The organism is Aeromonas sp. R9-2 (genome assembly GCF_040908025.1).
Taxonomy (GTDB): domain Bacteria; phylum Pseudomonadota; class Gammaproteobacteria; order Enterobacterales; family Aeromonadaceae; genus Aeromonas; species Aeromonas veronii.
The window spans coordinates 461,373-517,976 of sequence record NZ_JBFOCX010000024.1 but is presented as its reverse complement, the minus strand read 5'-3'; the positions used below and the strand labels follow the sequence as shown (position 1 = coordinate 517,976).

Below are 56,604 nucleotides of genomic sequence, written 5' to 3'. Positions count from 1 at the left end.
TTTTTATCAGCACCGGGTTGCTCATCATCGGCAAAAACCAGATTGGCAGCCTCGTCGAAAGAGGTCTTGCGGCGTTTGCTGTAGGCCCAGACGATGATGCCAATCATGATGGCCATCAACAGCAGGGTATACAGACCGCGAAATGTGCCGTAGTCCATCTTCGCCTCCTTATTTCAGGGCATGACCCAGTGATTGCAGATAGGCCACCAGCGCATCCAGCTCGGTTTTGCCCTTGACGGCTTCGCCCGCACCCTGAATATCGGCGTCGGTATAGGGCACACCGAAGTGATCGCGGAATAGCGCCAGCTTCTTGGCGGTCATCTCGCCGGTCAGCACATTGGTATCAAGCCAGGGATAGGCGGGCATGTTGGATTCCGGTACCACATCGCGCGGGTTGATCAGGTGAACCTTGTGCCACTCGTCGGAGTAGCGGCCACCAACACGGGCCAGATCCGGACCAGTACGCTTGGAGCCCCACAGGAAGGGGTGCTCCCAGACGCTCTCACCGGCGACCGAGTAGTGACCGTAACGCTCGGTTTCGGCACGGAACGGACGGATCATCTGGCTGTGGCAGTTGGTGCAGCCTTCGCGAATAAAGATGTCGCGTCCTTCCATCTGCAGAGCGGTGTAGGGCTTGAGGCCCTCCACCGGCTCGGTGGTTTGCTTTTGGAAGAACAGCGGAGTGATTTCAACCAGGCCCCCCAGACTGATGGCGAAGATGATGCCGACCACCAGCATGGGAACGCTTTTTTCAAATATTTCGTGACGGTTATTGTTGCTCATGGGTTGACCTCTTCAATCATGCTGGCTGGGCGACAGGTTCCAGAGAACCTTTGGGCGCAGTGATGGTGCGATAGGCGTTGTAAGCCATCAGCAACATGCCGGTGACGAAGAAGCAGCCTCCCAGGAAGCGCACGAAATAGAAGGGATAGGATGCCTGCAGCGCTTCAACGAAGCTGTAGGTCAGGGTGCCGTCTTCGTTGACTGCACGCCACATCAGGCCCTGCATCACGCCGGAAATCCACATGGCAACGATGTAGAGCACGGTGCCCACGGTCGCCAGCCAGAAGTGAACGTTGATCAGCTTGACGCTGTACATCCGGCCCTGGCCGAACAGGTTCGGGATCAGGTGATAGACAGCACCAATGGAGACCATGGCAACCCAGCCCAGCGCACCGGAGTGAACGTGACCAACGGTCCAGTCTGTGTAGTGGGAGAGGGCGTTGACGGTTTTGATCGCCATCATCGGGCCTTCGAAGGTCGACATGCCGTAGAAAGAGAGAGAGACGATCAGGAAGCGCAGGATGGGGTCATAACGCAGTTTGTGCCAGGCACCGGAGAGGGTCATGATGCCATTGATCATACCGCCCCAGGAGGGGACGAACAGGATCAGGGACATCACCATGCCCAGTGACTGAGCCCAGTCTGGCAGTGCGGTGTAGTGCAGGTGGTGCGGACCGGCCCAGATATAGAGGGAGATCAGCGCCCAGAAGTGGACGATGGAGAGGCGATAGGAGTAAACCGGACGACCGGCCTGCTTGGGCACGAAGTAGTACATCATCCCCAGGAAGCCAGCGGTCAGCAGGAAGCCTACCGCGTTGTGGCCATACCACCACTGCACCATGGCGTCCATGGCGCCGGAGTACATGGAGTAGGACTTCATGCCGGAGAGCGGCACTTCCATGTTGTTGACAATGTGCAGCACCGCAACGGTGATGATGAAGGCGCCGAAGAACCAGTTCGCCACATAGATGTGGGAGGTGGTGCGCTTCATCAGGGTGCCGAAGAAGACGATGGCATAGGCGACCCATACCACAGTGATGGCGATATCAATCGGCCACTCCAGCTCGGCATACTCTTTGGCGGAGGTGAAACCCAGCGGCAGAGAGATGGCGGCAGAGAGGATGATTGCTTGCCAGCCCCAGAAGACGAAGGTTGCCAGCGGGCCACCAAACAGTCTGGTTTGACAGGTGCGCTGCACCACGTAAAACGAGGTGGCCATCAGTGCACTGACGCCGAAGGCGAAGATCACTGCGTTGGTATGGAGGGGCCGCAGACGACTGTAAGTCAGCCACGGGGTCTCGAAGTTGAGGGCAGGCCAGATCAACTGGGCTGCGATCAGTACGCCAACCGACATGCCGACAATTCCCCAGACAATCGTCATGACGGTAAACTGGCGAACAACGGTGTAGTTGTACTCAGGATGGTTAGTTGTATGGCTCATCGTTATATTCCGCTTCCGATGCTGCTGTTGTTTGGTTTTGTATCCGGAGGACCGGACTGGCTTCATCAGCCACCGCCGACCAGTTGTTAACATCTGTTAACGAAAGGAAAAGCAAAAGATGGCTAAATGAAAACTGCATGGGAATGATACTGAAGTGACAGGTAAAATAACAGTATAAACAGTGATATATTTGGCTCCGTCCGGTCTCGATATGGCAGTTTTTTACCTTGTTCGAGATCACAAAAAACTATTTTAATTGCATCTTAATCGGGCTGTTTTTGATGAAAGAGAGACTTACCGCACGTAAAGTTTTGCACCTCGTACTGGTATTGGCGCTGTTATTGGCGCTGATGGCCTATCGCACCTGGTTTTTGGCCGATAACAGCGTCTCTGCTGACCAGAAAAAAGATCAGATTTGTGATCTTTCCCACACCCCTTGCAGCGCGCTGATTGGTGACAAGCCGCTGACGGTCGCCATCAAGGAATTACCGCTGCGCGCTGAACATGACTTTGCCATCGCTATTAGCGGCGGCGATCCGGCCATCAAACCGGTGAAAGCGACACTCGAAGGCAAAGATATGTTTATGGGCACCATTCCGGTGAACTTTGAACAAATAGACGGACAGTGGCAGGGGGTAACCCAGGTGGGGAGTTGTACATCACCCGTCATGATCTGGTTGTTAAATATCGAGTGGAGTAATGGTCAACGCCAGCAATTGGCGCTTTCCGTTGCCCGGGAATAACGGCGCAAGGAGCGGGGAGTGGAAAAAATATTTGAAATTTCCCGGCCAGGCGTTACCTTCCCCAAACCATCAGGGAGTGAAATTCATTTAATCATGATTGAAAAACAACCGTTTTATCGCACCCTCAACCAGCAGGCCAAGGCGCTGCTGGAGGGGGAAACCGATCTTATTGCCAATCTGGCCAACCTCTCCGCACTGCTTAATCAGGAGCTGGAGGAGATCAACTGGGTCGGTTTTTATCTGTTGCAGGGCGAGACCCTGGTATTGGGGCCATTTCAGGGCAAACCGGCCTGCGTGCGGATCCCGGTCGGCCGCGGGGTGTGTGGTACAGCAGTGGCAGAGGGGAAAACCCAGCTCATTGACGATGTCCACCAGTTCGACGGTCACATCGCTTGCGATGGCGCGAGCAACTCGGAAATCGTGATCCCGCTGCGCCGTGGTGGCGAGATCATCGGGGTACTCGATATCGACAGTCCGATTTTTAACCGTTTCGACCAAGAAGACCGGATTGGCCTCGAAGAAACGGTGCAAATTTTGGAAAGCATGCTCTAAGTCATTGCTAGATGGTTCGCAAAAGGCCCCAAGCTCTCTATAATGGGGCCTTTGTTGTGCTCGGGACGTGCCCGTGCGTTTATATGAAAGCCAAGGTTATACATGGAAAACACTGAGAAGCTGAAGAACAGTAAAGAGATCGTTGCCTACCTGGTCGAGAAATTCCCGGCCTGCTTCGTTGCTGAAGGAGAGGCCAAGCCGCTCAAGATTGGCATCTTCCAGGATTTGGCCGAGCGTCTTGCTGACGATGCCAGAGTCTCCAAGACCATGCTGCGTTCCGCACTGCGTCAATACACCTCCAGCTGGCGCTACCTGCACGGCCTCAAAGCTGGCCAGGCTCGCGTTGATCTGGATGGCAACCCGGGCGAACTGCTGACCGAAGAGCACATCGAGCACGCCAAGCAAGCTCTGAAAGAGAGCAAAGAGCGCGTATTCGCCAGCCGTCGTACCAATACCAAAGAGAAGGATGAGAAGGCCAAGAAGCCCCGTCGTCCTGCTGTGCGCAAAACCGAGAAAGCTGATGTAGCTGCCAAGCCGAAAGCTGCCGCCAAGGCACCGGTCGCTGACGCTCCGCTGGTTAAAGTGGATGCCGCTACGCTGAAAGTGGGCCAGGATGTGCGCGTCGTTATGGGTAAATTCCCGGTTCCGGCAACCATCAAGGAAGTAACCAAGGACGATGTACAGGTCCAACTGCAGACCGGCATGATGGTGCGGGTCAAATCAGAGCACTTGGTTCTCTAAGGAGACAAATGTTGAAGCATGGCGTAATTCGTTTTTCCCTCGTTGCCTGTAGCCTGGCGCTTGCCGGGCTTGCACAGGCCATCGAGCCGGTGCTCAAGGAGAGTGATTTGCCTGTGTTGGCTCAAGAGAGCCAACATGCTACGGCCAGCAAGCGAATTACCAATCTGTTTACCCGCTCGCACTACAAACAGTTCAAGCTGGACGATGCCTTTTCCTCCGTGATTTTCGATAAATATCTGGAGAATCTGGACTACAGCCGCAACCTGTTTTTGGCCTCTGATATCAGCCGTTTTGAAAAGTACCGTAACGGTTTTGACACCGACCTCGAAAGAGGCCGTCTGGCTCCCGCCTACGAGATGTTCAACCTGAGTCAGCAGCGGCGTTATGAGCGATTCGAATACGCCCTCAAACTGCTTGATACTCCTTTCGATTTTACCCAGACCGACAACTATGTGTTTGATCGGGAAGGGGCGGCTTGGCCCAAAGATGAAGCAGAGCTCAACGAGCTGTGGCGTCAGCGGGTCAAGTTCGATGCCCTGAGTCTCAAGCTCAGCGGCAAGGAGTGGCCCGAGATCAAGGAGCTGCTTGGCAAGCGTTACAACAACGCCATCAAGCGGATGTCCCAGACCGAGAGCGAGGATGTCTTCCAGCTCTTCATGAACTCCTTCGCTCGCGCCATCGAACCGCACACCAGTTACCTCTCACCGCGCAGTGCCGATCGTTTCAACACCGAGATGAACCTCTCGCTGGAGGGGATTGGTGCCGTGTTGCAGGCTGAAGATGACTTTACCGTCATCCGTTCTCTGGTGCCCGGTGGCCCGGCTGCCAAATCCAATCACCTCAAACCCGATGACAAGATCACCGGGGTAGGGCAGGAAGATGGCAAGATTGTCGATGTGATCGGCTGGCGTCTTGATGACGTGGTCGAGCTTATCAAGGGGCCCAAAGGGAGCAAGGTCAAGCTGGAGATCCAGCGCGGCAAGGGCGCAACCGCCAAGACCGAGCAGATCGAGCTGACCCGCGACAAGGTGCGCCTTGAAGATCGGGCAGCCAAGTCCAAGGTGATTAACGCCGAAGGCAAGAAGATAGGCGTCATCGAGATCCCGAGTTTCTACGTCAATCTGCACGATGACGTGATCAAGGAGCTCTCCAGCCTGAACAAGAAGAAGATCGATGGCTTGATCATCGATCTGCGCGGTAACGGCGGCGGCGCCCTGACCGAAGCTTCCGCCCTGAGCGGTCTCTTCTTTGCCAGTGGTCCCGTGGTGCAAATTCGTGATCATATGGGCCGTATCACGGTCAATGGCGATGATGATGGCAACGTCTACTACGGCGGCCCCATGTCGGTGATGATCGACCGTTACAGTGCCTCGGCCTCCGAGATCTTCGCTGCGGCCATGCAGGATTATGGCCGCGCGTTGATTCTGGGTGAAAACTCGTTCGGCAAGGGGACGGTGCAGCAGCATCGCAGCCTCGCCAAGGTCTATGACTTCTACGAGCAGCCGCTCGGTCACGTGCAGTACACCATCGCCAAGTTCTACCGGATCGACGGTGGCAGCACCCAGAACAAGGGCGTTGCGCCGGATATCAGCTTCCCGACACCGGTTGCTCCGGAAGAGACGGGCGAAAGCCGTGAGTTCAATGCGTTGCCGTGGGACAAGATTGCCTCCGCCAACTACGAGAAACTCGGCAACTTCGCCAGCGTACTGCCCAAGTTGCAGGCGGCGCACGATGCCCGGATCGCCAAGGATCCCGAGTTTGCCTATGTGATGCAGGACATCACCGACTACAAGGAGGAGAAAGACAAGAAGTCGGTCTCCCTCAACGAGGCGGAGCGTGTTGCAGAGCAGGCGAAACAGGATGAGAAAGCGCTCAAACGTACCAACGAGCGTCTGGCACGTCTTGGTAAGCCGGCGGTGAAGAGTCTGGATGAACTGCCCGCTGATTTTGAAGCGCCCGATGAGTATCTCATCGAAGCGGCCAATATCACGGCGGATCTGGCCAAGGTCAGCAAACGCAGCTGACAAGGCACCTCCAATGCACAAGGGCGACTGCGGTCGCCCTTTCTTTTTGTCTGGCGTATCTGACGTCATGCAAATTGTTTGACCCCGCCAGTTGGTTGTGACAGCCTCTTTCTCGCCTTTAACAAGCGTGGAAGCAGACAATAATGACCGATCACTCCGAGGCCATGACGGCCAAATATCGCCAGGATTATCAGGCGCCGCTCTACTGGATCGACACCATCGACCTCGATTTCCAACTGCAGGAGCCGCTGACCCAGGTCACCGCCATCACCCGCATTCGTCGCAACGGTGAGCACAATGCGCCGCTGACCCTCGATGGTGAACAGCTGACTCTCAAGAGCGTTGCCATCGATGGCATTCCCTGTGACCACTACGAGCAAGGCGAGAGCAGTCTGACCCTGTTCAACCTGCCGGCCGAATGTGTGCTGACCATCGTCACCCTGCTGGATCCGGCCGCCAACACCGCGCTGGAAGGGCTCTACAAATCGGGTGATGCCTACTGCACCCAGTGTGAAGCGGAGGGCTTTCGCCGCATTACCTATTATCTGGATCGCCCCGACATTCTGGCGCGCTACAGCACCCGCATTACCGCCGACAAAGCCCAGTTCCCCTTCCTGCTCTCCAATGGCAACAAGGTCGACAGCGGTGATCTGGATGGCGGCCGTCACTTCGTGCAGTGGCAGGATCCTTTCCCCAAACCCAGCTACCTGTTTGCGCTGGTGGCCGGTGATTTCGATGTGGAGCGCAGCCACTACACCACCAAGAGCGGCCGCAAGGTGGCCCTCGAGATCTTCGTCGACAAGGGCAACCTCGATCGCGCCGGTTTTGCCATGGAGAGCCTCATCAACTCCATGCGCTGGGACGAGCAGCGTTTTGGCCTCGAGTATGATCTCGACATCTACATGATCGTTGCGGTGGACTTCTTCAATATGGGCGCCATGGAGAACAAGGGGCTCAACATTTTCAACTCCAAGTTCGTGCTGGCCAATCCGGCCACCGCCACCGACAACGACTACCACGGTATCGAACGGGTGATCGGCCACGAATATTTCCACAACTGGACCGGCAACCGCGTCACCTGTCGTGACTGGTTCCAGCTCAGCCTGAAAGAGGGGCTGACGGTATTCCGGGATCAGGAGTTCTCCTCCGATCTGGGCTCCCGTGGCGTCAACCGCATCAACAACGTGCGTACCGTCCGCGGCCCGCAGTTTGCCGAAGATGCCGGCCCCATGGCACACCCGATCCGCCCGAATGTGGTGATCGAGATGAACAACTTCTACACCCTGACCGTTTATGAAAAAGGGTCGGAAGTGATCCGCATGATGCACACCCTGCTGGGGGAAGATGCCTTCCAGGCCGGTATGCGTCTCTACTTCGATCGTCACGACGGCTCGGCCGCCACCTGCGATGATTTTGTGCAGGCGATGGAGGATGCTTCCGGTGTCGATCTTGGCCGTTTCCGCCGCTGGTACAGCCAGTCAGGCACCCCCGAGCTGACCGTCACCGACGAGTATGATGCCGCCAGTGGTATCTATCGCCTCCATGTGAGCCAGCACACCCCGCCGACCCAGGATCAACCGCAAAAGCTGCCGCTGCATATCCCTCTCGACATCGAGTTCTATGACGAGCAGGGTGCAGTCATCCCGTTGCAGTATCAGGGCAAGGCCATCGGCAACGTGCTCGACGTGCTGGAAGCGGAGCAGACCTTCGAATTCGATCGGGTGCCGGTCAAGCCGGTTCCCTCCCTGTTGCGGGACTTCTCCGCGCCGGTCAAGCTCCACTATGACTACAGCGACGAAGCGCTCGCCTTTCTGATGCGCTTTGCCCGCAACGAGTTTGCCCGCTGGGATGCGGCCCAGATGCTGATCAACAAGGCGGTCATCGACGGGGTGGCGCGGGTCCAGCACGGGCAGGGGGTTGAGCTCTCCCAAACCCTGCTGGCCGCCTTCGTCGCCATTCTGGAGGATAGTGATCTCGATTTGGCCCTCAAGGCGGAGATCCTGGCGCTGCCCGGTGAGGCGACCCTGGCCGAGCTGTTCGAGGTGGCCGATATCGATGCCATTCATCAGGTGCGCGACGCGATCCACACCCGTCTTGCCGAGGCCTTTGGGGCGCGCTTGGCGGCGACCTATCAGAGCCTGCGTCTGAATGGTTATCAGGTGGTGCATGCCGACATGGCCAAGCGGGCCCTCAAAGGGGTAGTGCTCGGCTATCTGGCTGCGCTGGATGCAGAGCATGCCGATGCGCTGGTGCGCGAGCAGTATGCAACTGCCGACAACATGACCGACACCCTGGCGGCGCTGCAGGTGGCCAACGGTTATCTGTTGCCATGCCGCGCCGCGCTTTTGGTCGACTTCGAGGGCAAGTGGGCCAAGGATGGACTGGTGCTGGACAACTGGCTGCGGCTGATTGGCAGCAAACCGGCTGCCGATGTGCTTAGCGAAGTGAAACAGGCGATGAATCACCCCACTTTCAGCATTCGCAACCCGAACCGGCTGCGGGCGCTGATCGGCAGTTTCGCCATGAGCAATCAGGTGCAGTTCCATGCGGTGGATGGCAGCGGTTACCGCTTCCTGACCGATCTGCTGATCGAGCTCAACGAGGTCAATCCGCAGGTGGCCTCCCGCCTCATCACGCCGCTTATCCAGTTCAAGCGACTGGATGAGGCGCGCAAGGCCCTGATCCGCGCCGAGCTGACCCGTCTTGCCAACCTTGAGGGGCTGGCGCGGGATCTGTTCGAGAAGGTCAGCAAGGCGCTGCAGCAGTAACTGTCGACGGGGCAGGGGCGTTAACGCGCCTGCCCCACATTGATGTGCCGTGTGATCAGGAGCAAGCGTGAAGCAGTTTACTTTTCGGCTCTCATTGAATAGCGATGAGGTGATGCTGATGTATCAGGGCCATGCCAGACGGCTGGTGGTGCGCAGCGAACAGGGATTAACCCTGGAACTTGGCATAGAAAAAATACGCCCCTTTGTCGCCATCAATGGTGTGCATGGCTATTTTCGGCTCAAAACCCAGGACGATTACCGCTTTATCAGTCTCGAACGCATAAATTAACAAAAATCGAACAGATTACCGACTGTTTATCTGCTTTGCGTCACTATCTATCCGGTAAACTGGCACAAAGGTAGTGGTAATTTCTGTATTTTTGGTTATTTGCAAAATTTCTCACAGTTTAAGCCGTGATCTGCACCTTGTTTTTAACATCTCGTTAGCACCTTTCCTCGCCTTCCCTTATCCAAGCCATTACACTTCGCAACAACTCTGCACCAGCGGGTAACCAGGGTGGTTGCCTCTGCGTCGGTGGTTAATGTCGTCCGATAAGGAATATAAAAATGGCATTGAAAGACGCCCCTACCTCAGTTCTGCTCGAAAACGTTCTCAGCCTGATCCATCAGAAGTTGCCCAAAAACAGTGCCTCTCTGGTCGAGCGCTTCGTTGCCAAGTTCTACGGCAACATGGCGAGCTCCGACCTGCACGATCGCAATGACAGCGATCTCTACGGCGCGGCCCTGAGCCTGTGGAATGCCCTCAATCAGCGCAGCGGTACCGATCCCTACATCCGGGTCTACAATCCCGAGCTGACCCGTCACGGCTGGCAATCGCCCCATACCATCGTCGAGGTGATCCTGCAGGACTCCCCCTTCCTGGTGGACTCCATTCGGATGGCGCTCAAGCGGCTCAATATCACCGCCCACATGATGCTGCACCAACCGCTGCACCTCATTCGTGGTGCGGATGGCAAGATTGACGCCATTCTGGAGCTCGACAACACCGACGGGCAGACCTCGGTTGAAACGGCCTTCCTTATCGAGATCGATCACCTCACCAGCGAGCAGCAGATGGCCGCGCTGGCTGCCGAGCTCAACTCGGTGGCCGGTGAAGTAGCGCTGGCAGTCGGCGACTGGCAGCCCATGCTAGCCAAGCTCAATGAGATCATCGACGAACTTCCCAAGCGCAAGCACCCGGTCAGCAAGGAGGAGGTGGCCTCCTGCGTTGCTTTCCTCAAATGGGTGGCTGCCCACAACTTTACCCTGATGGGGTATCGCCGTTACGACGTCAAGGCGGTGGAGGGGGATCACGAGATCCTGCCGCAGGCGAGCTCCAGCCTGGGGCTGATGAAGAACTCCATCAAGGAGGTAGGCCAGCGTCTTGGCAACATGCCGGCCAGTGCCCGTCACGCCGCTCTGAGTTCTGACCTGCTGATCCTCACCAAATCCAACAGCAAGTCCCGGGTGCACCGTCCGGCTTATGTGGATTACATCGGCATCAAGCGCTTTGACGAGCATGGCAAGGTGATCGGGGAAGATCGCTTCATCGGCCTCTACGCCTCTTCCATCTACAACACCAGCGCGACCCAGATCCCGCTCATCAGCCATCGTCTCGAACGCATCATGGCTGCCTCCGGTCACGAGAAGGGATCCCACGCCTACAAGGCGCTGCTGAACGTATTGGAAACCTACCCGCGCGATGAGCTGATCCAGGCCCGCGAAGAGGAGCTGTTGGCCACCGGTCTTGGGGTGCTGGAGATGCAGGAGCGGGACATGCTGCGGCTGTTCGTGCGCCGCGATGTCTATGGTCGCTTCTTCTCCTGCATGGTCTATGTCACCAAGGAGCGCTACAACACGGCGCTGCGGATCAAGACCCAGCAAATTTTGCAGAAATATTTTGGCAGCAATGAAGAGGTGGAGTTCAACGTCTACTTCACCGAAGGCGTGCTGGCGCGGACCCACTACATAGTGCGGGTCAACAACAACAACGTGGATGTGGATGTGAACGAAGTACAGAACAACCTGATTGAAGCGGCCCGCAGCTGGGACGACAGACTCGACTCCGTGCTGCTTTCCCACTATGGCGAGGCCCGTGGCAACGAGCTGCGCCGCCGTTTCAGCACCGCATTCCCCCGCGCTTACAAGGAAGATGTGCTGCCGGGCTCGGCCGTGGCCGACATCATGGCGCTCGATAACCTGAGCGAAGCCGAGCCGCTGGGCATGCTGTTCTACCGCGCGCAGGAGGAGGAGAACGACCGTCGGGTACGGCTCAAGCTGTTCCATCGCACCGAACCCATTCACCTCTCAGACGTGCTGCCGATGCTGGAGAACATGGGACTGCGGGTGATAGGTGAGACCCCGTATCAGGTACGCACTCCGGGGGGCGATCTGTTCTGGATCCTCGACTTCTCCATGTTGCTGCACGGCGAGCAGCCCTTTGATCTGGCTCAGAGCCAACAGCGCTTCCAGCAGGCCTTTGCTGCCATCTGGAACAAGCAGCTGGAAGATGACGGCTTCAACCGGCTGGTATTGGGGGCGGGTCTCACCGGCCGCCAGGTGTCGGTGCTGCGCGCCTATGCCAAATACATGCGCCAGACCGGCGTCTCCTTCAGCCAGTCCTATATCGAAGAGACTCTGACCCGTTATCCCGATATCGCCCAACAGCTGTTTACCCTGTTTGAGCAGCGCCTCGACCCGGCTGGCAAGCAGGATGCCAAAGCAGAAGCCAAGCTGCATGAAGAGCTTGCCGCCAAGCTGGATCAGGTGGCCAACCTCGATGACGATCGCATCATTCGCCGCTATGTGGAGATGATCGACGCTACCCTGCGCACCAACTACTACCAGCTGGACAAGGCGGGCAACATCAAGCCCTACATCTCCTTCAAACTGGCTCCCTCAAGCATCACCGACATGCCGCTGCCGCTGCCGAAATTCGAGATCTTCGTCTACTCGCCGCGGGTGGAAGGGGTACATTTGCGCTGGGGTAAAGTGGCTCGTGGCGGTCTGCGCTGGTCCGATCGCAAAGAGGACTTCCGCACCGAAGTGCTGGGTCTGGTGAAAGCCCAGCAGGTGAAGAACACCGTCATTGTGCCGGTGGGGGCCAAGGGCGGCTTCTACTGCAAACAGATGCCGGTGGGGGCAACCCGCGCCGTCATTCAGGAGGAGGGCAAGGCCTGTTATCGCCTGTTTATTCGCGGTCTGCTCGATGTGACCGACAACATCATCGGCGGCGATGTGATCCCGCCGACATCCGTGGTGCGTCACGACGAGGATGACTACTACCTAGTGGTCGCCGCCGACAAGGGCACGGCGACCTTCTCCGACATCGCCAACGAAATAAGCCTCGAATACGGTCACTGGCTCGGCGATGCATTCGCCTCCGGCGGCTCGGTCGGTTACGACCACAAGAAGATGGGTATCACCGCCCGCGGTGCCTGGGAGTCGGTCAAACGGCATTTTCGTGAAATTGGCGTCAACTGCCAGACCACCGACTTCACTTGCGTGGGGATTGGGGACATGGCCGGCGACGTGTTCGGCAACGGCATGCTGCTCTCCGAACACACCCGGCTGGTGGGCGCGTTCAACCACATGCACATCTTCGTTGACCCTACTCCGGATGCGGCCAAGAGCTTTGTCGAACGCCAGCGCCTGTTCGATCTGCCGGGTTCCAGCTGGGATGACTACAACCGCGAGCTGATATCACAAGGGGGCGGCATCTTCTTGCGTTCCGCCAAGTCCATCAAGCTGAGCCCGGAAATGCAGACACTGCTCGGCACCGACAAGGCCAGCATGGCGCCGAACGAGCTGATCAAGGCGCTGCTTTGCCTTAATGTCGACCTGCTGTGGAATGGCGGCATTGGCACCTATGTGAAGAGCGCTCGCGAGAGCGATGGGGAAGTGGGCGATCGCAGCAACGACTCACTGCGGGTCAATGGTCGCGATTTGCGGGCCCGTATCGTGGGTGAGGGGGGCAACCTCGGCTTTACCCAGCTTGGTCGGGTGGAGTACGCCAGTCAGGGCGGTCGCATCAATACCGATTTTACCGACAACGTGGGTGGGGTGGATTGCTCTGATAACGAGGTGAACATCAAGATCCTGCTGAACCAGTTGGTGGCCGCAGGGGATCTGACCCTCAAGCAGCGTAACCAGATGCTCTATGAGATGACCGACGACGTGGCGCAGATCGTGATCACCAACGCCTATCGCCAGTCCCAGTCCATCTCGGTCACCAGCTTCCGCGGCTCTGAACAACTGAAAGAGCAACAGCGCTTTATTCAGGGGCTGGAGCGGGAAGGCAAGCTGGACCGTGCGTTGGAGTTCCTGCCATCCGATGAGGAGCTTTCCGAGCGGATGGCGGCAGGGCAGGGACTGACCCGCCCCGAACTGGCGGTGCTGGTGGCTTACGGCAAGATGGTGCTGAAAGAGCAGCTCAACTGCCCGGAAGTGACCGACGAGCCCTTCCTCGCCAACATGCTGGTCACCAGCTTCCCGGCCAAAGTACAGCAGCAGTTTGGTGCCCAGCTGGCCGATCACCCGCTACGCGGTGAAATCATCGCTACCCGGGTGGCCAACATGCTGGTCAACGACATGGGGCTCAACTTCGCCAGCCGGATGAAGGACGAGACCGGTGCGTCAGTCGCCGAAGTGGCCTGCTGCTTCGCCATGGCCCGCGAAGTGTTTGGCATGAACCAGCTGTGGCGCGATATCGAAGAGTGCGACAACCTGGTTGATGCCCAGACTCAGCTCGAGCTGATGTTCTACAGCCGCCGTATCGTGCGCCGTGCCACCCGCTGGTTCTTGCGCGCCCGCAATCGCAGCTGGAGCATCAGCGAGAACATCGCCTTCTTCCGTCCTGCGTTCGAGACCCTCGGCACACACCTTTACGAGGTGATGGATGAGAGCGAAGTGGCCGAGCATCGTCAGGCTGTTGCCAAGTGGATGGAGAAACAGGTGCCGGAGGCCATTGCCCGTCAGGTCGCCCATATGAGCAGCCTCTTCTCCAGCCTGGATCTGGCGCAGATTGCCGCGGAGCACAAGACCGATATCCTGCGCGCCGCCAACGTTTACTATCGCCTCGGGGCCAAACTGGATCTTCACTGGTTCCTCGACCAGATCAACCATCAGCCGGTCGGCAACCACTGGCAGGCGATGGCGCGAGCCTCCTTCCGCGAAGATCTGGACTGGCAGCAACGCAGTCTCACTTCTGTGGTACTGGAAGGGTGCAAAGATCAGGGAGAATGCGCTACCATACTGGCCGACTGGATTTCGGAGCATGAGCAACTCTTGTCCCGTTGGACCCACATGTTGGCCGACTTCAAGACCACCAGTACCCACGAGTTCGCCAAGTTCTCGGTGGCCTTGCGAGAGTTGAACCTGCTCCAGTTGAATTGTCGGGCACTTTAATTGCCAGATTAAGGCATGACACCGACATTACACCCAAAGCCCCGGCCAGTTGCCGGGGCTTTCTTTAAGGAGCAAAGATGTTGTACCCCATCGCCAGGCATTTCCTGTTCAAACTCAATCCGGAACAGGCTCACGATCTCTCCATGAAATATTTGCCCCGCCTTCTCGGTACGCCACTCGATTGTTTCTTCCGCCAGAATTTGCCGAAACGCCCCGTCACAGTCATGGGGCTTTCTTTTGCCAATCCGGTGGGATTGGCGGCCGGTCTGGATAAAGATGGTGAGTGCATTGACGCGCTGGGCGCCATGGGATTTGGCTTTATCGAAGTTGGTACCGTCACCCCCAGACCCCAGAGCGGCAATGACAAGCCCCGCCTGTTCCGGGTTATTCCGGCAGAGGGGATCATCAACCGGATGGGATTCAACAACAAAGGGGTTGATCATCTGGTGGCCAAGGTAAAAGAGGCCAAATATCAGGGGGTCATCGGCATTAATATCGGCAAGAACAAAGACACTCCCATCGAACAGGGAAAGGATGATTACCTGATCTGCATGGACAAGGTTTATGATCATGCCGGTTATATTGCCGTCAATATATCTTCCCCTAACACCCCGGGGTTGCGTTCGCTGCAATATGGCGAGGCGCTGGATGAATTGCTGGCCGCCCTCAAGGTACGTCAGCAAGAGCTGGCCGCTCAATATAAAAAGTATGTGCCGCTGGCGGTTAAAATTGCCCCGGATTTAAGCCTTGAAGAAATAGATCAGGTGGCCGCTTCGCTGGTGCGTAATGGCATTGATGGGGTTATCGCCACCAATACCACCCTCGAGCGCGAGATGATTTATGACATGCCCCATGCCGGTGAAGCGGGTGGCTTGAGCGGTCGTCCGCTGCAACACAAGAGTACCGAGGTGATCCGCCATCTGGCCAAGGCGCTCAATGGTGCTCTGCCAATTATCGGTGTGGGTGGTATTGATAGTGCCATGGCCGCCCGTGAAAAATTGGCTGCCGGTGCCAGTCTGGTACAAATTTATAGCGGCTTTATTTATAAAGGGCCGGGGCTGGTCAAAGAGATTGTGACCAATATTTAAGAAATAGATGGAGGAGCCCTTTATTTGACGTTGCTGATTTCCTGCAGATGGAATAAAGTCAACTGGTAATTATCAAGTAAGGGCTCCAACATGTTTATCCAACCGACCGATAGCTGGCAATGGCACTATGATGCCCAGAATGACCGTCTGATGTTGGACCTGTCTGATAACATGTTATTTGCGACCGAGTATAAAGGGCGACAATTGGTGCCCAGTTCGTTTGCAGCCCAGCCTTTTTGTGTCGATGATGCCGCCCTCTATTATCAGTTGATGGATAAAGCAGCCGAACTTGAGTGGAGTATTCCGCATCAGGTTCAGTTGGTGCTTAATGCCATCGCGGTCAGTCGTTTTTATAAACCCCTGATGCCACAAAGCTGGTTTTTTAGTGAACAACATCCGCAAGTGATCCCGCAAAATGGTGATCTGGTCCTGATGAATACGCCCCATGGCAACGGCGAATTTATGGTCATTGAGGCAGGAGATCAGGCTAGCGTCTGTTTGAACCTCACTGCCGATCTGGTATTGACCACCAGTAAAACCTTGCCGCGTTTCGGGGTGATCAAGGTGATGAATAACCGGATGAAACCGCGTATTACCGTGACCGAGCAATATCGTCAGGTCAGTTGATATATATTCATCAATCTTTTTATCTCTGTGATTACACCGCTGCCTGTTTTAACTGTGGACACCTCAATCGCGCCTCGTTTCTGATCCTTCCCGCGAACATCTTGCCCATTCTCATTGATCTTCATGGTTGTGGTTCAGCCTCTTTTGAGGCTTGTTACATCTATTTGCACCTTGTGTTCTGACCCACGCAGTATCTTGGTCTTCCGTGCTGCAAGCATGGTGTCTCCCTCTTGTTTCGTTCGGCTTGTGTAGTGCCTCCACCTCAGCATCAACACATCACTCACTGAAGCGATTTTCTTCATACGACATTTTATGCTTGAAACGAGAGCTATTCTCACTTACATTTTGTTATAACATAACAAAATGGAGTTGCCATGAAGCCTCATATTCATCCTGATTATCGTTTGGTGCTGTTCCATGACACGGCGGCAGATGCCTTTTTCCTGGTCGGTTCAACCATCAAGAGCGATCGCCGCTATACGTGGCAAGACGGGAAGGAGTATCCCTATGTGTCGCTCGATGTTTCCAGCCAGTCGCACTCGTTCTATACCGGCAAGCAGAAGCAGGTATCGAGCGAGGGGAGTGTGGCCCGTTTCAACAAGCGCTTTGGCGCATTTTCAAGCAAGAAGGTGTCCTGAATGCAGGTTGTCTGTTCACTCAAATCCGCACGGGCGCGTCATCCCGATTGTCAGTTGGTACGCCGCCGCGGCAAATTGTTCGTGATTTGCAAAAACAATCCCCGTTTCAAGGCTCGTATGAAGTGATCCGCTAAATGATGTTTGGCCCCATGATCTCGCCATCGGGTAGTCATGGGGCCTTTTACCTTTTCGTCACCTATCAATCTGTTTCCATCCTGCTGTTTGCGCCGACTTTTGCATGCTCCAGCCCGCCTGATGGGGTATAATGCGGCACTATTTTTATGGGTTCCCCGTGAGCGTGATGAAAGAATTTTTTGCAACCTGCCCCAAGGGGCTGGAAAACCTGTTGGCCGATGAGCTGACCAATCTTGGCGCAGAGCAGGTCCGTGAGACCGTGGCTGGCGTCCATTTCAAAGGCGAACTGGCGATTGGCTACAAGGCCTGCCTGTGGAGCCGTTTTGCTTCCCGCATCGTGCTGGTGCTGTCCGAATTCCAGATGAACGACGATCTTGATCTCTATCTGGGCGCCCACACCATCCCCTGGGAAGAGCACTTCTCCGGCACCTCTACCATCGCGGTGGACTTTACCGGCACCAACCCCGCCATTCGCAATACCCAATATGGCGCGCTGAAAATCAAGGATGCCATCGTCGACCGCTTCACCAAGCGCGGTCACGTGCGTCCGGACGTGGACAAAAAGTCGCCGGATATTCGCATCATGGCGCACCTGGGCAAAGGCAAGGCCAATATCACGCTGGACTTGTCAGGCCCGGCGCTGCACCAGCGTTTCTATCGTCAGGGCACAGGTGAAGCACCGCTCAAAGAGAACCTGGCCTGCGCCATGATTGCCCGTAGCGGCTGGGCCGGTGAGCCCATGATGGACCCGATGTGTGGTTCCGGTACCTTGCTGATTGAAGCGGCCTTTATCGCCGCCGACATGGCGCCTGCGCTGCGCCGCGAGCGCTTCGGTTTCGATCGCTGGCTGCAGCACGATAGCGAGCTGTGGCAGAGCCTGATGATGGAAGCGCAAGTGCGTGCCAAACGCGGCATGCAGCGTTGCGAAGTAAAACTGTTTGGTTGCGATGCCGACCAGCGTGTGCTGCTCAAAGCCCGTGATAACGCCAAAGCGGCCGGTGTGGCCCACCTCATCACCTTCAAGCAGGCCGACGTCACCAAGCTGGAAAACCCGCTGCCGATGCCGGCAGTGGAAGGGGAGGCCCGCCAGGTTGGTATGCTGATCTCCAACCCGCCCTACGGCGAACGTCTCGGCGAATTTCCGGCCCTGCTGGAAGTGCATCAGGCGCTGGGCGATGCTCTGCGTCGCAGCTTCCAGGGTTGGAAAGTCTCCATTCTTTCCGCATCGCCCGAGCTGCTTAGCTGTCTGCGCCTGCGCGCTGACAAGCAATATCGCCTGTTCAACGGCGCCCTCGAGTGTCAGCTGCGTAACTACCAGATCGCACTGGACTCCGTGGCTTCCCAAAAAGAGGTGGCGCAGGACTTTGCCAACCGTCTGCGCAAGAATCTGAAAACCCTCGAGAAATGGGCCAACAAAGAGGGCATCGATTGCTATCGCATCTACGATGCCGACTTGCCGGAATACAACGCCGCCATCGACCGCTATCAGGACTATCTGGTGGTGCAGGAGTATGCCGCGCCCAAGGACATCCCCGCCCAGAAGACCCGTCAGCGTCTGCTTGACATGGTTCAGGCCGCCATCAAGGTGACCGGCATGGATGGCGAGAAGGTGATCCTGAAGGTGCGTGAGCGTCAGGAGGGCAAACAGCAATATCAGAAGCTCTCCGAAGAGCAGCACCGGATGGAAGTGCAGGAGTACGGCGCCCGTCTGTGGGTCAACCTCTATGACTATCTGGATACCGGCCTGTTCCTCGACCACCGTCAGACTCGCCGTATGCTGGGCCAGATGGCCAAGGGCAAGCGCTTCCTGAACCTGTTTGCCTACACCGGCAGTGCCACCGTGCACGCGGGTCTTGGCGGTGCCAGCGAGACCACCACGGTGGACATGTCCCACACCTACCTGAACTGGGCGCAGGACAACATGCGTCTCAACTCGCTGGTGGGCCGTCAGCACAAGTTTGTGCAGGCAGATTGCCTGAAGTGGTTGTCTGAAGCCGATGAGCAGTACGACCTCATCTTCATCGATCCGCCCACCTTCTCCAACTCCAAGCGGATGGACGAGAGCTTCGACGTACAGCGCGATCACCTGCTGCTGATGCAGCACCTGAAGCGCCTGCTGGCGGCGGACGGCACTCTGGTCTTCTCCAACAACAAGCGTCACTTCAAGATGGATCTGGCCGGTCTCGAGGCCACTGGTCTCAAGGCCCAGAACATCACCCAGAAGACGCGACCGAAGGATTTCGAACGTAACCAGCACATCCACAACTGCTGGATCATCACCCATGCGCCTGAGCAAGGCGAGGCGTGATGCTGACCCTGTTTCATACCGACGGTTGCCACCTGTGCGAGCAGGCCTGGGCGCTGGTGGAGGAGGCTGGTCTTGCCACCGCCACCCGCCAGTGCGACATCATGGATGATGAGCAGTGGCTTGCCGCCTATCGGGTGCGCATTCCGGTGCTGCGTGACGAAGCAGGCCGCGAGCTCGGTTGGCCCTTCACACTGGCCGAGCTAAAAAGCTGGGCCGCCCGTCAGGGGTGAGAGTGATTTGACGATAAAACGGGGGCAGACCCAGTCTGCTGCCCGTTTTTTTCATATGAAATAAGGAACACACATGGCTCTTTTAACATTGCACGGCGCATGTCTGTCGTTCAGTGATTTCCCGCTGCTCGACAATGCCGAATTGACCATCGAGCGGGGCGAGCGCCTCTGTCTGGTTGGCCGCAACGGGGCGGGCAAGTCCACTCTGATGAAGGTCATTGCCAGCGAATTGCCGCTGGACGACGGGCGTCTGGTGCTGCAACAAGATTTGAAAGTGACCCGCCTTGAGCAGGATCCGCCTGCTTCCAGCGAGCTGACGGTGTTTGACTATGCCGCAGAAGGGCTGGCGGGGGTGGGGGAGCTGCTCAAGCAGTATCATCACATCTCCATGGAGCTGGCGAGCGATCCGTCAGATGCCAATATTCGCAAGATGAGCGAGCTGCAAGAGCAGCTCGACTACCAGAACGGCTGGCAGTTCGAGACTCGTATCACTCAGGTGCTGACCCTGCTGGGGCTGGATCCCGACGTGACCCTCGACAGCCTCTCCGGTGGCTGGCTGCGCAAAGTGGCGCTGGCCCGTGCGCTGGCTTGCGATCCCGACTTGTTGCTGCTCGATGAGCCGACCAACCACCTGGACATCGAAGCCATCAACTGGCTGGAAGAGTTCCTCAAGGACTTTCGCGGCGCCATCGTCTTTATCTCTCACGACCGGGAGTTCATCCACAAGCTGGCGACCCGGATCATCGATCTCGATCGCGGCGTGATCACCTCCTGGCCCGGTAACTATGACGAGTACCTGCAGGGGAAAGAGGAGTGGCTGAGGGTCGAGGAGCTGAAAAATGCCGAGTTTGACCGCAAGCTGGCGCAGGAAGAGGTATGGGTACGCCAGGGGATCAAGGCCCGCCGTACCCGTAACGAAGGGCGAGTACGTGCTCTCAAAGCGATGCGGATGGAGCGGACCCAACGCCGAGAGTTGCAGGGTAAGGCCAAATTGCAACTGGATGAGGCAGGTCGCTCCGGCAAGTTGGTATTTGAAGCCGAAGGGTTGGGGCTCGATTTTGCCGATCGTACCCTGTTCCAGGGGCTGGATCTGCAGGTGCTGCGCGGTGACAAGATTGCGCTGGTCGGCCCCAATGGCTGTGGCAAGTCGACCCTGATCAAGCTGCTGCTTGGCCAGCTTGAGGCGACCCGCGGCTCGGTCCGTCAGGGCACCAATCTGGAGGTGGCCTACTTCGATCAGTACCGCGAGCAGCTCGATCCCGAGCAGACGGTGGTGGACAACGTCGGGGAGGGCAAGCAGGAGGTGATGGTGCGTGGCCGCTCCCGTCATATCCTCGGTTACCTGCAGGACTTCCTGTTCGAGCCCAAGCGGGCCCGTACGCCGGTCAAGGCGCTCTCCGGTGGCGAGAAGAACCGGCTGCTGCTGGCCAAGCTGTTCCTCAAGCCCAGCAACCTGCTGATCCTCGATGAACCGACCAACGATCTGGATGTGGAAACGCTGGAGCTGCTGGAAGAGCTGCTTTCCGACTACCCCGGTACCCTGCTGCTGGTGAGTCACGATCGTCGCTTCATCGACAACACAGTGACCGGCTGCTGGCTGTTTGAGGGGGATGGCCGCATCAGCGATTACGTGGGTGGTTACGCCGATATGATGGCGACCCGAGAACAGCAGAATGCCCAGCAACAGGCCAAGAGTGCACCGGTCAAGGCGCCCGAGCCGGTCGTTGCCGCCGCGCCAGAAGCGCCGAAGAAAAGCAAGAAGCTCTCCTACAAGCTGCAGCTTGAACTGGAAGGGTTGCCTGCTCGTCTTGAGCAGCTGGAAGCCGAGCTGGATGCGCTGCAAAGCGAGATCAACCAGCCAGGGTTCTTCTCGCTGCCGGCAGATAAAACCCAGCCGAAACTGGATGCGCTCAATGCCGCTGAAGCCGCGCTGGAGCAGGCATTTGCTCGCTGGGAAGAGCTGGAAGGACTCAAAAATCAGGAGTAAGTTCCCTGTAATTAAAACTTAATCCAGTTCAGTGCCTTGTGTCACATAGCCCGGTTAGGGTGGAAGTTTTTGTTTGACCGAGTGCGTTCGCAGGAGTAAAGATGAAAGCGACCGATGCAGAATTGGTCGCTTTTTTTGTTCCACGAAGAGGGTCGTAGATGATGAAGAGACAGAAGCGGGACCGTCTGGAAAGAGCTCGTGCTCGTGGTTATCAGGCTGGCGTGGTCGGCAAACAGAAAGAAGCGTGTCCGTATCAATGCCTGGATGCCCGAGGGCATTGGCTTGGTGGTTGGCGTGACGCCATGGAAGGGCGGGGCTCAGGCCTCTTCATGAAGTAAGTTACTTCATTACACTCATTACAAAAGGAAAGGGGCCGTTGTGGCCCCTTTGCGTTAATGCTGTTTTACCACCAATCAGAGAGATCAGAATGCGGTGGTATCTTTGAACAGGCCCACTTTCAGGTCTGTGGCGCTGTAGATTGGACGACCGTCGACTTCGACCACGCCATCAGCAATCCCCATCACCAGCTTGCGGTTGATGACGCGCTTGAAAGTGATCTTGTAGGTCACTTTCTTGGCTGTCGGCAGGATCTGGCCGGTGAATTTTACTTCACCTACGCCCAGAGCACGACCCTTGCCGGGGCCACCTTTCCAGCCAAGGAAGAAGCCAACCAGCTGCCACATGGCGTCCAGACCGAGACAGCCCGGCATCACGGGATCACCCGGGAAGTGGCAATCGAAGAACCAGAGATCGGGGGTAATGTCGAGCTCTGCCAGGATCTCGCCTTTGCCGTGCTCGCCACCGTTGTCATTGATCTTGACGATGCGATCCATCATCAACATGTTGGGGGCGGGCAGCTGACTGTTACCCTCACCAAAGAGTTCGCCACGGCTGCAAGCCAGCAGCTCTTCACGGGTAAAAGAGTTCTTGCCCTGTTCACACAGGGAAAGGCGGGCTTCCAGGGTCGAATTGTCTACGGTCACGCTGAGTTTCCTTCAAATGAGTAAAGCTGCGCCAATTTAGCTTACAGTTGTTCGCTAAACAACTCCGATCACTTCATCAGCGGCCAAACAGGCGCCCCAGCAGGGATTGCAGCAGTCCGACTTTGGCAGTGGAGCCGTTCAACTCGTCCAACCGCTCCTGAATACGGCCAAACAGGGTATCGGGCATATCAGGCTCACCGGCGACACAGCCAGTCAGCAACTCGATGGCCTCTTCCACATGATCCACCGGGTGGATGTGGAACTGGCCTGCTTCAACCGCTGCAATCACCTCGTCAGAGAGGTTCAGCTGCTGGATGTTGGTGCCCGGCAAAATGATCCCTTGCTTGCCGGTGATGCCGTGGATTTTGCACACCCGGAAGAAGCCTTCAATCTTCTCGTTCACGCCACCAACGGCCTGCACATTGCCAAACTGATCGACCGCACCGGTCACGGCGAAGTGCTGATAGATAGGCTGGCGGGCGAGGGCAGAGAGCAGGGCACACAAGCCGGTCAGTGAAGCGCTGTCGCCATCAATTTCGTGGTAAGACTGCTCGAACACCAGATTGGCCGACAGGGGGGAGGGGTTCTCTGCACCAAATTTGTTGGAGAGATAGCCGTGGATAATCATCATCGCCTTGGCGTGGATATGACCGGCCAGCTCCGCTTTGCGCTCGATATCCGCCACATCGCCATCACCAAGGTGTACGGTAGCAGTGAGGCGCACCGGCTCGCCGAAGTCATAGGGGTGACCGGAGACCTGAATGACCGACAGGCCGTTGATCTGGCCAATCTCTTCGCCATCGGTTTGCAGCAGGATCTGGCCGTCGATAACTCCCTGATCTGACTGCTCAACCAGATAGTTGAGGCGGTAATCCTGCTCTTCCAGTGCGCCGCGAATATGCTCGTCGGTGACCACATCGGATTCCAGCTCCCGGGCCAGACTGTCAGCCATCCGCATGATTGCGGAGAGTTGCACTTCGGAGAGCGACAGCCACTCCTGATGGTCACAGAGGCGACTGGCATGACGACAAAGGGCGGCGAGGGCGGCTGGCGTGAAGTCCAGCAGGCTCCAGCGCTGGCGCAGCCAGGCCAGGTACTGCAGAAATTCCTGCAGATCCTCTTCAATATTCACCTCTGACACCAGATCCGCGCGCAGGAAGATGCGTTCGGACATATCGCGATCCAGCATCTGGAACTCGGCCACGTCGAGTCGGTCACCCACCAGGATCAGCTTGAGCTTGATGGGGGTCGCTTCAGGCGCGAAGAAGGGGGTCAGGGTTTTCCCTTCCTGATAGGCGTTCCAGTCCAGCTCGCCTTTTTGCATGGCATTTTTCAGTTTGAACCAGAGGTGCGGCTGATCCAGCAGCTCGTCCAGTTGCAAAATGAGGTAACCGCCGTTGGCTTCGCGCAGTAAACCAGGCTCCAACAGGTGCTGATTGGCATACACAGAGCCTTGCTCGGTCTGGTAGTTGATGGAGCCAAACAGGGTATCCCAGTTGAGATCACGGCCATAAATTACCGGCGCTTCCTGCGCTTCGTGGTGGATCAGCAGGTTGATCAGAATAGGGTGCTGGAACTCCAGACCCAATGCCACGTGAGCCGCCAGATCGGAGAGGAAATCATCGATTTTCGGATCATTGTTCTGCTTGCGCATGATGCGGGTCACGATGCGTTCGGCATCGAGATGGTGGCTCAACAGCTTGAGCAGCTCGCCAACCATTTCGCAAAACTCAACACCGGTGCCCGGTTGCAGGCGCAGCCAGATAGGCTTGTAGGGGTTGTTCAGATTCTCGGTGTAGCAGAGATCAAACAGGTCACCATCCTTGCCATTGGAGTCGGCAATCAGCGTCTGGCAAACGCCTTCGTAATCTGCGCCGGGGAATCCGTTGAGCAGCATGACCGGACAGTCACCATCAAAACTGGCAAGACGTTTGATGCCGGAAATGGCTCTGGGTTGCAGCGCAGCAAAGGGGATAGATTCAAGCTCGCTAAGCTTTGGGAACTGTTCAATCGCAAAAGCGGGTTTTAATTGTTCTGATGTTAATTCAGCCACTTAAGACATCCGGTCGAAGATAGGATCAATTTTTGCCATTATACACAGTTCAATAAGTGGTGACAGGAAACAAGATATGCAATTTAACATAATATATATTATGCGCAGTCATGCTTGTAGGCAGAACAAAGGGGCCGGAGGCCCCTTGGGTTTGTAGTTAATGGCAATCAAGCTCAGAGACCAGCTTTGTGCCTTAGGATTGCTCCCGCATTCGATATGCTTTTGGCACATTCAAGGCTCATCAAATACTGCTCCATAGCCGCAATGTTGGTTGCGTTGCAGCTTTTAGATAAGACATCAACCACTTGATTAAACGTGCTTGTTGAACCCAGTCCACCTTTGGCGTCAGCTCTGGTCAGAATCTCATGTACCTGTGGATTACTGTAGTTACTCATATGCTTAACCCTCTGTAGTCAAAATGGATGAAATGCCAATCAATACTTAACTAAGCCCTAGATCCTTGCGCATATGATGGATTAGCTGCGACTTGGCTTGTATGAATCGTTCTGAATAGTCAGCATCGGAATAGTGAAGTCGCAGTAAAAAATACATAGAATCAATGGTTTGCTGGCTAGCCACGAGCTCTACTCTGGCAATAGTTACTGCTTGTTGCTGGTACTTTTCAGAAGCGCCAGAAAAAGCGATATCTGCATGATTCATCAGAAAGCACTCAAATGCAGCCTTGCGCTCATTGAAGAGACTCTCCGAATGTTTAGCTCTACGAGCAAGCAACTGCTGTATAACAGCAGCAAGAATGGAACCTAACCCTATGCCGGTTAATACCGTCGATAGTGTAGATACATCAATGTCCATCAAGCCTCCTGATGCCGATAACTAGCTTTATCGGCATCACCATCCTAGTCCTTATCAACGTTGTTCTGCTCAGTGCTATCTGGATCAGATCTCACGTACTTGACTCCATTGCGCTCATAAATATGAAAGTCAGGATGTTTTCCTTCGCGTACCTCTTCAATAAGCTTTTTACGAGGAACTGTCCCCCGCCCTGGAATGGTGTAAGTTTGGTTTTCGCCGTTCTTCCCATCCTTGTTACCACGAATATTCTTTGCCATATGCATCCCCTCTTTGAGCACAATGCTCCATACGGATATTGGGGCTATTGCTTGCAAACCAAGCCCTTACTGACAAAAAACCTACTTCGTAAGAGATAACACCCCTCGCCCGTGCATGGTGTGAGCATGGTTGTCTGGGAATTCCCCCCGTATTACTTTTTGGAGGTCTTCACGTTGAATGGAAATCAGGTGTGCACCGGAGTTGCTGGCCAAGGTCGACCCCAATGATGGGATTGGACGTGACTGATGAGGACTAGCAACCCGCTACGGGAACGGCGCTCGCTGGATGAGTTGACTGCCGGTGTCGACCTGTTGGCACAACTGCGGTGCCACCGCTTTCGACGGCTGGATATCACTGTGCCCGATGACCACCAGTTGCTGTGGTTCGACGTGTTCCCGTTGGCCGGTGCGTTGGTGCTGGTTCATCGGGACACCCCGTTGTGGGTCTGCCGCTGGCAGGTGGTCGACCGTGTGGCAGTTATCAACGACTGGCGGGCGTTTTGGTACACCCATCACCAGGATTTTGCCCATCTGCCGCTGGAGGCGATTTGTTGGCTATCCAGTCGTTACCAGGTTAAATGGGCTGCGCCCAGTGGCAGGCACTTTTGGCAGCGCTGCCTGCGGGAGGCCCGCGCCCGTGGCCTGTCGGTGAACGCTGGTGCCATCGGCCAGCCCTAAACCTCGCTCACCGGGTTGGATGGCTCTGTTAGCCATGGTCTATCGGCGCGACCTCGCGGCGTGCGGCATGCAGCACGTCGGACATTTCCCCTGGGCTGGCCCGTCGCACCACATCCACAGGCCTAGCACTGCTCAGCCAGCCATTGGCCGACTGGAACCAGATCGCGAGCGCCACAGGGCCGCGCTGGGTTTGCAGGATGCTGATGATCTGGTCCAGTTCTGGCGATGCTGGCAGGTTCAGTTCAGACAGGCTCAGCACATATCCTTTGGCCAGCAGCTCCTCACGGGTTGCGACCCGAAATGGTGAATGCTCTCCCATCTGATTCTCTCCTCTGGTGTGGGCCTACTCTGTGGGACATGTTGAAGGTCAAAATAGAGATTTTGAAGGTTAAAATGGAGATGTTGAAGGTGAAATCTCACATTTCCATTACATGTTTCCATTACATGATGACGCTCATTATTGGTAACTGTTACCGTAAATAATGATGATCGGCCATCCGCCTGTCCGCCGCCCGCTAGCGGTCGTCGCCCAGTCGCACGGCCCTGCGCCTGCGGCGCTTCGTTTCACAATTTTGCAAGAGCGATCCCCTGTTCTGCCGCATCCAGCCAGATAGATCTGTCAGTGATCTTCCATAGGTCCGGCCCTGCCGGTCCTGCCATGATGATGATCTCTCCCCGCTCCTCACGCCAGTGCTCTATCTGGTCCCAGGTGAGCTCGACGGCGCAACCGCCCTCCTCCCGTTCCAGGCATAGCAAAAACTGCGTTTTACCAGCCCATTTCAGCCACCCATGGTACGCCAGCACCGGCAGTGCAGGTGCTGGAGACATGGTGGCGACAGCCTCAGAGACTGAGGGCAGTTGTTCTGGCGGTGCCTGGTAGAGCGGCTGATCGCCCTCCTCTACCTGTGCAGTGGTGGTCTCCTGCCCACTACCTGCCATACTCGAAAATGTGGTCACCACCATTGCTAGTCCAGCCGCGATAGCACCGACAGGCAACAGGGCTTTTTTAATGATCGGCCACCACGGCAATGGTTTGTGCGTGTTCTCTACTGTTGATTTGTACAGTAAAAAAATCTGTTTATTGAATTTTCGCTTTTCGGGGATCGGTTTGAGTTTGGGCTGGCAGGCGGCCTCACAGTAGCTCCACTCATACCAGACGCTATGCTCCTGCGCACGGGGGCGATACGCATGTAGATGGCGCCCCACCAGGGCTCGGACGTCCTGGTCGATCAACCCTGGGTGCTGAGTCAGGAGGATTAAATCGACCCCTTTGTGACGGTGGGTATTGAGGGCTGCGACGCTCTCGGGGCGTCTGGAACCACTGGGACGGGACGGCCAAAAATCCTGGCACTCATCCACGACGATCAGGCTGCCCTCGGGCAGGTCCATCCAGCGCAGTGGGTCGAACTCTGCCACGGCTCCAATTTCCGGTGCGAGGTCGTTGACGTTCGAGAAAATCAGTCTGGACCGGGTTTTTGGATCGTCATCGTTGCGCAGCTCGGCCAGGAGTTCCACACAGCGCAGCGTTTTTCCGGCGCCAGGCGTGCCGGTGATGAGCGTGATCATGGGGGGCACCTCCTCTATTTGGGCAGGAATCTGGTGGCGGCTGACAACGCCAGCGCCGCGCTTTGACCAGCAAAAAATGCGCTGATAGGCACATCGGCGTGCATATACCCCAGCAGGCCGAGCAGGTCAGCGGGGATGCCGGACAGGCTCGCCTGGATTCGCCCCATCGCCAGTTGCAACAGCTCGGAAAAACCGATCATCGATACGATGCCCACCCCCAGCGCCAGTAGCGCACGAGCGAGGATCGAGCCGATCATTGTGCTGGTCAGAGTTGCCCACATCAGGCACCTCCTGTGCGCACACGCAGCACGATAGCGAGAAAAACAACGATCGCCGTCAGGTCGGATGCCGGCACGACATAGGTGCGGATCAGCGGGCAGAACGCGCCCTCATGTTGCGAAAAATCTATTTTCCACTCAGGGAACTGCGGTAGCGGCACGACCGCGCCAGGCAGTGAGCAGGTACGCGGCAGCCATCCCCAGGTGTCAGGAGTGAACCAGTTGCGCACATCGAGCACCTGACGATCCACATCCCCCATCCCTACATCTGGCGGCAACTCAGAGCCGCCCTCCCCTGGTCCAGTCGTACCGGGATCGGTCTCCAGTTCACTCAGACGCAGCGGTTCCCACAGCTCGGCGGGTAGCTGGTCATGCTGAGCCAGTGGGCCGATGACCCCGGGGGTCATCAGGGCAGTGGTCAGCTCCGACGGGCTCAGTGATGCCTCTGTTTGAGGCATTTCGAGCTGTTTTTCTGGTTGGGGGCGGATGATTTCGCGGAATCCGCGCTCAGCGATGCCTGGCTGAGCCGCAGGGACGAAAAATTCCTCCCTCATACGCTCGGAGCCCAGATCATAATGGTTGAGCCATGCAGGGTCAGGGCGCCATGGATCTGTAGCTGGGAGTCGAAGCACGAGTCGGGCCGGAGCGCTGGCCCACATGTAGCAAGGGAGGTAACCGTACGCGCTACGTTTGACGCCGGTTGCGTCGGGCGCCTTGATTAGATCGCGCTCGCAGGTCTGCCAGTCAGGCAGGGTGCTGGGTCTGACTGCCACCCCATCGGGTCGTACTTGCACATCTGGCCACATACTGGTCAGCGACCCGCGTACGGCCTCGGCCAGCAGCAGACCGACTGTGGCTGTGGCCATCAGGCGGCCTCCGAGCACACGGGTCACCAGTGCTCCGCCCTGTGCAGCGACGGGGCGCAGGGCTACCGCCGTTCGGCGGACGTTCCCGAGTTGATCGGTCCAGCGGACCAGGGCGTGAGCACGCCCGTCGACGACGCGATTCAGAGTCTCGATCGTGCCGGTTTTACCACCGATGATCGGGACGTTGAGGGCTGCGGACACAGGTCCAGATAGCCCTAGCACGACCAGTGCCGCACACATTTTCAGCGAAAAATGATCCATAAGGCCCCCGCGAATCCGATTAGGACGATCCACCCCATGTGAACCCCCTCTATTTGTGGTAACTTTTACCAATAAAAAGGCCCCCAATCTGGGGGCCAGTATGCCGTTTGACTCTACCGCCCCATCGCGCTGCGCACGATGTGCAGAAGTTTCACCGCCGCCGTGATGCCCAGTACAACCGCACCGATGCCCACGACTGCCGCAGTGCCACCGGACATGGCCTGAGTGGCCGCCTGCACGAGTTGGGTGCCGATATCACCTGCAGATTCACCTGCCATTTTTGACTCCTAGATTATTTCAGCGTTTTAGTGACGACCCGGACCACCCAGGCCGTTCCCCAGAGAGCAGCCACGGAGGCCGCCAGTTCTACACCCTGCTCTGGCGTCAGCGAGAGCAGGATTTCGAGGGCGGACATCAGGTCCGCGCCTCGGAATTTCGGTACTGCGTGTCCAGTACGCGAGCGCCATCGATCTCGTGCCCCGGCACGACGCAAAACCCGATTTTTTCTCCGACAAGCCGCTGAAAATGGCCGACGGGATCGGGCAGGCGTTGCAGTACTAGCGGCGGGATGATCACATCGACGTCGCCATCTGCTGTGCGCACGATGACGGAAAAATCGTGAGCCTGTTTAACGCCGACCAGCACGCCGGTGACAGTGGTTGTGTGCATATCAGAGCCCCAAAATCTGTTGTTTTGAGTCCAACATCAGCGCAAAACCGGCGCCGCGTTTTCCGGTGTAGGCCTGCACCCAGACTGGCAGGCTGAGAATCTGACCGCGCAGCCCCTCGAGCTGACGCGGCAGACCTGCATCAACGGCGGCCTGCGGCAGACGGACCTCGACGAGCTCGGATGTCTCCCCGCCATAGGCATCGACAGTGGTGATCCGAACCCCGGCGGTATGACGGATGATCTGCTGCTCGCCGTTGCGAAATGCGTCGGTTTTGACCCCAGCGATTTCACCGACCAGGTACAGGCCGGATGCGCCTACGGGCTGAGTTTTATCGTTCATCTGAATCAATCCTTTTTGGTAACGGTTACTAAAAATGGTGCCATAAAAAACCCTCACACCAGACGTAGCTGCGGATGGCGGGGTTTGGCGGGAACGCGGAGATCGGCGACCTCCGACTGGACCACTATCAGATCCCAGTCGACCTCGGGCGGGAACTCGCCCGCGTGGGAGCCCAGACCGTGACCGGCTGAGCGGTCTAGGAACGCGCGGATTTCTGCGTCGGTGTCGGGTCGGCTATCGACCGGACCGCATAACACGTCGTCAGTGCCAACGCAGGCAACCAGACCGTCGCCCACGGCGAGGCGGTGACGGAAAGGGACCTGCATTAGGTCGCTGTCATCCATCCAGCGAGACAGGTCAGCCGGTTTGAACCATGTCGGGGCCGTGTTGACGGCTTGGACCTCGAGCACGGAGCGGATGGACACTACGACCCCTGCGGCGAGGCGGCTCTCAGCCGTCCCCTCACAAGACTGGAGGGCTGCACGGGAGATCCCGGCGTCGATCAGCTCAGCGACGGTGCGATACCAGCTGGCCTGACTGGCTGGCGGCGATTTTTTTGCCGCAACCCAGCCGCGATCGATGATCGCTCGCAGGTGACACAGGGCCCGGCGCAGGCCCATTGAACGGGCTCGACCAGTAAAATTTTGTTCGTAATAGTCGGCGAGTTTTTGCTCGAGCTCGGTCTCGTTTGCGAGCGACATGGTGGGATCTCCCCAGAGTGCAGATAAAACCGGGCGCCAGACGTGTGCCCAGAGGCTGTGTGTGAGTGATGTACCAAGGGCCGCGAGCTGATGCTCGCAGCGGATGAGATCGACGGCGGTGCCATCCCAGTCAACGATGCCGAGCCGCTCGAGCTGGCCGAGGATGCCCCGACGCATACTGCGGGCCTCAAAACGTAAGAGTTTTTCGCAGTAGCTCTGGTAGGCGGGGTCAGACAGGGCCTCGACCCGGGCAGCCAGGGCGACGTTGCTGGGGTCGCGACGGGCCTCGGCAGTCACGCGCTTCAGTTCCTCGCGGGCCTCGGGGCCCTTTGGGTAACAGACCCCGCGCTGGTGCTCGGAGGTGGCGTTTAAATAGACGCTTGTGCCGCATTTATGGCGGATTTTCTGCTCGGCATCGGCGTAGTTATCCATTGTGCCAGCAGCATGGACGTGGCCGATTTGAACGTGGCCGACGCGTTGCAGCATGGCCCCGACATCGGCCACTGTGGCGCACTGCACTCCGGAGGTGGAGTCGATCCGCATGACCCGGGCACCTGCCACGTCGACCAGCGCGGCGAGTTCTGGGCAGGCGCGGACAAACGCCGACAGCGCTATCGGCAGAGCCTGGGCGAGGGTGCGGATATCGCTATAGGCGTTGCAGCCGTAGCTTAATTTTGTCGGGTTGAGTTTCACGGAAACATACGGGTCTAGACCGAGCCGGGTGTTGCCGCGAGGATAAATTTTGACTGCCATCGAGCCGAGGTGCGATTCGACGGATTCGAACGGAGTGTGTAAATCATCGGTTGTCACCGATCCGTCTGGCTGGAGCGTGATCTCCGCGCACAGGCGCAGGTCGGGCACCAGCAGAGCGAGTGCTTTCAGGTCGATGTCGAACGATTTTTCGGTGGAGAGGCTAACGATGCCGTCGTACTCAACCGCGTCGGAGGCGCCCACGCAGTAGCGGGAGTCATAGGGGAAATGGAGTCGCAGCTCGACAAAATCGCAAAAAACGCCAAAGGAGGCTAAAAGTGCCTCGAGATTGTCGTGATCAGTGGTGGTGTGCTGTGATACCGGGTCCATGCGCCATCCGAATGCAATGCTTATGAAAAAAATCCGGCCTCGGCGCCAAGGCCGGACCAACAACAGTTTTTTTCATTACCCCTGAAGGGGTGCATTGCCCGAAGGCGTCATATCCCGAAGGATTTGATTGAGACACGAACGTGTCTCGAGTTGTCCGCAGACCGCTCCACATAAAACGTGGAACTTGATCATCCTGCCACAGGGTCAGACGGAACACAACGATTTTTACAGGTGAAAACAGACCCCAAACAGGCCAAAAAAAGGGTCTCAAATGACATCGAATTTATCACGGTGAGAATTGGGTGGGAGATTACAGTACTCCCACCCGACCCAACCACCCTCCCCCAGACCGACCCGACACACAAAAACAAAAACCGCCCCTACGGGGTCGCGCTCTCTGCCGCTGGGCAGGCCGACCGGCGTAGGTGGTCGTACAGATGACCACCCGTGCGGACGGCAAAATCAGGGCTCTGGCTCACCGGCCACCGCCCGGTTGAACTCGGCGAACTCCGGTGCCTGCTCCTCCCAGAGCTCAATGGCCAGCGAAAGCTGCTCGATCAGCGCCCTGTTGGCGTCATAGACATCGATCAGTCGTTCCAGCAGCGCCAGCGCCTGCTCATAATCTGCCTGGCAATGGATCTCGATCATAATTCTGCCACCGGTGCCAGTTGCGCCAGGGTCGCGGCCCGGATTGATTCCAGGATAGAGACCGCATGTTCTGGTGGGATGGGCGCATCGAATCCAGCTACCAGGGCGCGGATATGCGAGTCCAACGAGTCAACAGCGGCACGATCAAACGTGACCGTGACAGTGCGTGCTCGCTGCCGTTGCCTGTATCGAGCCTGTTTTTGCGCTGGGGTCAGTGCCGTTCCTGTGCTGGGGCGGCCACGGCGGCGGGGTATGGGGAGAAGGTCGGAGGTGGAATGATCATTCGGGTCGCGCATCTGGAAATCCTTTTTGGTAACGGTGACCGAAATAGAGTAGCACCATTTATGGTAACTGTTACCAAATTTCGCGCGATCTAGGCCTTTTCTCTATTTTCACTCACAGAACGTGATGGAGATAGACAGTGACGCCTAGTGGTGGGTGCTGAGAGTGAGGTGATACACCGCGCATAATAGACATTATGTTACGGGCGGGAATTGGTATAACGATGCCGCTGCGCGGCCCACGTTCTACCAACACCCGTCAGCACAAGTGCTGCAAACCCTCAACATAATGCTCGCATTATGCGCAGTCATACCTGTAGGTAGAACAAAGGGGCCGGAGGCCCCTGACGCTCAATTCTTCAATGAATCACGAGCTTTGTCCCAAGGAGCCCAAGCAAGCTCGGTTTTTTCTTCACTAAAATCAGCTTCTTTAACAAGGGCTGCCGGATGAAACTCGGCATACAAAGAAGTCAATTGACGTTGTAAAGGATCAAGCCAAATACAACCAATAGAAGGCTCTCTTCCACAAGAATCGTCAACAGTTGTCACCGTCATCAATGGACCGCCACTTTGCAACTGAACTATCTCACCAACTGCAAAATATTCGCGCTGTTGAGTGTCCGGTTCACTGCCAACTCGGCTAAGCGAATGCACAGTAAACTGTTCTATTTGAACGCGTTCTGAAGCAGGACAAAACCATACACATGTGGCTAGTTGTCTTTCCTTATCAACACCATCAACGGTCATATCAAAGCTACCACTACGCAATACAACCACTTGACCTGGGGCAATCAAATCTATCAGCTTGCTCATTAGTAAATGATCCTTTAGGCAGGTCTAACCACGCTGGCTAGCTGAAAAGATCGTACCAAACACATAAACCAATAGATACGTGTTGACATGAAATTATTTAATGATGTCAACAGGTTAGGTGTTGTCACTGATGCCGATAAATAGGGTTATCGGCATCATTGTGAGAGATAACAAGGCTTATTGAAAGCAGTAGCCCGCAGCTTTTCCTTAGCTTAAAGGTTCGGAAATCGATCAGGATCGAGGCTGCATACAGACCTCCAGCGATCTGACTGCCCAAAGCAGAAAGACAATATCTGGTTGATTCCTCCGCAGATGCTCTTGCAGCGACAACAGAATTACACAGTCAACCGCCCTGCCCCACATCACTGAAATGTCCTATTTTGAGACAAGAGTCCACTATTAAATCAATACGTTGTGCGGAATCCCCCTCACTAATTGAACGTTATGTTTGATTTTCACCGTTATAACCATCGTCATTACCGTGAATATTCTTGGAAATATCTGCCCCCTACTTGAGAGGTATCTCTCTGAAAATATTGATACTCCTTCTTGTAAAACAGCCATAAAAATGCCGACTATCGCGATAGATTCCCCTCCCCTTAATTCTCACGGTTTATTGTTGTGGCTGGCATGATTGCGACTTTTTTGGAAGTCGGGTCAATTCATATTCAAGGCACGTTTGGCGATGGCCAATGTGGGTGGCTGGCAGGTCAAGTAGAGGTTGCTGTTGAACTGCTGCAATATACGTTTGAGCTCGTTCATATCGTCGGGATGGAGGGTTAAGGACCAGAGCGCTCGGGGCTGGCCGTGATGGAGGCCATTGGTATAGATAATGGTGCAATCTTCTATACGCAACTCTTTGCAGTGGGCCTCCATCTGCAGGCCCACATCCGGAAACCAGATATGCAGTGTGCCTGAAGAGATAAAGGTGAACTGGGCCATGAGCGACCCTTTGCCAACGATCCTGAAGGTCTTTTCCACCACTGCCACTTGCATACCTGCTCCTCGGTATCTCGTTAATATTGATATCAATATCACCAATGATGACTGGATATGCAAGTGTGATAACAAGGCGCTGTTCAACCGAATATGACTGCTTCCGGCATGTTACTTAGCTTTCGGCATCGGGTGTTATCGTTGTTTCAGCAAGCAATTTCGTTTTTTGCTTCTCTGCTACGGGATAAATATGTATACCGCAGATGGCAAGGTACCTGTTCTGAATCATCCTTGTGAGCCAAAAATATTTCCTGAACCGATTGCCATCCAGAGAAGTACCACATTGCCGAGCCAACTTCTATGACACCCCAAACAAGCCATTCTGTGTTCTAAGAGCAGTCAATACAAATCAGGGTCATGTCACATTGTTCGTTATCTTTTGTGAACGTTATCTCTCATTTGTTGGTTCAGCCGGTCCAGCGGCTTTTGCTGGGCGCTCTCATGTCGTTCACTGTTGCTGGTGTGCAGGTATTTCGAAGTGGTGTCGATGCTGTCATGTCCTGCATCGGCCTGTACGTGGGAAAGCGGTCTCCCATGCAGGTTGATGTCATGGGTGATCCCGGTATGGCGGATCGCATGGGGAGAGAGTTGCCGCATTTCGGCTGCATCCTGGGCAAATCCATCCTGCTCTGCCAATTCTGCCCCTTTACCGATGATCACCATGATCAAATCCCGTAGCTGGCGAATGCCGAGGTTGGCGTTTAGCTCACCCTGCTCGCGGCCGTGGGCTGCCGCTTTATGGCGAACGAACAGCGGTGTCTGTTCATCCGGTGTTGGCAAGGGAGAGAGACCGAGGAAGCGGCGGTAGCGTTCGAGTGCCGCCAGCAGCGCTTGGGATACCGCTACGGTACGCCGTTTGCCCCCTTTGCTTTGCGGAATAAAGTAGCCCCAGACGCCGGTTTTGCGATCCCGCCTGAACTGCCCCATCACAGGGGTAAAGCCTGGCCGGGCTGCAACCTCAGAGATCCGCAGATAGCAGGCGTACATCAGAATGGTGAGAAAACGGCTGCGCTCGTGTTGCTCCGGATGGTCGTTGGCAAGGGTATCGGCGGCCTGCATCACGTATGACCACTGCAATTCGCTGAAGGCCTGCACCTGATCATCGGCCTCCTGCTGTTGCGGCCGTTTGACCCGCTGCAGTAGCAGAGCGGGATTCCTGTCCATGTACTCCTCCTGGATCAGGAACTGGAAGAAGGCCGACAGGATGGCGAGCTTTGTCTTCATCGCCTGCTCGCTAAGACGATAGGGCAAGGTGCGGCCCAGCTCCCGTTTGCCCAAAAACGGACGCCATTGCGGGTTGGGTAACCGCTCCCCCCACTCCTTGTCGAGGACAAATTGCGCTACGTTGCGATAGGCGATCAACTTGTCAGGGGGGGACTGACAATAGTCGAGATATCGGATCATGATGCGGCGAGTGAGATCTTTCGGGCTGATGGCCGCCTCGCGAAAGCACCAGTGCAAAAAAGTGGTCAGTTCGCTGCGATAGGTTTTGTAGTTGTTTTCGCTGTTGCGCTGCTCTAGCAGCCAATCGACCGCCAGTTCGTAAACCAGCCCGGCATCGGGCACATCATTGAGGCTGAGGTTGGCAAGGTACTGATTGACCTGCGGATTGCCAGCTTCCAGATAGATAAGGTTGTCAAACAGCGGCATGGCTGGCGGCAAGGATAATGGTTGTTGAGTCATGGTGTTGCTTGTTGATGATGAGATGAATCGATATGGGCCTGTGAGCCGAGTTGATAGAAAAGGGCTCGTGATAGATGAATGCGGCTTCTATTGGGATTGGTACTGCCTCTTGTTGTTGCTGATTAAGGTCACCGGGAGCGATCTGGATAACGTTCTCTTCACTGCTTGCTCATTATTTCCTAATAGATCTGGCTGATGTCACTCAGTGGTGCACGCTATTTAGTTATGCATTTGATATGCACTGCTGTTAAAAAATTCTCGGGGTAAATAGCCGTAAAAATGGTTTTAAATGCAAATGAAGTGAATGCGGCGAGCTGTTTATCCCGAGAAATGGCAGGCTTGGGTAATCAGGCCACCTGCTTGAGTGGCTTCTCCTTGCGCTTGGCTGCTGGGGCCTCTTCCTCTTTCATGCCAGCCTGAACCTTGCCGCCGCGCAGCAGGGTTTGCAGCACATCACGCTGCTCTGCCAGGTAGAATGCTAGACTCTCTTGCTGCTCTGGCGCCAACTCGATCGGGGCACCAGCCAACAGGGTCATCAACTCGTCGGCCGTATCCAGCAGCTTGTCATAGGCATCTGCCTCTTTTTTGCTGGCAAAGGTCATTTTTTCCACTCCCCCACGAACAACCACATATTTGATCTCGACAGCCATGATGGCCTCCTCTTGGTGATGATGGATAGAGTATATGTATGGATATACAGTATTGCAAATAACCTCACCGGAAAAGAGTTTGCCGGGGTTTAGCGACAAAAGCCGCGTTGGATCAAGTTGTCTCAAAGTGCCATTTGACTTCCACGCCAGACTGGTCGGATCATGGCCTTATGACGATCGTACGACACCTGTTTATCCTGCTGATGGTAGAGGTGCTGCTCCTCGGGAGTATCGCCCACGTGGTCGTGGGACTTCCTTGGTTGCTGACCCTGCTGTTTGTCGTGTTTGCCCTGCTTGGGTTGCGCTGTCTGGTGGTGCTCGGCAGCTGGCTGTTTACCCGCTTCTACCCCTCCCCGGCTATCGGCCCCTGGCGCAGGGTGAAGATGATGGCGCAGGAGATGCTGGCCTACCTTTACACCTTCACCTTGTTGCTACCGTTCGAGCCTTTGCTGATGGCACCCGATCGGCTGCGTCCATGCCAGCGCCCCGTATTGCTGGTACATGGTTACGGTTGCAGTCGCGGGATCTGGCACACCCAGCGCGCCCGACTGGAGGCTGCAGGCCATGTGGTCGCCACCATTACCCTGATGCCACCATTTGGTCATATCGATGAGATGGTGCCGCTACTGGCCAAGCGAATTGACGATGTGTTGGCGCAAACCGGGGCTGACAAGCTGGTGCTGATCGGTCACAGCATGGGCGGACTGGTCTGCCGCGACTATCTGGCTATCCATGGTGGTGACAAGGTCGCACGCCTGATCACTCTGGCTACGCCTCATCAGGGCAGTCAGTTGGCCGCCCTTGGGCTTGGGGCCAATGCCCGCGAGATGGAGCCCGGTTCCGGCTGGTTGCAGCGTTTCGCCTCGGTTCCTCTCTGCGTACCCGGCATCTCAGTGCGCACCAGTCACGACAATGTGGTGATGCCACAGGAGCGGCAACGATTGGCGGGAATGGAAGATATCGAGTTGCCCGCCATTGGCCATCTCTCTCTGCTCTACTCCCGTCGCACGACAGATCTGCTGCTTGATCTGCTGTCCCGAGTCTGACCCTCCTTATTCGTCCTTCAACAGTTATTCCAAATAAAACAGGGGCCTGATTGCTCAGGCCCCTGTTGCTCTCTTTATCCCATCATCCGGTTAGAAGTGTATCCCCTTGATCAGGGTCGAGACGGCAACCTGATCGGCGGTCGCCTTGGACTTGTCGCCATCCTTGGGATCGGCAAAGGTGCGGAAGCTGGTGTTCATGATGACCTGGGCGACGCGCGGTGCCAGGGCATGCACCACCTGACCAAACACCCCGAGGCGTGTGGCCAGTCGCACATGCTTGTTGATGATGGTATCGCACACCAGATCGGCCGCCTCTTCCGGCGTCATCATCGGCACCTGCTCATAGACCTTGGTCGGCGCGACCATTGGCGTTTTCACCAGCGGCATATTGATGATGGAGAAGCTCACCCCTTTGTCGGCAAACTCCGAGGCGGCGGTACGCACCCAGGCATCGAGGGCCGACTTGGAGGCAACATAGGCGGAGAAGCGCGGTGCATTGGTCAACACCCCGATGGAGGAGATGTTGATGATGTGCCCTTTTTTCTTCTCGATCATGGTGGGTAGCACCCCCATGATCACCTTGAGCGCGCCAAAGTAGTTGAGCTGCATGGTGCGCTCCAGATCGTGGAAGCGATCGAAGGAGTCCTCGATGGAGCGGCGGATGGAGCGGCCGGCATTGTTGACCAGAATATCGACGCCACCGTGATCGGCCACGATGCGAGCGGTGATCTCCTCGGCCTGCGCCAGATTGGAGAGATCCCCCTGATAGATCTCGATGGTCAGCCCCAGCTCGGCAAACTCAGCTTTAGTCTCGGCAATCTTCTGCTCGTCGCGGGCGATGGTAACGACGTTGGCCCCCGCTCCAGCCAGCTTGCGCGCGGTTGCACGGCCAATGCCTGAGGTGGCCCCGGTCACCAGCACCACCTTGCCTTCTACCCGACCACGCAGGGAGCGATCGATGAAGAGCTCCGGGTCGAGGTGACGCTCCCAGTAATCCCACAACCGCCAGGCGTAGCTGTGCAGCGGCGGCACTTCGATACCGGTCCCTTTCAGTACCCGCTGGGTTTCGCGACTGTCGAAACGGGTGGGATAACTGATAAGGCGGAACACATCCTTGGGCAGACCCAGATCGGCGATGGCGGCATCGCGGATACGGCGCACCGGCGCCATGGTCATCAGCATGGCGGTCAGGTGGCGGGGAATGAAATTAAAGAGAGAGGCGTTGATGCGGATCGCAGGCTCTGGCGCATGGGCGGCGCGGGAGAAGGTGCTCAGCATGTCGCCAACCCGCATCGGGTTGGGGTCGGTCAGGTGGAAGGTTTTGTTCTCCTCTCCCTCCTGATGGGCGATATGCACCATGGCATCGACCACAAAGTTGACCGGCACGATATTGATGCGCCCGCCCTCAACCCCGATGGCGGGCATCCAGGGCGGCAGCAGACGGCGCAGCTTTTGGATGGTCTTGAAGAAGTAGTAAGGGCCGTCGATCTTGTCCATCTCGCCGGTATTGGAGTCACCGACAACGATCCCAGGTCGATAGACTCGCCACGGAACTGTGCACTCATTGCGCACAATCCCTTCCGCTTCGTGCTTGGTCTGGAAGTAAGGCATGTCGAGGTGCTCGGCTTCATCAAACATATCCTCGCGAAACAGACCATCGAACAGGCCCGCTGCAGCGATGGAGCTGCAGTGATGGAACTGCCCCGCCCCCAGCCGCTCGGCAAGTTGAACAGCCTGACGGGTCCCTTCGGTGTTGACCTGCTGCTGGATCCCGGCCTTGGCGTTCAGATCATAGATAGCAGCCAGATGGAAGAAGTGGTCGATCTTGCCGATCAACTGCTCCTGTATCTCGACCGATACCCCCAGCAGCGGTTGCGTCATGTCGCCAAAAACCGGGACTGCGCGCGATTCATCCACATTCCAGAATGCAAACAACTCCGGCAATTTATCCTGATGAGAGGCACGCATCAGAAAATAGACGATACAGTCGGGATGCTGTTGGAATAACTTTTTGATCAATCGACGCCCGATAAAACCACTACCGCCAGTAATGAAATAGTTCATAAAGAGAATCCTGCTACTGATTAGGGTGTTACTAGGTTGTTAGATATATCACGATTCATATGGGAATCCGCAATTTGATTGTCGGTTCGTGAGCAAACCCTAATTTCGGTGGTGTGCCTGTTCCGTTATTAGGTAGAACCCTCTATTTTTTCTCCCTAGACTGAAGTTGAAAAATCAGTAATGCCACAACCCGATTGCAGTTTCGTTGTCGCCATTACATTTAACTGTCGTTATTCAAGGAGAAGATCATGGCTAAGAAATTGAAAGCGCTGGCAGGGTCAGTGACCGACAACCAACTCACCTCCACCATCAAGGAGTCCACCCAGCAGATCTGGTTGGCGGGTCTGGGTGCCTATGCCAAGGCGCAGGAAGAGGGTGGCAAGATCTTTGAAGCCCTGGTGCAGGAAGGTGAAGCGCTGCAAGCAAAAACCCGTCAGAGCGCAGATGAGAAGATTGCTGCTGTGACCGACAAGACCGCCAATACCTGGGGCCGTCTGGAGCAGGTGTTTGAAGATCGCGTGGCCCGCGCTGTGGCCAGCCTCGGCATTCCGACCCGCAAGGATATCGACAAGCTATCCAAGCGCATGGCCGAGCTGACCGACGTGGTCCAGCAACTGCTGGATGCGCAGGAAGAGGAGGCTCCTGCCGCTGAAGCCAAACCGGCTGCCGCCAAAAAGCCCGCTGCCCGCAAGCCTCCGGTAAAGAAGGCACCGGTAGCCAAGGCCAAAGAGGCCGTGGTTGAGCAGGCCGCCGATCTCCTCTCCGCTGCGGAAGATGCGGTGAAAGAGGTGAAGGCCAAAGCAGAGAGCGTCCTGCCCTGATCCCTCGCGGTGACGGAAGGTGATTGATACCGGCCCATGCCCTGCGCTGGGCCGGTCTTGTCATGGTGAATGTCATGGATAGAGAGGCGACGCTATGAGTACCATCGCAATTGCCCTTGCTGGCGGCGGGCCGCTCGGCGGCATCTACGAGATCGGTGCCTGCGCAGCCCTCTCTGACAGCATCAACGGCCTGCGCCTTGACCATGCCGACATCTATGTTGGCGTCAGTTCGGGGGCCGTGGTGGCATCGGCGCTGGCCAACGGCATCTCGCCGGCTAAGCTGGTGCGGATCCTGCTCAGCGATGATTCGGGGGAGATGTTTGACCCGGCCACCTTGCTGCGCCCCGCCTTTCGTGAATATGCCGACCGTCTGACCTCGATCCCGCCACTGGCGTGGCAGAGCCTGACCTATTATCTGGCGGCCCCCTGGAAGCGCAGCCTGTTTGAATCGCTGCAGGGACTCTCCAAGGCCATTCCGACCGGACTGTTCGACAACCGCGGGGTGGATCGCACCCTGACCCAGTTTTTCTCTCGTCCCGGCCGCAGCAACGATTTCCGCCAGTTGCGCAGTCGACTGTTTGTGGTAGCCACCGAACTCGACACCGGTCATCCGGTCGCCTTCGGCAGCCCGGGGCTCGATGATGTGCCCATCTCGGCGGCGGTACAGGCGTCAGCCGCCCTGCCCGGTCTCTTTCCGCCCTCCTTGATCAACGGTCGTTACTATGTGGACGGGGCGCTGATCAAGACTCTGCACGCTTCGGTAGCGCTGGAAGAGGGGGCGGATCTGGTGTTCTGCATCAATCCGCTGGTGCCCTATGATGCGGACATGGCCGCCGGCGCGCCGAGCAATCTGGTGGACAGCGGTCTGCCGGTGGTACTGGCCCAGACCTTTCGCGCCATCATCCACTCCCGCATGCATGTGGGGATGGATCGCTACAAACACCAATATCCCGACGCCGACGCCCTGCTGTTTGAGCCCTCTTCTGCCGATGGCGAGATGTTCTTCACCAATGTGTTCAGTTACCGGGATCGCCGCCGTCTCTGCGAACACGCTTACCAGCATACTCGCCGCGATCTCTGGCAGCGTCGTGACGAGCTGGCGCCGGTGCTGGCCAAGCATGGCCTCGAGCTCAATCTGGCCGCGCTGGCCGATGAAGATCGCACCCTGCTGGCCCCCGGCATTGGCTCGGTCGCCGCCCTCGACAAGTCGCTGGAGCAGTTGCAGCACTGGCTTGCCAAACGCTATCGCCACGGCGTGCGCCGTTCATCACCAAAGGAGTAGCATGGATCGCAAACCCAAACGTCGTACCCGGGAGCGGATCCTGACCACTGCCCTCGCCTGCTTCAATCGACAAGGGGAACCCAGCGTCACCACCTCGGCCATTGCGGCCGAGATGGAGATCAGCCAGGGCAATCTCTACTACCACTTCCACAACAAGGAGGAGATCGTCAACGCCCTGTTCTGCGAATTTGAACAGCAGATGGATCGCCTGCTGGAGGCGGTCAGCACCCCGTCTGATGAGCCAGAAGATATCTGGCTCTTTCTCCACCTGATGTTTGAAGCCATCTGGCAGTACCGTTTCCTCTACTACGATATCGCGACCCTGATGAGTGGTTATCATCAGGTGGAACAGCGCTTTTCCGCCCTGCTGCGCCGCAAGGAGCAGACCGCCATTGCCATTTGCAACCATCTGCAAACGGTCGGGCTGATGGAGGGCACGGCGCAACAGATGCGCACGCTGGCGGCCAATGTGGCGCTGGTGGGCACATTCTGGATCTCTTACCAGCGGGCACTGCACCCCAAGGCGGACGCCGATATTGCCCTCGGCGTCTTTCAGGTGATGCAACTGGTCGCACCCTATTTGCGGGCCGATGCCCGCGCTCATCTGGGCGCCCTCGCCCACCACTACACCGACAAGGTTTGATTCACATGCTACAGGGAGAACAAGCATGACCACTTCACAACTCGAATTTGTCACCTTCCCCTACGCGGATGCGGCCTATGACTATGCCGGCCAGAAGCTGGCGGACAACTGGGATCGCCTCCATCAGGGGGATGCCGAACCCTGGCCCGAGGATGAACAGGTGCAGGATGCCTGGCGGGCCTATCATGCCGGGGATTTTGCCCGGGCCGTCGCCCTTGGCGAAGCGGCCGGTGAGGCGGGCCTCAATGTGGCGAACAAAGCGCTGGTGATCCATGCCAGCTATCTGCTGGAAGACAAATATGCCAAGCGCGCCGCCTTCGAGCGGGCGGCCAGCCATGCCGAGAAGCTGCAAAAGCGTCAGCCCAGGAACGCCAACGCCTGGTATTTCCACGCGCTGGCACTCGGTCGCTACAGTCAGGTCATCTCCATCTCCAAGGCCCTCTCGCAAGGAATTGGCGACAAGATCAAGGCAAGCCTTGAGAAAGCGCTGGAGCTGGCGCCAGATCACGCCGAGGCCCATATTGCCTTTGGCGCCTGGCACGCGGAAATCGTCGACAAGCTGGGGGCCATGATTGGCGGCCTTACCTATGGCGCCAAGAAGGAAGAGTCCGAGCGTCACTTCAAGGAGGCGCTGGCGCTGATCCCCGACTCGGCTATCGCCCGCATGGAGTACGCCAACGCACAGGTGATGCTGCACGGCAAGAGCCGCCTGAAAGCAGCCGAAGCCCTCTATGCCGAAGCGGCCGAGTGCGCACCGATGGATGCCATGGAGCGCCTCGATGTGGAGGCGGCGCGGGAAGAGTTGGAGGATTAACCGCCACTCTTGCCACGGATAGATAACAAAACAAGAGGCCAACCCGCGGGTTGGCCTCTTTTATGATGGGGGCTGATCGGTTGGCTACGCCGCCATCGGTCTTTCAAATGCTCGCTCAACCGAGCAGCGCATCCAGTCCGTTGGGGTCAAACAACAGCTCCGGCTCCATCAGCACCAGCAACAGCAGTTGCTCGAACTCCACTGCAAACCGCTCGACCACCCGATCCGGATCCGGAACCAGCTTCTTGTCGGTGATAAGGCCCAGCTGCACCTTGTGATCGTAAGAGAGGATGGAGACGCCGACGCCGATATCCCCCGATTGCGGCACCCAGAACAGTGGTTGGCGTAGTTTTGCACCGGCCAGATAGAGGGTCTGCTGCGGGCCGGGTACATTGGTGATCACCGCGCTGGCCTTGGCTGTGAGCAGCTCGACTGCCTGCTGCTGCACCGCATTGGGTGCCATGCCAAGGGCATGTAACAGGTTGAGCACCACCACGGGTTGCAGCGAGGTGCGCAGCGCCTGCATCCGGTCACGCACGGTATAGAGCCGCTGCAACGGGTGTTCAACATCCAGTGGCAAGTCCAGGGCCACCAGCCCGAAGCGATTGCCCAGCGCCCCCTCATCGTCCGGTGCACGCATATTGACCGGCACCAGGGCGCGGATCTTGACCTTGTTGGCATCATCCCCCTTCTCCTGCAGGTAGTGGCGAAACGCCCCTGCGGTGGCGGCGATCAGCAGGTCGTTGACCGAGCAGCCCAGTACCTTGCCCACGGCCTTGATATCCGGCAGATCAATTTGCTCCGACCAGGCTACCCGCTTGGTGCTGGTGGTCTTACCCCGCAGGCGGCAGGGGGAGTCATCACCGAGGGTGGCGATATTGCACAGCTCGCTCGCCACATCCCGCCCGGTCTTGAGGTAATCCACCGCCTTGGTGGGATGGGTGACCACTTCGACATATTTGGACCAGAGGCTACCGGTCAGCTTGAGACCGGCCCGCACCAGACGGCTGCCCTGGTGGCAATCCTCCTCATCCTCGTCATCGCTGTCATCCAGTTGCTCCGGTGACGTTGGCCGCGGCGCCCCTTCCGGGGTGTTATCCATCATGGTCAGCATGGCCCGAACCAGTGAGAAGCCGTCGCCCATGGCGTGGTGAATGCGCACCACCAGCGCTTGTCCACCCAGCGACGTGTCGGTCAGGTGCATATCCCACAGGGGGCGCTGATGGTTGAGCGGCGTCGAGGCGAGATCGGCCACCAGCTTCTCCAGCTCCAGCTTGCCCGCTTCACCCGGCAGGATCACTCGCTTGAGGTGCTGATCGAGATCGAAATCGGGATCATGGCGCCAGTAGTAGGAGCCCCCCTCCAGCACGGCCCGCTGGTGGAAGCGGGGTTGCACCGAAATGGTATGGCGCAATCCGGCCCGCAGACGCGCTTCATCAAGCTCCCCTTCAAACATCAGGACACCGATGATCTGCATCAGGTTGTTGGGTCTGTCCATGCGTAACCAGGCGGTATCGACGCAGGAGATAAATTCACTCAGTGGCATGGTTGTTTCCCTACAAAATGAATTTACCGAGGCGGCAAATTGCTCCTGTCCTCATATCCGGATGAAGACTTGATGCAATCAGAATGACTTTAATGAGTGCCGACTCGAAATATGAAATAAAGATGAAAGATTACTGACAAATAGAATCAAGACCTCGCTGGATAATAAATCTGACAAACCATATGGCTTGCAAACTTATTTCAAACAGCCATCGTTTACAGCTGGTTTATTTAAAACCAGTGCAACGAAGAGTTTCAAACACGTTTGGGGCAAGGTAAGCGATTGTCGACATAATCGAGGATCTCCTGCTCCAGTACGCTGCGTACAGGCAGCAGCATCAAACCAAGATGCACTTCCAGTTCCAGGGTATCTTCGTCCAGAGTGAGAGTGCCATGTACCCCTGAGCCGCGAAAACGAAGCTCGGTCTCCTCTTCATCTGCCCATTCGCAATCGAGTTGATAGCTCTCGCTCATGTCCGCAGCGATGGCTTCGGCCGCGATCCGGGCGGCGGCCAATCCCAGCGGATGCTGACGGCTGATCTGGATGATAGAGAGTGCGCTGCTGCCAGCGAGCGAGTTGAAGAACATGGTCGTTACTCTGGGTCATAAGTTAGTTATTGATATTAAACACATGTTCACAACAAATGAAAGGATGGTTCACATAAATGGGACTCACTTAACAGAGTCGAGAGGGATGAAGGCCATCAGCGGGGCATGGCATTTATTCCCTCCCCCGTGCGCGCTACACTTGTCACGGAACGGTCAGCAAAAGCTGCTTGTTTTTCATTCACTTGTATCTTCGTATCACCGAATCCCCATCAATGGGCCCAAGGCCAGAGAGCTGTAGATGACGCATCAAGAACATGCCCACGACGACGATAGCACCCTGGGTCGGCTCTACCGCCAGCTCAAGCGGGTTGCAGCCTTGCGAGAGCAGATGCGTGCCCACCCGGAAGATCAGCAGGATCGGGATCGGCTACGCCAGTGGCAGGCCGACCGGTTGGGGCGAACCCATCGTGATCTGCTGGAGAGTGACCGCTACGGCCCGGCGGCCGAGTTTTTCCTGACCGATCTCTATGGCCCCGGGGATTGCGCCCGCCGCGATGCGGATGTGATGCGGGTGATGCCGACCGCCGAGCGGCTGTTGCCGGAGTCCGGTCTCAAGGTGCTGGCGCAGGCGATCGAGCTCGACGCTCTCTCCGAAGAGCTGGACTACCTGATGGTGGTGGCGCTACGGCGCATTGATGGCATTGCTCCCATCACGCCGGACCATTACACCATCGCCTATCGGGCCGTAGGTGAACAGGCGCGCCGGGAACATCAGATTGCGTTGGTGAGCGAGCTTGGCATGACGCTGGACAGGTTGGCGAGAAAGCCGCTGCTGGGGGCGACCCTCAAGCTGGTGTCAGGTCCCGCCCATCTGGCGGGGCTGGGCGAGCTCTACTCCTTTGTCGAGCGCGGCTATCAGGTGTGTCATCAGATGGGGCGTGCCAACGAGTTTCTCGAGACCATCGCCAGTCGCGAGATGGCCATCATGACGGCGCTCTTTAACGGCGACAGCAGTGCGCTTGGGTAAGCCTTATCGAGGGATAAGCCACCGGAATAACCAAGCGGGCCGATGAGCCCGCTTTTCGTTTATCACTGTTTGCCGATATGTTGGCCAATGTAAGAGCGATCAGATCACCAGCAGATCCATAAAGGCGTGTACCGGGGTGGCGGCAAGGCGCGGCCCGTCCTGACAGAGGGCCAAAATGTCGTTGACCCGTTTGGCTGGGAAGCGGGTGGCCAGATTGTGCTGGAATTTCTCCACCAGCAGCGGGATCCCCTCCTCCCGGCGACGGCGATGGCCGACCGGATACTCCACCTCCACCTTGGCGGTGTGAGTGCCGTCCTTGAAGAAGATCTGGATGGCGTTGGCAATGGAGCGCTTGTCCGCCTCCAGATATTCGCGGCTGTAACGCTTGTCCTCCTGCACCACCATCTTGCCGCGTAGCGCGTCGATGCGGGGATCGGCAGCAACATCGTCCTCGTAATCCTCGGCAATGAGGCGACCGAAGATAAGCGGCACCGCCACCATGTATTGCAGGCAGTGATCCCGATCGGCCGGGTTGTTGAGGGCGCCGACCTTGCTGATGATGCGAATGGCCGACTCATGGGTGGTGAGTTCGATACGGTCTATCTCGTCGAGCCGCCCCTTCACCTGACCGTGCAGCTTCATGGCGCACTCCACCGCGGTCTGGGCATGGAACTCGGCGGGATAGGAGATCTTGAACAGCACGTTTTCCATCACATAGCTGCCGTACCCTTGATGCAGGGCGAACTGATTGCCCTTGAACAGCACGTCGTAGAAACCCCACTTGGGCGCGCTCAGTACGCCTGGATAGCCCATCTCGCCGCTCATGGTGATAAGAGCGAGGCGCACCGCGCGAGAGGTGGCATCCCCCGCCGCCCAGCTCTTGCGCGACCCCGCATTGGGGGCATGCCGGTAGGTACGCAGGCTTTGCCCATCGACCCAGGCCTGGGAGATCGCATCGATCACCTGATCACGGGTGCCACCCAGCATGTGAGTCACCACGGCGGTGCTGGCGACCTTGACCAGCACCACGTGATCGAGACCGACCCGGTTGAAGGAGTTCTCCAGCGCCAGCACCCCCTGAATTTCGTGGGCTTTGACCATGGCCACCAGCACATCGGCCATGGTGAGCGGTGCCTTGCCATCGGCGACGCGAGTACGGGAGAGCCAGTCAGCAGTGGCGAGAATACCGCCCAGATTGTCGGAGGGGTGACCCCACTCGGCGGCCAGCCAGGTGTCGTTGTAATCGAGCCAGCGGATGATGGCACCGATGTCCCAGGCTGCCTTGACGGGGTCTAGGCAGAGCTGGGTGCCGGGCACCCGAGCACCATGGGGTACCAGTGTACCTGGGACTATGGGGCCAAGGTGTTTGGTACATTCGGGGAAACGCAGGGCCAGCAAGCCACAGCCAAGGGTGTCCATCAGGCAGTAGCGGGCGGTGTCGAGAGCCGCCTGGCTGGTAATGGGGTGGTTGCAGACATAATCGGCAATATCGACCAGCACCTGATCGGGCTCGGGTCTGTGGTTGACGTCGACGTTGGCGGACATCGTGACTTCCTTATCGTTGTTGTAGAGAGACAAAGTGACGGGGGGCCGGGCCGACATAATCGGCGCTCGGGCGTATGATCCGGTTGTGCTCGCGCTGCTCCATCACGTGGGCGCACCAGCCGGTGACCCGTGAGCAGACGAAGATGGGGGTGAACAGCTTGGTCGGGATCCCCATGTAGTGATAGGCGCTGGCATGGAAGAAGTCGGCGTTGGGAAAGAGCTCTTTCTCCTCCCACATCACCTTCTCCGCCTCACAGGAGACGCGATAGAGGCGATCATCATCCACTGCCTCGGCGAGCTTGGCCGACCACTCCTTGATGATGACGTTGCGCGGATCAGAAGTGCGGTAGATGGCGTGGCCAAAGCCCATGATCTTCTCCTTGGCCGCCAGCTTGGCCAGCAGTTCGCGCCTTGCCTGCGTCTCGTCTTGCCAATGTTCGATCATCGCCATGGCTGCCTCGTTGGCGCCGCCGTGCAGCGGGCCGCGCAGGGTGCCGATGGCGGCGGTGATGCAGGAGAACATGTCGGAAAGGGTTGAGGCGCAGACCCGCGCCGCAAAGGTGGAGGCGTTGAACTCATGCTCGGCGTAGAGGATGAGGGAGACATGCATCACCCGCCTCTCCAGCTCGCTTGGCGCCTTCTGGTGCAGCAGGGCCAGAAAGTGGCCGCCGATACACTCCTCGTCGCTGTCGAGGGCGATGCGAACGCCCTCGTGGCTGAACTTGTACCAGTAGATCAGAATGCCCGGAAAGGCGGCCAGCAGCCGATCCGCCACTTCGTGTTCATGCTCGAAACCATCTTCCGGCTCCAGATCGCCGAGCATGGAGCAGCCGGTACGCAGCACATCCATCGGATGAGCATCGGCGGGAATGCGCTCCAGCACCTCCAGCAGCGCCGCCGGCAACGTGCGCAAGCGGCGCAGCTCGCGTTTGTAGTCGGCCAGTTGCTGGTTACTCGGCAATTCTCCCTTGAGCAGCAGATAGGCGACCTCCTCGAACTGGGCGCTGTCGGCCAGCTCCTTGATGTCATAGCCGCGATAGGTAAGACCGGTGCCACTCTTGCCTACAGTGCAGATACTGGTCTCCCCCGCACTCTGCCCGCGCAGACCTGCCCCACCCAACGGTTTTTGCTGTCCCATAAGCTGCCTCCTATTCCTTGGCTGAAAACAGACGATCCAGTGTCTGCTCGTAGTGGTGATATCCGAGGAAGTCGTAGAGTGACTCCCGGGTCTGCATGGTCTCCACGACGGCCCTTTGATGACCATCCTGGCGAATATGGTGATAGACGTTGAGGGCGGCCTGATTGGCTGCGCGGTTGGCGCTTAACGGGTAGAGCACCATGTCGACCCCGTGCGCGGCCAGTTGCTCTTTGTCAAACAGCTCGGTTTTGCCGAACTCGGTCATGTTGGCGAGGATCGGCACTTCGGCCGCCTGCTTGAACTGGTCGTACTGGGCAAGCTCGGTCACCGCCTCGGCGAAGATCATGTCGGCACCGGCTGCCACATAGGCAGCGGTGCGCTCAAGAGCCGACTCCATCCCCTCCACCGCCAGTGCATCGGTGCGGGCCATGATGACGAACTCGCTATTCTCGCGGGCATCCACTGCGGCCTTGATGCGATCACACATCTCTTCAAGCGTGACCACCGCCTTGTTGGGGCGATGACCACAACGCTTCTGAGCCACCTGATCTTCCATGTGCACGGCTGCCACTCCGGCCCGCTCGAACGCGCGAATGGTGCGGGCGATATTAAACGCCCCCCCCCAGCCGGTATCGATATCGACCAACAGCGGCACACGGGTTGCGGCGGTGATCCGCTCGGCATCGATCAGCACGTCGTTGAGGGAGGTCATGCCGAGATCCGGCAAGCCGTAGGAGGCATTGGCCACTCCGGCGCCGGAGAGATAGAGAGCTTGAAAGCCGCTGCGTTCGGCCATCAGCGCCATATAGGCATTGATGGTGCCGACGATCTGCAGGGGATGTTCATTGGCAAGGGCGGTGCGAAAGCGCAGGCCTGCCGAGGGGGACAAACTGGACATCATGACTCCTTTCACCTGTCTAGTCTGGCTATCTAATATCACGTTTACGTTAACGTCAATTATACTTTCGTAACATTCTGGCTGCAGGCAAGACAGGAAACCGGTTTTAGGGTAAATTTCACCAATTCCTTCAACAGGTTGAATTGTATGATGGAGCCCGGTTCCGTAATTGTCTGTCCGGCGTGCGACTTGCTGATCCAGCGCAAAGCACTGCCGCTGCGTCGTCATGCCCACTGCCCGCGTTGTCACCAACATCTCTATGGCCGTTATGCCTTTCGTCCCTCCCAGTTGATGGCCCTGACCATCACCGGTTTTTTGTTGCTGCCCTCCGCTTTTTTTGAACCGCTGATCTATCTGCGCCTGGCGGGGGTCAATACCGACGCCGACCTGCTGCGCGGTATTCTGGTGCTGTTTGGCGAGGGCGAATGGTGGGTGGCGAGCCTGGTGCTCTGGTGCGCCGTGTTGGCGCCAGTGGGGTTGTTGGCGGGGATCTTTGTGCTGGCTTCGGGTCTGGCCAAACGTTGGCACATTCTTCCCGTCACTTTGAAGCTGGTCGAGGTGTTTCGCCACTGGGCCATGCTGGAGGTCTATATCGTCAGCCTGCTGGTTGCCCTGTTCAAACTGATCGACATCGCCGATGTGCGCCTCGGTGGCGGGTTGCTCAGCCTCGGTATTCTGATGCTGCTCAACATGACCCTGCTGATCCTGTTTGACCCCGCCCCCTACTGGGCGCGGATCCCGTTAAAGGAGCCGGAACATGACCAGCGCCCGTGAGATGGGGCTCTGCCGCTGCCATACCTGCGGTCTGCTGGTGCGCTATCAAGCCGGGGCAGTCTGCCCCCGTTGCAGCAGCAAATTGCAGGTGCGCATTCCCCGCTCCCTCGCCTGGTCGTGGGGCTTGCTGGCGCTCGCCACCTTCATGTTGCTCCCTGCCAATCTGTTGCCCATTACCCATTTCTACAACAAGGGGTTACTGCAGTCAGATACCATCTTCAGCGGTATCATGATGCTCTATCGCAGCAAAATGAGCGGGATTGCCACCATAGTTCTCACCGCCAGCATACTGGTACCCGTGGGCAAGATATTGGGGTTGGGCTGGATCTGCTGGCAGTTGCAGCGAGCCAAGCCGGTGCGGCGCAAGCGCCAGCTGATGATGTATCGGGTGATCGATTTTATTGGTCGCTGGTCGATGCTGGACTTGTTCGTGATTTCGCTGATGGTGGCACTGGTCGATCGGGGGGTTCTGCTGAGTGTCCGCGCAGGCCCGGGGGCCACCGCCTTTGCCGGTGTGGTGGTGCTGACCATGATGTCGGCCCGCATGCTCGATACCCGTTTACTGTGGGACAAGGCGGCCCGTTGATGATTTCTCTGTTTTTGTCTGATGTGCTGTTTAATCCAGCCAATAAGGAGTCACTATGATCGGGGCTGAACCCGTCATCGAAAAGCGCCGCTGGTTATCGCCGGTCTGGCTGTTACCCCTGATAGCCCTGCTGTTGGCGGGTGGCTTTCTCTATCAGCAGGTATTGAGCCGTGGCCAACTTATCCAGATCAACTTCGCCCAGGGCAACGGCATCTTGCCGGGTAAAACCCAGGTTCGTTATCAGGGGGTGGCTATCGGTGTGGTGCAAGAGCTGGAGCTGGCTGAAGATGGCCGCAAGATTGCGGTAATGGCCAAGATTGACAGCCGTGCCAGACCGCTGATCCGCAAGGGATCCGACTTCTGGCTGGTGAGCCCCAAGGCGTCGCTCACCGAGATCTCCGGCCTCGATACACTGGTCTCCGGCAACTACATCAACCTGCAACCGGGGCGTGAAAGCAATCCGCTGGAGGAGAAGTTTGATGCACTGGAGGGCCCTCCTCCCGGTTATCAGGCTCAGGGGCGGATGCTGCACCTGACTGTTGATTCGCTGGGTTCGGTGGGGATTGGCGCCAAGCTCTATTTCCGCGGTATCGAGGTGGGCAGCGTCATCAATACCCGCCTGGGTCAGGACAACCAGAACGTCATTCTGGATCTGGTGATCGAGCCGCGTTTTGAACATCTGGTCAAAGCCGATACCCGCTTCTGGAACATCAGCGGTATCAAGGGCTCCTTCAGTCTGGCCGGGGTGAGTGTGGAGGCCGGCAGCCTCACCTCCATCCTGAGCGGCGGCATTGCCTTTGACTCACCCAAAGATTCACCGGAACCGGAGAAAGGACAGACCTTCGTCCTCTATAAAGGGCTGGCGGAAGCGGCGCGTGGCGAGCGTATCGACATTGCGGCTGGCGATCTTCCGGTCAAGGAGGGGATGCCCATCCTCTATGAGGGGATCGAGATCGGTCGCATCGACCCCATTCGTCTCACCGACAAAGGCCGGGTGGTGACGGCGCTGATCAACCCGGAGCAGGCTTACCGCATTACCGACAAGAGTCAACTGGTGTGGGAGAGCGTCTCCCTCTCCGCGACCGGCGTGCAGCATGCAGATCGCCTGCTCTCCGGCCCGGCCATTCGCCTCGACTATGTAGCGGGCAAACCGGTACAGAAGATGACCCTGACCGATCGCGCCCCCCAGAGCGGCACCAAGGTGACGCTGCAGGCTGACGATCTGGCGGGGCTCAATCAGGATGCCCCTGTCTGGTACAAGGGATTGCAGGTGGGCCGCATCAGCCAGCTCACCCTGGATGCGCGCGGCAATGCCAGCGTCGAGCTGGTAATGGCGCCGAACTATGGTCACCTGCTCAACCGTGCCCGCTTCTATCGTGCCGCCCCGTTGCAGATCGATGCCGATCTGAGCGGCATCAAGGTAGAAACCAGCCCGGCCAGTGCCTGGTTGGGGGGCGGGATCAAGCTGGTACAAGCCAGCAGTGGCGAGCGGATTAACCGTCTCTACCCGAGTCAGGAGTTGGCACTGCTCGGTACCCGTGATGCCAAGCCGCAGCGCTGGTTGCTCAAAGCAGATCAGGCCGATGGCATTGGCATTGGCTCGCCTGTGCTCTATCTGGGGCTGGAAGCGGGCAAGGTCAAACAGCTGCGCGCCGCCAAAGAGGGGGTCGAGATCGAACTCGAGATTGATGGAGTCTATGCTCTCCTCCTCGCCCAACAACCCCAGTTCTGGAAAAAACCGGCCATCGACACCAAGGTGCGGGTCGATGGGGTGCAGGTCAAGGTGGGCAACCTCGGTACCCTGCTGCGCGGTGCCATTGAGTTTGATCGGTTGGCCAATGGCCGCAGCAGCCATCAACTGTTCGATTCCAGGGAGCAAGCCAAGGCCAAGGTGCGCCAGCTGTCACTGGTGGCAGCGAGTAACCCGGGGCTCGGGATTGGCAGCCCGATCCGCTATCGAGGGGTCGATATCGGCAAAATTGAAGAGATCGAGCTGGAGCCGTCACTGGGTCAGGTGATCTTCAAGGCGGAACTCGATGGCCACTACGCCGAGCGTTTCCTGCAGTCCGGCGCCCGCTTTACTCTGGTGCAGGCCAAGCTGGGGCTGGGCGGTGTCGCTCACCTTGATACCCTGATCAAGGGGGCGTTTGTAGAAGCACAACCCGGTAAAGGCGCTGGCAAAGATCGCTTCCCCTTGAGTCAGGTCGGCCCGGTGGGTCTGGCCCTGACCCTCAAGAGCCCCTCCGTCAATGGCCTGAGCGTCGGCAGCCCGCTGCTGTTTCGCAAAATGGTGGTGGGCAGTGTCACCAAGGTGGCGCTGGCTCGGGATGGTAGCGAGGTGGTGATCGACGTTAACGTGGATCAGGAGTATGCCCATTTGGTGCGGGCCAACTCCCGTTTCTGGAATGTCTCCGGGGTCAAGGCGGATATCGGCCTGACCGGGGGTACCATAGAGGTCGAGACAGTACAGAGCCTGCTGGCCGGCGGCATAGCCTTCAATACGCCGGAGAGAGAGATGGGGCCAACCGTTAAGGCGGGACACAGCTATCCGCTCTACGGCAAGGCCGAGAAAGAGTGGCTGGAGTGGAGCCCGCGCATCCAGCCCTGATTTCTTCCCTTTGTATCTCATCCAAGCCCGGCACAGTGCCGGGCTTTTTTATATTCCGGTGCCTGTTGATAGGGTTCAGATTCAGAATATTCTTAGCCTTGTGGTAGGATATCGCCCCTCTTTTTCGGTCAACGAGACGGCACAGTGCACGACAACACCTTCCTTCCCGATTACTTTTTACGCCACATTGCGGCCATCATGCCGGCCCATCTCTCGATGGATGAGTTTGTGGCCAGTTGTCGACGTCCGCTGCGCCGCAGCATTCGGGTCAACACCTTGAAGATCGCCGTCTCAGACTTCGTCGCCCTGATGGAGCCACTGGGTTGGCAGCTCGACCCTGTGCCCTGGTGTGATACCGGCTTCTGGCTGACCCGCAGCGATGAAACTGTCCCACTTGGCAACACCGCCGAGCACTTGAGCGGGCTCTTCTACATTCAGGAAGCGAGCTCCATGCTGCCGGTGACGGCACTCTTTGCCAGCGACAAGATCAAAGCGGATGGAATGTTGCTGGATGCGGCGGCGGCCCCCGGATCCAAGACCACCCAGATAGCCGCCCTGATGAACAATCAGGGGATGTTGGTTGCCAACGAGTTTTCCAGCAGCCGGTTGAAAGTGCTTAGCGCCAATATCCAGCGCTGCGGCGTGACCAATGTGGGGATGACCCATTTTGATGCCAAGGTGTTTGGCCAGTGGTTGCCGGAGACCTTCGATGCCATCCTGCTCGACGCCCCCTGCTCCGGTGAAGGTACGGTGCGCAAGGATGAAGATGCACTGCGCAACTGGAGTATCGAGAGCATCGACGAGATCGCGGCGGTGCAGCAGGGGCTGCTGGAGAGTGCCTTCCATGCCTTGAAACCGGGTGGCGTACTGGTCTACTCCACCTGTACCTTGAGTGAACAGGAGAATCAGGCGGTCTGCCAATCCCTGCTGGACAAGTTTGGCGATGCCTTGAGTTTTGACTCGCTGGCAGACCTGTTCCCCCATGCAGAGCAGGCCTGTACATACGAAGGATACCTGCACGTTTGGCCCCAGATCTTCGATAGTGAAGGCTTTTTCGTCGCCAGATTGCGCAAGCATCACTCGGTGCCCAACACCATGTTCAAGCCTGGCAAGCTGGGTAAATTCCCTTTTGCGCCGCTTCCTGCCAAAGAGGCGGAACCCATGTTGCGCGAGATCGAAGCCAACTTCGGGGTGGCACCGCAGGGTCAACTGTTTGGCCGCAATGATGAGATCTGGCTCTTCCCCCAGCTGTTTGATCAGGTGCAGGGCAAGCTGCGCTTCGATCGCATCGGCATCAAGTTGGCCGAGACCTTCAAGAAAGGTTATCGCCTCACTCATGAGTGGGCACTGGCCTATGGCGATAAAGCGAGCAAGGGCGTGGTTGAGCTTGATAGCGCCAATGCGCGGGAATTCATGATGGGGCGGGACGTCTGGCCAGAACAGGATGCGGGCACTGGCGAGGTGATCGTCCGCTATCAGGGACATACCCTGGGGATGGGGAAATGGGTGGGTAGTCGGGTCAAGAATGCCCTCCCCCGCGAGCTGGTGCGTGACAACAATCTGTTTGGCTGATTTTGACTGAACGAGGAAAGGTGACTCGACGCTGTTCGAGTCATCAAAACCCACACTCTGGTTGAAATTTTATCGGGTTCTTGAAAAGCCTTGAGCCTTGTCTAAGCTTAAGGCAATCCGAACACCAGTTAGCGCACGGCTCTGCAAGGAGCCAATTCCCCTATGCCAGGTACAAGGAATTCGTACCTGGCTTTTTTTTATCTGTTCACGTTTCGCTGTTACTTCACTCTTGTGTCTATTCAACGGTCTCTTCGAGCTGTGTGACGACTCTGTTTTCAAACGGAGTTTCTCTACCCAGCTCATGTTGGTAGAGCAGATCGATCGCCTGCTCGATGAGTGATGCCTGACTGTCTTCGAGATGAAGACCCAGTGCGGCCAATCGTTCGGCGTGGCGATTGCTGATCCAGCATTGCAGCCGGGTATGGGTCTCCTGCTTGCGTTTTACATGTTGGCGCTGCCGCTCGGCATTGTTTTGGGGCACCGCCTCTTGCTCTTCACGCACTGTCATTTCTTGGCTCATATGTCCTTGCGATGTTCCATTTCCGGATTTGTTATCTCTCATCACATGCCATTATCCATAGGAAGATGGCCCTTCCACCTTGGGC

Annotated in this window: 54 protein-coding genes (1 of these 54 cut by a window edge); 26 read left to right on the top strand and 28 right to left on the bottom strand. The window is 57.3% G+C overall.

The window, feature by feature from the left end:
• The 3 genes in view from AB5Y71_RS11430 to ccoN are tightly spaced (at most 16 nt apart) and all read right to left on the bottom strand, a layout consistent with a single transcriptional unit that may run on beyond the window.
• On the bottom strand, positions 1 to 158 hold the 5' portion of the coding sequence (locus AB5Y71_RS11430) for a CcoQ/FixQ family Cbb3-type cytochrome c oxidase assembly chaperone (RefSeq protein ID WP_005336620.1). It extends 22 nt beyond the left edge of the window; the window shows 158 of its 180 coding nt (coding positions 1-158); its start codon is at positions 156 to 158; its stop codon lies beyond the left edge, outside the window.
• A gap of 10 nt (positions 159 to 168) precedes the next feature.
• Positions 169 to 783 (bottom strand): cytochrome-c oxidase, cbb3-type subunit II, encoded by a 615-nt coding sequence (gene ccoO / locus AB5Y71_RS11425; RefSeq protein ID WP_005336618.1) that lies wholly within the window; start codon positions 781 to 783, stop codon positions 169 to 171.
• 16 nt (positions 784 to 799) lie between these two features.
• On the bottom strand, positions 800 to 2,224 hold the full coding sequence (gene ccoN, locus AB5Y71_RS11420) for a cytochrome-c oxidase, cbb3-type subunit I (RefSeq protein ID WP_005360548.1): 1,425 nt from the start codon (positions 2,222 to 2,224) through the stop codon (positions 800 to 802).
• A gap of 281 nt (positions 2,225 to 2,505) precedes the next feature.
• On the opposite strand from ccoN, the gene AB5Y71_RS11415 reads away from it, so the two are divergent.
• The 15 genes from AB5Y71_RS11415 (at position 2,506) to rmf (ending at position 21,809) form a co-directional block, all read left to right on the top strand.
• Entirely contained in the window at positions 2,506 to 2,967 is a 462-nt protein-coding gene (locus AB5Y71_RS11415) for a hypothetical protein (RefSeq protein ID WP_368171606.1), read from the top strand.
• Positions 2,968 to 3,060: 93 nt separating this feature from the next.
• Positions 3,061 to 3,519: a GAF domain-containing protein gene (locus AB5Y71_RS11410; protein ID WP_064336058.1), complete on the top strand. Its 459-nt coding sequence runs from the start codon at positions 3,061 to 3,063 to the stop codon at positions 3,517 to 3,519.
• Positions 3,520 to 3,621: 102 nt separating this feature from the next.
• Positions 3,622 to 4,260 (top strand): RNA chaperone ProQ, encoded by a 639-nt coding sequence (gene proQ, locus AB5Y71_RS11405; RefSeq protein ID WP_005351923.1) that lies wholly within the window; start codon positions 3,622 to 3,624, stop codon positions 4,258 to 4,260.
• An 8-nt stretch (positions 4,261 to 4,268) separates the two neighbouring features.
• Positions 4,269 to 6,284, top strand: a complete 2,016-nt coding sequence (prc, locus tag AB5Y71_RS11400) for a carboxy terminal-processing peptidase (RefSeq protein WP_320546144.1) — start codon at positions 4,269 to 4,271, stop codon at positions 6,282 to 6,284.
• A 143-nt stretch (positions 6,285 to 6,427) separates the two neighbouring features.
• A complete protein-coding gene (gene pepN, locus AB5Y71_RS11395; RefSeq protein WP_368171605.1) occupies positions 6,428 to 9,052 on the top strand; it encodes an aminopeptidase N in 2,625 nt (874 codons plus the stop codon).
• A gap of 67 nt (positions 9,053 to 9,119) precedes the next feature.
• Positions 9,120 to 9,341 (top strand): DUF2835 family protein, encoded by a 222-nt coding sequence (locus AB5Y71_RS11390; RefSeq protein WP_005351919.1) that lies wholly within the window; start codon positions 9,120 to 9,122, stop codon positions 9,339 to 9,341.
• A 278-nt stretch (positions 9,342 to 9,619) separates the two neighbouring features.
• Complete coding sequence (locus AB5Y71_RS11385; RefSeq protein WP_368171604.1) at positions 9,620 to 14,458, top strand: NAD-glutamate dehydrogenase; 4,839 nt, start codon at positions 9,620 to 9,622, stop codon at positions 14,456 to 14,458.
• A gap of 77 nt (positions 14,459 to 14,535) precedes the next feature.
• The gene (pyrD, locus tag AB5Y71_RS11380; RefSeq protein ID WP_005336601.1) at positions 14,536 to 15,546 is read left to right on the top strand and encodes a quinone-dependent dihydroorotate dehydrogenase; all 1,011 of its coding nucleotides are present in this window, start codon (positions 14,536 to 14,538) and stop codon (positions 15,544 to 15,546) included.
• A gap of 90 nt (positions 15,547 to 15,636) precedes the next feature.
• Positions 15,637 to 16,173: a cell division protein ZapC gene (locus AB5Y71_RS11375; protein ID WP_069526808.1), complete on the top strand. Its 537-nt coding sequence runs from the start codon at positions 15,637 to 15,639 to the stop codon at positions 16,171 to 16,173.
• Positions 16,174 to 16,547: 374 nt separating this feature from the next.
• Positions 16,548 to 16,811 (top strand): type B 50S ribosomal protein L31, encoded by a 264-nt coding sequence (locus AB5Y71_RS11370; RefSeq protein ID WP_368171603.1) that lies wholly within the window; start codon positions 16,548 to 16,550, stop codon positions 16,809 to 16,811.
• Positions 16,812 to 16,937 (top strand): type B 50S ribosomal protein L36, encoded by a 126-nt coding sequence (ykgO, locus tag AB5Y71_RS11365; protein WP_368171602.1) that lies wholly within the window; start codon positions 16,812 to 16,814, stop codon positions 16,935 to 16,937.
• A 139-nt stretch (positions 16,938 to 17,076) separates the two neighbouring features.
• Complete coding sequence (gene rlmKL / locus AB5Y71_RS11360; RefSeq protein ID WP_224970141.1) at positions 17,077 to 19,254, top strand: bifunctional 23S rRNA (guanine(2069)-N(7))-methyltransferase RlmK/23S rRNA (guanine(2445)-N(2))-methyltransferase RlmL; 2,178 nt, start codon at positions 17,077 to 17,079, stop codon at positions 19,252 to 19,254.
• A complete protein-coding gene (locus tag AB5Y71_RS11355) occupies positions 19,254 to 19,484 on the top strand; it encodes a glutaredoxin family protein (RefSeq protein ID WP_064336064.1) in 231 nt (76 codons plus the stop codon). The genes rlmKL and AB5Y71_RS11355 overlap by 1 nt, the downstream gene beginning before the upstream one ends.
• Before the next feature lie 73 nt (positions 19,485 to 19,557).
• A complete protein-coding gene (locus AB5Y71_RS11350) occupies positions 19,558 to 21,471 on the top strand; it encodes an ABC transporter ATP-binding protein (protein WP_368171601.1) in 1,914 nt (637 codons plus the stop codon).
• A gap of 161 nt (positions 21,472 to 21,632) precedes the next feature.
• The gene (gene rmf, locus AB5Y71_RS11345; RefSeq protein WP_010674759.1) at positions 21,633 to 21,809 is read left to right on the top strand and encodes a ribosome modulation factor; all 177 of its coding nucleotides are present in this window, start codon (positions 21,633 to 21,635) and stop codon (positions 21,807 to 21,809) included.
• An 84-nt stretch (positions 21,810 to 21,893) separates the two neighbouring features.
• Here rmf and fabA read toward each other — a convergent pair whose 3' ends face one another.
• From fabA to AB5Y71_RS11325, 4 genes are all read right to left on the bottom strand, one after another.
• The gene (gene fabA / locus AB5Y71_RS11340) at positions 21,894 to 22,454 is read right to left on the bottom strand and encodes a 3-hydroxyacyl-[acyl-carrier-protein] dehydratase FabA (protein WP_124929438.1); all 561 of its coding nucleotides are present in this window, start codon (positions 22,452 to 22,454) and stop codon (positions 21,894 to 21,896) included.
• Between the two features lie 76 nt (positions 22,455 to 22,530).
• Positions 22,531 to 24,507 carry a Lon protease family protein gene (locus AB5Y71_RS11335; protein WP_368171600.1) on the bottom strand — a complete coding sequence of 659 codons (1,977 nt, stop codon included), beginning with the start codon at positions 24,505 to 24,507 and terminating at the stop codon, positions 22,531 to 22,533.
• Between the two features lie 441 nt (positions 24,508 to 24,948).
• Positions 24,949 to 25,320 carry a hypothetical protein gene (locus tag AB5Y71_RS11330; protein WP_279498260.1) on the bottom strand — a complete coding sequence of 124 codons (372 nt, stop codon included), beginning with the start codon at positions 25,318 to 25,320 and terminating at the stop codon, positions 24,949 to 24,951.
• 44 nt (positions 25,321 to 25,364) lie between these two features.
• Entirely contained in the window at positions 25,365 to 25,577 is a 213-nt protein-coding gene (locus AB5Y71_RS11325; protein WP_323875448.1) for a DUF3892 domain-containing protein, read from the bottom strand.
• 246 nt (positions 25,578 to 25,823) lie between these two features.
• Between AB5Y71_RS11325 and AB5Y71_RS11320 the strand changes: the two genes are divergently transcribed.
• A complete protein-coding gene (locus tag AB5Y71_RS11320) occupies positions 25,824 to 26,255 on the top strand; it encodes a hypothetical protein (RefSeq protein ID WP_368171599.1) in 432 nt (143 codons plus the stop codon).
• Positions 26,256 to 26,283: 28 nt separating this feature from the next.
• On the opposite strand, the gene AB5Y71_RS11315 is transcribed toward AB5Y71_RS11320, so the two are convergent.
• From AB5Y71_RS11315 to AB5Y71_RS11250, 14 genes are all read right to left on the bottom strand, one after another.
• Entirely contained in the window at positions 26,284 to 26,574 is a 291-nt protein-coding gene (locus tag AB5Y71_RS11315; protein ID WP_368171598.1) for a hypothetical protein, read from the bottom strand.
• A 245-nt stretch (positions 26,575 to 26,819) separates the two neighbouring features.
• The gene (locus AB5Y71_RS11310; protein ID WP_368171597.1) at positions 26,820 to 27,821 is read right to left on the bottom strand and encodes a zonular occludens toxin domain-containing protein; all 1,002 of its coding nucleotides are present in this window, start codon (positions 27,819 to 27,821) and stop codon (positions 26,820 to 26,822) included.
• A gap of 14 nt (positions 27,822 to 27,835) precedes the next feature.
• Positions 27,836 to 28,102: a DUF2523 family protein gene (locus AB5Y71_RS11305; RefSeq protein WP_368171596.1), complete on the bottom strand. Its 267-nt coding sequence runs from the start codon at positions 28,100 to 28,102 to the stop codon at positions 27,836 to 27,838.
• Complete coding sequence (locus AB5Y71_RS11300) at positions 28,102 to 29,226, bottom strand: hypothetical protein (RefSeq protein WP_368171595.1); 1,125 nt, start codon at positions 29,224 to 29,226, stop codon at positions 28,102 to 28,104. The genes AB5Y71_RS11305 and AB5Y71_RS11300 overlap by 1 nt, the downstream gene beginning before the upstream one ends.
• A 113-nt stretch (positions 29,227 to 29,339) precedes the next feature.
• Positions 29,340 to 29,504 (bottom strand): major capsid protein, encoded by a 165-nt coding sequence (locus tag AB5Y71_RS11295; protein WP_157160767.1) that lies wholly within the window; start codon positions 29,502 to 29,504, stop codon positions 29,340 to 29,342.
• Between the two features lie 14 nt (positions 29,505 to 29,518).
• Positions 29,519 to 29,641: a hypothetical protein gene (locus tag AB5Y71_RS11290; protein ID WP_368171594.1), complete on the bottom strand. Its 123-nt coding sequence runs from the start codon at positions 29,639 to 29,641 to the stop codon at positions 29,519 to 29,521.
• Positions 29,641 to 29,895: a hypothetical protein gene (locus AB5Y71_RS11285; RefSeq protein ID WP_368171593.1), complete on the bottom strand. Its 255-nt coding sequence runs from the start codon at positions 29,893 to 29,895 to the stop codon at positions 29,641 to 29,643. Before AB5Y71_RS11285 ends, AB5Y71_RS11290 begins: the two co-directional genes overlap by 1 nt.
• Before the next feature lies 1 nt (position 29,896).
• Entirely contained in the window at positions 29,897 to 30,235 is a 339-nt protein-coding gene (locus tag AB5Y71_RS11280) for a DNA-binding protein (protein WP_368171592.1), read from the bottom strand.
• Between the two features lie 53 nt (positions 30,236 to 30,288).
• Positions 30,289 to 32,016, bottom strand: coding sequence for a phage/plasmid replication protein, II/X family (locus AB5Y71_RS11275; RefSeq protein ID WP_368171591.1), 1,728 nt, complete (start codon positions 32,014 to 32,016; stop codon positions 30,289 to 30,291).
• Positions 32,017 to 32,478: 462 nt separating this feature from the next.
• Entirely contained in the window at positions 32,479 to 32,664 is a 186-nt protein-coding gene (locus AB5Y71_RS11270) for a hypothetical protein (protein ID WP_047440144.1), read from the bottom strand.
• Between the two features lie 632 nt (positions 32,665 to 33,296).
• Complete coding sequence (locus AB5Y71_RS11265; RefSeq protein WP_368171590.1) at positions 33,297 to 33,758, bottom strand: DUF2158 domain-containing protein; 462 nt, start codon at positions 33,756 to 33,758, stop codon at positions 33,297 to 33,299.
• A 657-nt stretch (positions 33,759 to 34,415) separates the two neighbouring features.
• Complete coding sequence (locus AB5Y71_RS11260; protein ID WP_005333109.1) at positions 34,416 to 34,754, bottom strand: hypothetical protein; 339 nt, start codon at positions 34,752 to 34,754, stop codon at positions 34,416 to 34,418.
• 372 nt (positions 34,755 to 35,126) lie between these two features.
• A complete protein-coding gene (locus AB5Y71_RS11255) occupies positions 35,127 to 36,404 on the bottom strand; it encodes a tyrosine-type recombinase/integrase (protein ID WP_368171700.1) in 1,278 nt (425 codons plus the stop codon).
• 380 nt (positions 36,405 to 36,784) lie between these two features.
• Positions 36,785 to 37,087, bottom strand: a complete 303-nt coding sequence (locus tag AB5Y71_RS11250; RefSeq protein ID WP_100653758.1) for a YebG family protein — start codon at positions 37,085 to 37,087, stop codon at positions 36,785 to 36,787.
• Between the two features lie 170 nt (positions 37,088 to 37,257).
• On the opposite strand from AB5Y71_RS11250, the gene AB5Y71_RS11245 reads away from it, so the two are divergent.
• Complete coding sequence (locus AB5Y71_RS11245) at positions 37,258 to 38,133, top strand: esterase/lipase family protein (protein ID WP_368171589.1); 876 nt, start codon at positions 37,258 to 37,260, stop codon at positions 38,131 to 38,133.
• 90 nt (positions 38,134 to 38,223) lie between these two features.
• Here AB5Y71_RS11245 and AB5Y71_RS11240 read toward each other — a convergent pair whose 3' ends face one another.
• Complete coding sequence (locus AB5Y71_RS11240) at positions 38,224 to 40,197, bottom strand: SDR family oxidoreductase (RefSeq protein WP_159158995.1); 1,974 nt, start codon at positions 40,195 to 40,197, stop codon at positions 38,224 to 38,226.
• A gap of 248 nt (positions 40,198 to 40,445) precedes the next feature.
• On the opposite strand from AB5Y71_RS11240, the gene AB5Y71_RS11235 reads away from it, so the two are divergent.
• The 4 genes from AB5Y71_RS11235 (at position 40,446) to AB5Y71_RS11220 (ending at position 43,757) form a co-directional block, all read left to right on the top strand.
• Positions 40,446 to 41,018, top strand: a complete 573-nt coding sequence (locus AB5Y71_RS11235; RefSeq protein WP_005333118.1) for a phasin family protein — start codon at positions 40,446 to 40,448, stop codon at positions 41,016 to 41,018.
• A gap of 94 nt (positions 41,019 to 41,112) precedes the next feature.
• On the top strand, positions 41,113 to 42,300 hold the full coding sequence (locus AB5Y71_RS11230; protein WP_127005617.1) for a patatin-like phospholipase family protein: 1,188 nt from the start codon (positions 41,113 to 41,115) through the stop codon (positions 42,298 to 42,300).
• A gap of 1 nt (position 42,301) precedes the next feature.
• Positions 42,302 to 42,943 (top strand): TetR/AcrR family transcriptional regulator, encoded by a 642-nt coding sequence (locus tag AB5Y71_RS11225; RefSeq protein WP_005345492.1) that lies wholly within the window; start codon positions 42,302 to 42,304, stop codon positions 42,941 to 42,943.
• 25 nt (positions 42,944 to 42,968) lie between these two features.
• Complete coding sequence (locus tag AB5Y71_RS11220) at positions 42,969 to 43,757, top strand: hypothetical protein (protein ID WP_127005618.1); 789 nt, start codon at positions 42,969 to 42,971, stop codon at positions 43,755 to 43,757.
• Between the two features lie 115 nt (positions 43,758 to 43,872).
• On the opposite strand, the gene AB5Y71_RS11215 is transcribed toward AB5Y71_RS11220, so the two are convergent.
• On the bottom strand, positions 43,873 to 45,303 hold the full coding sequence (locus tag AB5Y71_RS11215) for a wax ester/triacylglycerol synthase family O-acyltransferase (protein WP_368171588.1): 1,431 nt from the start codon (positions 45,301 to 45,303) through the stop codon (positions 43,873 to 43,875).
• Between the two features lie 254 nt (positions 45,304 to 45,557).
• Positions 45,558 to 45,890 (bottom strand): polyhydroxyalkanoic acid system family protein, encoded by a 333-nt coding sequence (locus AB5Y71_RS11210; protein ID WP_019446402.1) that lies wholly within the window; start codon positions 45,888 to 45,890, stop codon positions 45,558 to 45,560.
• 259 nt (positions 45,891 to 46,149) lie between these two features.
• Between AB5Y71_RS11210 and AB5Y71_RS11205 the strand changes: the two genes are divergently transcribed.
• Positions 46,150 to 46,878 (top strand): hypothetical protein, encoded by a 729-nt coding sequence (locus AB5Y71_RS11205; protein WP_368171587.1) that lies wholly within the window; start codon positions 46,150 to 46,152, stop codon positions 46,876 to 46,878.
• A gap of 99 nt (positions 46,879 to 46,977) precedes the next feature.
• Here AB5Y71_RS11205 and AB5Y71_RS11200 read toward each other — a convergent pair whose 3' ends face one another.
• Genes AB5Y71_RS11200 through prpB form a run of 3 tightly spaced genes read right to left on the bottom strand, consistent with a single transcriptional unit; the run spans position 46,978 to position 50,459 of the window.
• A complete protein-coding gene (locus AB5Y71_RS11200; protein ID WP_368171586.1) occupies positions 46,978 to 48,423 on the bottom strand; it encodes a bifunctional 2-methylcitrate dehydratase/aconitate hydratase in 1,446 nt (481 codons plus the stop codon).
• A gap of 10 nt (positions 48,424 to 48,433) precedes the next feature.
• The gene (prpC, locus tag AB5Y71_RS11195; RefSeq protein WP_368171585.1) at positions 48,434 to 49,561 is read right to left on the bottom strand and encodes a 2-methylcitrate synthase; all 1,128 of its coding nucleotides are present in this window, start codon (positions 49,559 to 49,561) and stop codon (positions 48,434 to 48,436) included.
• A 10-nt stretch (positions 49,562 to 49,571) separates the two neighbouring features.
• Positions 49,572 to 50,459 (bottom strand): methylisocitrate lyase, encoded by an 888-nt coding sequence (gene prpB / locus AB5Y71_RS11190; RefSeq protein ID WP_368171699.1) that lies wholly within the window; start codon positions 50,457 to 50,459, stop codon positions 49,572 to 49,574.
• Between the two features lie 147 nt (positions 50,460 to 50,606).
• Here prpB and AB5Y71_RS11185 point away from each other — a divergent pair, with 147 nt between their 5' ends.
• From AB5Y71_RS11185 to rsmF, 4 genes are all read left to right on the top strand, one after another.
• Positions 50,607 to 51,233 carry a paraquat-inducible protein A gene (locus AB5Y71_RS11185; protein ID WP_005345516.1) on the top strand — a complete coding sequence of 209 codons (627 nt, stop codon included), beginning with the start codon at positions 50,607 to 50,609 and terminating at the stop codon, positions 51,231 to 51,233.
• A complete protein-coding gene (locus AB5Y71_RS11180) occupies positions 51,217 to 51,819 on the top strand; it encodes a paraquat-inducible protein A (protein WP_335812496.1) in 603 nt (200 codons plus the stop codon). The genes AB5Y71_RS11185 and AB5Y71_RS11180 overlap by 17 nt, the downstream gene beginning before the upstream one ends.
• A 55-nt stretch (positions 51,820 to 51,874) precedes the next feature.
• On the top strand, positions 51,875 to 54,427 hold the full coding sequence (locus tag AB5Y71_RS11175; protein ID WP_368171584.1) for an MlaD family protein: 2,553 nt from the start codon (positions 51,875 to 51,877) through the stop codon (positions 54,425 to 54,427).
• 144 nt (positions 54,428 to 54,571) lie between these two features.
• On the top strand, positions 54,572 to 55,999 hold the full coding sequence (gene rsmF / locus AB5Y71_RS11170) for a 16S rRNA (cytosine(1407)-C(5))-methyltransferase RsmF (protein WP_368171583.1): 1,428 nt from the start codon (positions 54,572 to 54,574) through the stop codon (positions 55,997 to 55,999).
• Between the two features lie 235 nt (positions 56,000 to 56,234).
• Here rsmF and AB5Y71_RS11165 read toward each other — a convergent pair whose 3' ends face one another.
• Complete coding sequence (locus AB5Y71_RS11165) at positions 56,235 to 56,519, bottom strand: RepB family protein (protein WP_075114819.1); 285 nt, start codon at positions 56,517 to 56,519, stop codon at positions 56,235 to 56,237.
• Positions 56,520 to 56,604: the final 85 nt, after the last annotated feature.

Excerpts from the sequence above, each read along its gene's own strand:
- AB5Y71_RS11310 (WP_368171597.1), bottom strand. The coding sequence starts at position 27,821 with ATGATCACGCTCATCACCGGCACGCCTGGCGCCGGAAAAACGCTGCGC.
- AB5Y71_RS11295 (WP_157160767.1), bottom strand. The coding sequence starts at position 29,504 with ATGGCAGGTGAATCTGCAGGTGATATCGGCACCCAACTCGTGCAGGCG.
- prc (WP_320546144.1), top strand. The coding sequence starts at position 4,269 with ATGTTGAAGCATGGCGTAATTCGTTTTTCCCTCGTTGCCTGTAGCCTG.
- AB5Y71_RS11200 (WP_368171586.1), bottom strand. The coding sequence starts at position 48,423 with ATGTCCGCCAACGTCGACGTCAACCACAGACCCGAGCCCGATCAGGTG.
- rmf (WP_010674759.1), top strand. The coding sequence starts at position 21,633 with ATGAAGAGACAGAAGCGGGACCGTCTGGAAAGAGCTCGTGCTCGTGGT.
- AB5Y71_RS11255 (WP_368171700.1), bottom strand. The coding sequence starts at position 36,404 with ATGCCGCTGTTTGACAACCTTATCTATCTGGAAGCTGGCAATCCGCAG.
- AB5Y71_RS11385 (WP_368171604.1), top strand. The coding sequence starts at position 9,620 with ATGGCATTGAAAGACGCCCCTACCTCAGTTCTGCTCGAAAACGTTCTC.
- AB5Y71_RS11375 (WP_069526808.1), top strand. The coding sequence starts at position 15,637 with ATGTTTATCCAACCGACCGATAGCTGGCAATGGCACTATGATGCCCAG.
- AB5Y71_RS11215 (WP_368171588.1), bottom strand. The coding sequence starts at position 45,303 with ATGCCACTGAGTGAATTTATCTCCTGCGTCGATACCGCCTGGTTACGC.
- AB5Y71_RS11240 (WP_159158995.1), bottom strand. The coding sequence starts at position 40,197 with ATGAACTATTTCATTACTGGCGGTAGTGGTTTTATCGGGCGTCGATTG.
- AB5Y71_RS11270 (WP_047440144.1), bottom strand. The coding sequence starts at position 32,664 with ATGATCGAGATCCATTGCCAGGCAGATTATGAGCAGGCGCTGGCGCTG.
- AB5Y71_RS11300 (WP_368171595.1), bottom strand. The coding sequence starts at position 29,226 with ATGGATCATTTTTCGCTGAAAATGTGTGCGGCACTGGTCGTGCTAGGG.
- AB5Y71_RS11205 (WP_368171587.1), top strand. The coding sequence starts at position 46,150 with ATGACGCATCAAGAACATGCCCACGACGACGATAGCACCCTGGGTCGG.
- AB5Y71_RS11165 (WP_075114819.1), bottom strand. The coding sequence starts at position 56,519 with ATGAGCCAAGAAATGACAGTGCGTGAAGAGCAAGAGGCGGTGCCCCAA.
- AB5Y71_RS11275 (WP_368171591.1), bottom strand. The coding sequence starts at position 32,016 with ATGGACCCGGTATCACAGCACACCACCACTGATCACGACAATCTCGAG.
- prpB (WP_368171699.1), bottom strand. The coding sequence starts at position 50,459 with ATGTCCAGTTTGTCCCCCTCGGCAGGCCTGCGCTTTCGCACCGCCCTT.
- prpC (WP_368171585.1), bottom strand. The coding sequence starts at position 49,561 with ATGGGACAGCAAAAACCGTTGGGTGGGGCAGGTCTGCGCGGGCAGAGT.
- ccoO (WP_005336618.1), bottom strand. The coding sequence starts at position 783 with ATGAGCAACAATAACCGTCACGAAATATTTGAAAAAAGCGTTCCCATG.
- ccoN (WP_005360548.1), bottom strand. The coding sequence starts at position 2,224 with ATGAGCCATACAACTAACCATCCTGAGTACAACTACACCGTTGTTCGC.
- AB5Y71_RS11305 (WP_368171596.1), bottom strand. The coding sequence starts at position 28,102 with ATGTGGGCAACTCTGACCAGCACAATGATCGGCTCGATCCTCGCTCGT.
- pepN (WP_368171605.1), top strand. The coding sequence starts at position 6,428 with ATGACCGATCACTCCGAGGCCATGACGGCCAAATATCGCCAGGATTAT.
- AB5Y71_RS11410 (WP_064336058.1), top strand. The coding sequence starts at position 3,061 with ATGATTGAAAAACAACCGTTTTATCGCACCCTCAACCAGCAGGCCAAG.
- AB5Y71_RS11235 (WP_005333118.1), top strand. The coding sequence starts at position 40,446 with ATGGCTAAGAAATTGAAAGCGCTGGCAGGGTCAGTGACCGACAACCAA.
- AB5Y71_RS11330 (WP_279498260.1), bottom strand. The coding sequence starts at position 25,320 with ATGGACATTGATGTATCTACACTATCGACGGTATTAACCGGCATAGGG.
- AB5Y71_RS11290 (WP_368171594.1), bottom strand. The coding sequence starts at position 29,641 with ATGTCCGCCCTCGAAATCCTGCTCTCGCTGACGCCAGAGCAGGGTGTA.
- AB5Y71_RS11185 (WP_005345516.1), top strand. The coding sequence starts at position 50,607 with ATGATGGAGCCCGGTTCCGTAATTGTCTGTCCGGCGTGCGACTTGCTG.
- AB5Y71_RS11245 (WP_368171589.1), top strand. The coding sequence starts at position 37,258 with ATGACGATCGTACGACACCTGTTTATCCTGCTGATGGTAGAGGTGCTG.
- pyrD (WP_005336601.1), top strand. The coding sequence starts at position 14,536 with ATGTTGTACCCCATCGCCAGGCATTTCCTGTTCAAACTCAATCCGGAA.
- AB5Y71_RS11220 (WP_127005618.1), top strand. The coding sequence starts at position 42,969 with ATGACCACTTCACAACTCGAATTTGTCACCTTCCCCTACGCGGATGCG.
- AB5Y71_RS11260 (WP_005333109.1), bottom strand. The coding sequence starts at position 34,754 with ATGCAAGTGGCAGTGGTGGAAAAGACCTTCAGGATCGTTGGCAAAGGG.
- AB5Y71_RS11280 (WP_368171592.1), bottom strand. The coding sequence starts at position 30,235 with ATGAACGATAAAACTCAGCCCGTAGGCGCATCCGGCCTGTACCTGGTC.
- AB5Y71_RS11355 (WP_064336064.1), top strand. The coding sequence starts at position 19,254 with ATGCTGACCCTGTTTCATACCGACGGTTGCCACCTGTGCGAGCAGGCC.
- AB5Y71_RS11180 (WP_335812496.1), top strand. The coding sequence starts at position 51,217 with ATGACCAGCGCCCGTGAGATGGGGCTCTGCCGCTGCCATACCTGCGGT.
- AB5Y71_RS11210 (WP_019446402.1), bottom strand. The coding sequence starts at position 45,890 with ATGTTCTTCAACTCGCTCGCTGGCAGCAGCGCACTCTCTATCATCCAG.
- rlmKL (WP_224970141.1), top strand. The coding sequence starts at position 17,077 with ATGCGGCACTATTTTTATGGGTTCCCCGTGAGCGTGATGAAAGAATTT.
- AB5Y71_RS11285 (WP_368171593.1), bottom strand. The coding sequence starts at position 29,895 with ATGCACACAACCACTGTCACCGGCGTGCTGGTCGGCGTTAAACAGGCT.
- AB5Y71_RS11315 (WP_368171598.1), bottom strand. The coding sequence starts at position 26,574 with ATGGGAGAGCATTCACCATTTCGGGTCGCAACCCGTGAGGAGCTGCTG.
- AB5Y71_RS11265 (WP_368171590.1), bottom strand. The coding sequence starts at position 33,758 with ATGAGCAAGCTGATAGATTTGATTGCCCCAGGTCAAGTGGTTGTATTG.
- AB5Y71_RS11415 (WP_368171606.1), top strand. The coding sequence starts at position 2,506 with ATGAAAGAGAGACTTACCGCACGTAAAGTTTTGCACCTCGTACTGGTA.
- AB5Y71_RS11370 (WP_368171603.1), top strand. The coding sequence starts at position 16,548 with ATGAAGCCTCATATTCATCCTGATTATCGTTTGGTGCTGTTCCATGAC.
- proQ (WP_005351923.1), top strand. The coding sequence starts at position 3,622 with ATGGAAAACACTGAGAAGCTGAAGAACAGTAAAGAGATCGTTGCCTAC.
- AB5Y71_RS11250 (WP_100653758.1), bottom strand. The coding sequence starts at position 37,087 with ATGGCTGTCGAGATCAAATATGTGGTTGTTCGTGGGGGAGTGGAAAAA.
- AB5Y71_RS11350 (WP_368171601.1), top strand. The coding sequence starts at position 19,558 with ATGGCTCTTTTAACATTGCACGGCGCATGTCTGTCGTTCAGTGATTTC.
- AB5Y71_RS11320 (WP_368171599.1), top strand. The coding sequence starts at position 25,824 with ATGAGGACTAGCAACCCGCTACGGGAACGGCGCTCGCTGGATGAGTTG.
- AB5Y71_RS11225 (WP_005345492.1), top strand. The coding sequence starts at position 42,302 with ATGGATCGCAAACCCAAACGTCGTACCCGGGAGCGGATCCTGACCACT.
- AB5Y71_RS11325 (WP_323875448.1), bottom strand. The coding sequence starts at position 25,577 with ATGGCAAAGAATATTCGTGGTAACAAGGATGGGAAGAACGGCGAAAAC.
- ykgO (WP_368171602.1), top strand. The coding sequence starts at position 16,812 with ATGCAGGTTGTCTGTTCACTCAAATCCGCACGGGCGCGTCATCCCGAT.
- AB5Y71_RS11230 (WP_127005617.1), top strand. The coding sequence starts at position 41,113 with ATGAGTACCATCGCAATTGCCCTTGCTGGCGGCGGGCCGCTCGGCGGC.
- AB5Y71_RS11175 (WP_368171584.1), top strand. The coding sequence starts at position 51,875 with ATGATCGGGGCTGAACCCGTCATCGAAAAGCGCCGCTGGTTATCGCCG.